Genomic DNA, 43000 nt, shown 5'->3' with positions numbered 1-43000 from the left:
TCCGCCACTTCCGCATGTATTTTCTTATAAAGAAAATGGTGGCTATGCCCTGATTTGAACAGGGGACCCCATCATTATGAGTGATGTGCTCTAACCAGCTGAGCTACATAGCCATTGGCTGGAGTACCAGGATTTGAACCTGGGAATGGCGGGATCAAAACCCGCTGCCTTACCGCTTGGCGATACTCCAACGAAATGATTATTTTAGTTCTTATCGAGAACATGGTGCGGAAGGAGAGACTTGAACTCTCACATCCGAAGATACTGGAACCTAAATCCAGCGCGTCTACCAATTCCGCCACTCCCGCACATTAGGGTAGTTAGTTTTAAAGTTGCTAATCAACTTGAAAAAGCATGGTGGCTATGCCCTGATTTGAACAGGGGACCCCATCATTATGAGTGATGTGCTCTAACCAGCTGAGCTACATAGCCATCTCTTTTTCGTTCATCACCATCGCTGGTGCGGGGCGTATTATGCGTATATGCCCCCATGCCGTCAACACCTTTTTTCGAAAAAATTTCGTATCACAGATTGTTTGCAGATAAATTAAGCGAAACGGCCTGTTTTTATACCAAAACAAAAAGGAAAGTACAATTATCGACAACAACCAAGGTTAAAAAATATAGGCATGCTTTGTACCTTTTAAGGTAAAAAACGCAATAGGGGCGTTTTTGATATAGATAAAAGCGTCGAGCGGACACAAAAAAAGCCCTGAATGAGGGCTTTTTTAGTCATTGTATAAGAAATGTCATTAAACGTTGAACAAGAAGTTCATCACGTCGCCATCTTTTACGATGTAATCTTTACCTTCTTGACGCATTTTACCCGCGTCTTTTGCACCGCTTTCACCTTGGTATTCAATGTAGTCATCAAAACCAATAGTCTGTGCACGAATAAAACCACGTTCAAAGTCAGTGTGAATTTTACCAGCAGCTTGCGGTGCCGTTGCGCCAACAGGAATGGTCCATGCGCGCACTTCTTTTACACCCGCAGTAAAGTAGGTTTGTAATTTAAGAAGTTCGTAACCGCCGCGGATCACTAAGTTAAGACCTGGCTCTTCAAGACCAAGATCAGCCATGAACTCAAGCTTGTCTTCTTCTTCAAGTTCTGACAGCTCTGATTCAATCGCAGCACATACTGGGATCACAACCGCGTCTTCAGCAGCTGCAATTTCACGTACTTTGTCTAAGAATGGGTTGTTTTCGAAACCATCTTCTGTGACGTTGGCGATATACATTGTCGGTTTGATCGTTAAGAAGTTAAGTGGCTTGATAGCAGCAAGTTCTTCTTTAGTTAGCTCTAAAGAACGCAGTGTTAGGCCTTCATCAAGGTGTGCTTTAACTTTTTCTAATACGTCGTTTTGGAATTTAGCTTCTTTATCGCCGCCTTTTGCTTTTTTAGCATTACGTTGTGCTGCGCGATCTGCTGCTTCCATATCTGATAAAACAAGCTCAGTATTGATAACGTCAATATCATCAGCAGGGTTAACTTGACCCGAAACGTGTACGATATTTTCATCTTCAAAACAGCGAACAACATGGCCAATGGCATCTGTTTCGCGAATGTTTGCTAAGAACTGGTTACCAAGACCTTCACCTTTTGATGCGCCTTTTACCAGACCGGCAATATCAACAAATTCCATCGTTGTTGCGATGGTCTTTTGTGGATTAACAATCGCAGCCAGTTGGTCTAGACGAGGATCCGGAACGGCAACAACGCCTGTGTTTGGTTCGATTGTACAAAACGGAAAGTTTGCGGCTTCGATCCCCGCTTTAGTTAATGCATTAAATAGGGTTGATTTACCAACGTTTGGTAAACCCACAATGCCACATTTAAAACCCATAATTTTGAACCTTCAGTTAATCAAATTGTTGCCGTATAAAAATACTTTACGGCTTAAATGAATGTAGTCTGTTTTGTGCTTTTAACACACCGTCTTTCGCTAAAATTTCCATGCAACGAACCGCTTCATCAACGACCGCATCAATTTTTTCTTGGTCAGCTTTTGGTGCTTTACCTAATACCCAGCCCGTGACTTTATCTCGGTGGCCCGGGTGACCAATGCCTATTCGCAAGCGCATAAATTCTTTATTATTGCCAAGCTTAGAAATAATGTCTTTCAAGCCATTATGTCCACCATGACCACCGCCTTTTTTAATTTTGGCGATGCCAGGGTCCATATCCATTTCGTCATGTGCAACGAGAATGTTTTCAGCTGGAATTTTAAAAAAGTTTGCAAGGCTTGATACCGCTTTGCCACTTAAATTCATATAAGTGGTGGGAATAAGCAATTTGAATTCTTGATTATTGATAAGAACTTTGCCTGTCAGGCCATGATACTTAGAGTCGGGTTTGAGAATGCAATTGTAGCGCTTTGCCAGTTCTTCTATGAACCACGCACCGGCATTGTGACGAGTGTTTGCATATTCGGGGCCTGGATTAGCCAGGCCCACAAGCATTTGAATATTATTCAAGGTGTTAACACCTTAAAAATTACTCAGCAGCTTCTTCAGCTTCTTCAGAAGCAGCGCCTTTAGGAGCGTTTAAAGTAACAACAGCTTGGTCGTGGTCCGCACCTTTAGCTAGTTCTACTGAAACAACACCTGCAGGTAGTGCAACGTCAGATAGGTGTACAGTTGCACCTACAGCGATTGCAGCAACATCAACTTCTACGAACTCAGGAAGTTGAGCTGGTAGACATGTGATTTCGATTTCTGTTACGTGGTGAGCAACAGTGTTACCGCCTTTAGTAGCAGCGTCTTCGTTGATGAAGTGTACTGGTACTTTAGTGTGGATCTTCTGAGAAGCATCAACACGTTGGAAGTCTAAGTGAGTGATCTTAGGCTTGTACGGGTGACGCTGGATGTCTTTAACGATAGCTTCAACAGACTCACCGCCAATGTTTAGCGTAAGGATGTGAGTGTAGAAACCTTCGTCTTCTTGCATGTGGATCACTTTGTTGTGATCTAGAGTAAGAGAAACAACTTCTTTGCCCGCACCGTAAAGGATTGCAGGAACTTTATCAGCGCGACGTAGGCGGCGGCTCGCACCAGTACCTAATTCTACGCGTACTTCAGCGTCTAAAACGTATTGTGACATAACTGTCTCCAAAATATATAAAGTTAATAATGTCAGAAAACTCGCGACCAAATTTTCTGGCGTATACCTATCAAGCTGACAAATTTTGTCTGCCCAGTAGGTAAAAAAGGCGCGCTAATATAGCACTATCATGGCTAGATTAAAACCATTAGAGCAATAAAAAAGCACCAAACGGTGCTTTTTTATTTAATCTTGCAATGAATTAGTGTTCAAACATTGCCGAGATTGATTCTTCGTTGCTGATACGGCGAATAGTTTCTGCCATCATGTCAGCTAAGGTTAACACTTTAACCTTATCAATTGCGCGAAGCTCGTCAGACAACGGAATAGAGTCTGTTACGATCACTTCGTCGATAACTGAGTTACGTAAGTTCTCAGCAGCATTACCAGATAATACTGGGTGAGTAGCGTAAGCAAATACGCGCTTAGCGCCATGCTCTTTTAATGCTGCAGCGGCCTTACATAAAGTGCCACCTGTATCGATCATATCATCAACAATGATGCAGTCACGGCCTTCAACGTCACCGATGATGTGCATAACTTGTGACACGTTTGCTTGAGGACGACGCTTGTCGATGATAGCAAGGTCTTTGTCGTCAAGTAGCTTTGCAATAGCACGCGCACGTACTACGCCACCAATGTCAGGTGATACAACGACGACATCATCAAAGTCACGCTCTTTCATGTCTTCGATAAGTACTGGGCTACCAAATACGTTATCTACTGGCACATCGAAGAAACCTTGGATTTGTTCTGCATGTAGATCCACAGTTAAAACGCGGTCAACACCTACACTTGATAGGAAGTCTGCTACCACTTTTGCAGTGATAGGCACACGTGCTGAACGAACGCGGCGGTCTTGACGTGCATAACCAAAATATGGGATCACTGCGGTAATACGGCCCGCAGAGGCACGACGAAGTGCATCAACCATAACGATAAGTTCCATTAGGTTATCGTTTGTTGGCGCACAAGTTGATTGAATAATAAAGACGTCTGAACCACGTACATTTTCATTGATTTGAACGCTGATCTCACCGTCACTAAAACGGCCTACAACGGCATCACCTAACTCAATAAATAAACGTTTTGCAACTTTTTGAGCTAGCTCGGGTGTTGCGTTACCAGCGAAGAGCTTCATGTCGGGCACGGTAGGGTTCCTCAGGCACTGAATTTTTGGACTAACATGCAAAGACTAAAATAGCACAGTCAATACAGGCTAACTTAAACTAATTTACTTCTCTTTGTTTAGCCACGTAGCTAATTGCTTGTGAGTGATCGACTCACGTGCACTTTTGGCTACAAAGCCTTGCCAAGATGACGGCATTTCCTGGAGTACACGCAGTGCTGTTTGCTCGTCATCAAAAACTGCAAAACAACAACTTCCAGTTCCAGTCATTCTTGACGGCGCATATTTTAGCAACCACGTCAGGGTCTTTTCAACCTCAGGGTAAAGCTTTTTAACTAACTCTTCGCAGTCATTTCGTGTCTCGGCCATTTTCCAAGGGGTTTTTAGTTTCGGTGTACTGCGTGGTAAGTCTGGATCAGTGAATACTTTCACTGTGCTGACATGAACGCCTGGAGCGATAACTAAATACCATTTTTCCGGGTATTCAAATGGAGTCAATTCTTCTCCAACACCTTGGGCTAGCGCGGTTTTACCATGAATAAACACGGGGACATCTGCGCCTAATTTTAACCCTAATTCAGCCAAGTCTTGAATAGAGAGTGAGCAACCCCAGAGTGTATTTAAAGCAAGCAAGGTTGTCGCAGCATCAGATGAGCCACCACCAACACCTCCGCCCATCGGTAAGTGTTTCGTTAAATGTACGTTTACCCCTTTTTTCACCTTTCTATATGGAAGCAATGCGTTTGCAGCTTTAAAAATGAGGTTGTCTTCTTTGTTAATGCCAGCCACATCACCGCAGATAAAAATCTCATTTTGGTCGATTAACTCAAATCTCAGCTCATCGCCAAAGTCGAGCATTGTGAAGAGACTTTCAAGTTCGTGGTAGCCATCGGCTCTGCGATCATTAATATGTAAAAAAAGATTGAGTTTGGCCGGGGCTGTTAGGGTGAGTTTATTCATTAGGAGTCGAACTGCCATGCGTTAATTTGAATCTTTATCGTAATGTCTTGATGGGACAATGTCAGTCTTGCGGGCAGGGACAAACCATCGAAATTACGGTACCGTTGATACTTTATGGTCCATATTTTGCCCTGCTTATCTTGCCAACTAGCTTGTTTAACTCGGCCTGTGCTATCCAATTGGAAGTCATTTTCAAAGCGAGTCGCAGTAAACCAACTTGGCGCTTGCTTGATTGGCAACTGCCAGCCACTAACACGATGAATTAGAGGACCACTCTCTGGTCCTGTATATGACTTGCCATCGATGACTAGCTCACTATACTCTGCAAGCTCGGTCATTTTTAATATTTGCGTGCCAATGAAGCTCGTGAGTGTGAGCGCTTGTTTGTTATTAGTATACTGCCAATTAAAATTCACAGACTGGCGATCATCAGGTGCAATAAAAGCAATTTTGCCACGGGCCTGCCATTTGTTGTACTCAACAAGGGTATTTAGAGCCGATTGTCCCTGTACTGGGTGCTTGGGTGATTGCGCACAGCCACCTAGAAACAAAAAAAACATGAGCAAAATCAAATGAAATTGTTTCAAATGAGGTTCCTTACTTTCCATATTCGATTGATTTTTGGTAAAATTGGCCGCTTTAAAGCAGGGCTTGGGCAACACTGGCATTTATGACCATCATCGCACTTGGTATTAATCACAAAACCGCTTCCGTTGAATTACGTGAAAAAGTCGCATTTTCACCAGAGCAATTGTCTCGTGCTTTGGAGCAGCTCAATCGGTTATCAGAGTTTCATGAATCAGTGATTGTGTCTACCTGTAACCGTACCGAAATCTATTGTAGCCTCGACAATGATAATTCCCAAGCGCTTCTCGGTTGGCTGGCAGATTTCCATGATATTTCGCAGCAAGAGTTAGCGGATAATGTTTATATTCATCAAAATCAAGATGCGGTAAACCATTTAATGCGAGTTGCATGCGGTTTGGATTCATTGGTGTTAGGTGAACCGCAAATTCTTGGCCAGATAAAGCAAGCTTATAACAGCTCGAAGCACCATCATGTGATCCAGCCCATGTTTGAGCGCTTATTTCAAAAAACCTTCTCAGTTGCAAAGCAGGTACGTACTGAAACTGAGATTGGTGCCAGTGCGGTATCCGTTGCTTATGCTGCGGTGAATCTAGCAAAACATATCTATGGTAAGCTCGATAAAACAAAGGTCTTGTTGATCGGGGCAGGTGAAACCATAGAGTTAGTTGCCAAGCACCTCTCTCAACATCACCCACAGCACATTACCGTTGCAAACCGAACAATTGAGCGTGCTAAAAATCTAGCCGAGGAAATTGGCGGGGATGTCATTTCTCTTGCTCAGTTACCAGATGAATTACAGCATGCTGATATCGTGATAAGCTCTACAGCAAGTACTTTACCGATAATTGGTAAAGGGGTGGTAGAACAAGCGTTAAAGCAAAGAAAGTATCGTCCTATGTTGTTTGTTGATATTGCAGTGCCAAGGGATATTGAAAGCCAAGTCAATGAACTCGATGCTGCTTATTTATATACGGTTGATGACTTACAAGCCATCGTTAATGAAAACATCGCAAGTCGCGAACAGGCGGCAACACAAGCGCAGGCGATCATTGATGATAAAACCAGAGAGTTTGCAGATTGGCAGCGCTCTTTAAAATCGGTTGATGTGATCCGTCAGTACAGGACATCAGCACAGGAAATAAAATTAGAGCTCGTGGAAAAGGCTGTAAATCAGCTACAATCGGGTAAAGATTCAGAAAAAGTCTTGCTTGAGTTGGCTAATAAGCTCACAAACCGACTTACTCACGCCCCTACGCACGCTATCCAAAAGGCAGCAAAAGATGGGGATACAGAGCAGTTAATATTGCTTAAGCAGGCATTAGGTATTGAACAGGAATAATATATAGATGAAAGAGTCTGTCTATCGTAAGTTAGAAACCCTAGTTGAGCGTCATGAAGAAGTTGAAGCAATGCTAGGCGATCCAGAAGTGATTGGCGATCAGAACCGCTTTCGCGCACTTTCTAAAGAGTACTCAGAGCTTGAAGATGTTGTAAAAACATTTACTGCTTATCAGCAAGCACAAGAAGATGTCGCTACAGCAGAAGAAATGTTGAAGGATTCAGATCCTGATATGCGTGAAATGGCGCAAGAAGAATATAAAGAAGCAAAAGCGGCGATTGTTGAGTTAGAAGATCAACTACAAGTGTTGATGCTGCCAAAAGATCCAAAAGACGACAACAATGTCTACTTGGAAGTACGAGCTGGTACGGGTGGTGATGAGGCGGCTATTTTCGCAGGTGACTTATTCCGTATGTACAGTCGCTACGCTGAAACGCAAAAGTGGCAAGTAGAGGTGGTAAGCGCTAACGAAGGTGAGCACGGCGGTTATAAAGAAGTCATTGCCAATATCAAAGGTGATGGTGTGTATGGCAAGTTGAAGTTTGAGTCAGGCGCACATCGTGTACAACGAGTTCCTGAGACTGAATCACAAGGTCGTGTTCATACCTCCGCATGTACGGTTGCTGTTATGGCCGAAATTCCAGAGGCAGAAGCAATAGAAATCAACCCTTCAGACCTCAAAGTAGATACATTTAGAGCGTCAGGTGCCGGTGGTCAGCACGTCAACAAAACAGACTCTGCTATTCGTATTACGCACATTCCAACCGGTGTTGTAGTTGAGTGTCAGGATGAGCGTTCTCAGCATAAAAACCGAGCGAAAGCGCTTTCAGTATTGGGGGCACGACTACAGCAAGCTGAAGATGAGAAGCGCCAAGCTGCAGAAGCCAGCGAGCGCCGCAATCTAGTTGGTAGTGGTGACCGCTCTGAGCGTATTCGCACCTATAATTATCCGCAAGGTCGTATTACAGATCATCGTATCAACTTAACGTTGTATCGCTTAAATGAAGTGGTCAGTGGTGAACTGGGCGCGATCATTGATCCACTTCTTATTGAACACCAAGCAGATTTACTTGCTGCGATGGGTGATGACTAAGGTGACCCTGCTGTCCAATGCCCAAGCAATTGCTTGGGCAACGAATCAATTGTTCGAGCACTCAGATTCTCCCAAACTCGACGCAGAGGTACTGCTACTGCATATCCTCGACAAGCCTAGAAGTTACTTATTTACATGGCCTGAAGTCGAACTAACAGAACAACATCAACAATTATTTAAAGAATATATTGCACGGCGATTGCAAGGCGAGCCTGTTGCGCATATTACAGGTGAAAGAGAGTTTTGGAGCTTATCGTTTTATGTTAACAACAGCACGTTAATCCCCAGACCAGATACAGAGACTTTGGTTGAATATGCTCTTGGCTTGGCATTACCTGAACAAGCAAAAGTGCTCGATTTGGGCACTGGTACAGGCGCAATTGCTTTATCTTTGGCGTCTGAAATGCCCAATTGGCAAGTATGGGCGGTCGATTATTCTCATGATGCAGTAGCGCTTGCAGTGCGGAATCAACAAAGGCACGGCTTAAATAATGTGACTATTGCGCAAAGTGATTGGTTCTCTAATGTACCTGAGCAGCTTTATGACCTTATAGTCAGCAACCCTCCCTATATCGAATGTGATGACGTTCATTTAAAACAGGGAGATGTCCGCTTTGAGCCTTTGTCAGCGCTGGTTGCACCAGAAAATGGTTATGCTGATATTCGCCATATAGCTTCGCAGGCTAGAAAATACCTACGCCCAGAAGGATTTATTTTGGTCGAACATGGGTTTGAACAAGGTTGCGGTGTCAGAGAGATTTTTGCACAAATGGACTATCGCAATATACTTACAATAAAAGATATGGCAGGCTGTGATAGAGTAACTTTGGCACAAATGCCTCAGTGATGCGTTGAATGCATTAATATTTTTAATTACAGCCCGCGTCAAACAAGCGTTAAGGACTCTCTATGGATGATTTTTTGTTTTCAGATGAGCCAACCGATGTCATCGAAACGGAACAAAGTGGCACTTGGAAAGTCATTATTGTCGATGACGAACCTGAAGTACATGCAGTCACAAAACTTGCATTGAGTGATTTTGAGTTTCAAAAGAAAAAGCTGGAATTCCTCAGTGCTTATTCTGGTGAAGAAGCAAAGCAAGTGGTTGTTGAGCACCCAGATGCAGCCATTGTGTTGCTGGATGTGGTGATGGAAACTGACGATGCGGGTCTAAAAGTCGCGCAGTTTATTCGGGAAACGGCAAAAAATAACAATATTCGAATTATTCTTAGAACGGGGCAGCCTGGACAAGCCCCCGAGCGACAAGTGATCGTTAACTATGATATTAATGATTACAAATCTAAAACAGAATTGACTGCGCAAAAACTGTTTACAGTAGTGATGTCTAGTTTGCGTTCCTACCGAGATATTTTGTCTATCGATCAATCTCGTCAAGGACTTGAGAAAATCATTACCGCTTCACGCGATATTTTTGCAACACACTCAATCGAGCAATTTATCGAAGGCGTTATGCAGCAATTGACCTCGCTGCTCGGTACAGTTGATGAAGCCATGTATGCAACCTCCCTAGTTGCCAGCAATGAACCTGACACATGCAGTGAAGAACTCGTTGTATTTACTGGGCGAGGAGAGTTTGCAAAATGTGAAGGTAAGCCGATTGAAGATGTTCTCAACGAAGAGCAAATTCAAGCGTGTAAAAAAGCCCTCAATGAGAAAAGCATCGTATACAAAGACAACTATTTATTCTCATATTGCTCAAGTGAGTATAATCATGCATCTATGTTGTTTGTGTCTGGGATCCCTGAGTTTTTAACCGATACGCAAAAGCATTTAATCGAAATTTTCTCTCAGAATGTGCAGTTGGCATACGAAAATGTGCAGTTGCAAGCTGAAATTGAAGATACACAGCAAGAGCTAGTTTACCGCCTCAGTGAAGCATTAGAAATGCACTCGACTGAATCCGGCAATCATGTAAAACGTGTTGCATATATTTGCCATGCACTTGCTGTGGGCTATGGGCTTGGAAATAGAGAAGCAGATCTCGTTCGGATAGCGTCACCTTTACATGATGTTGGCAAAGTTGGCATTCCTGACGCCATACTAAATAAACCTGCAAAGCTTGATGACGAAGAATGGACCGTGATGCAAAGCCATGCCAAGAAAGGGTATCAATTACTACGAGACTCGAAGCGGGAAATAGTGAATGCAGGGGCTATCATTGCTAGAGATCATCATGAGAAGTGGGATGGCAGTGGTTACCCAAAAGGCACTAAAGGTGAAGATATTCATGTGTTTGGACGTATTGTTGCCTTAGCTGATGTATATGATGCACTGCGTCATCGTCGCTGCTATAAAGAAGCATGGGAGCTACCTGATGTCATTAAAGAAATTAATAATCAAAGCGGAAAGCACTTTGACCCGAAATTGGTTAATGTTTTTAATGAGATCATAGATGAGCTAGAAGATATCTTGGTGCGTTACCCAGATAAAGTGTGAGGTTGATGTGGATTATATTGCTTTAAAACATACTCATATGATTTTTGCCCTGTTGAGTATCATATTGTTCTATACGCGTTCAGTGTCCCGTTTAGCAACTGGCAAATTGGCAAAACAAAAGGTGTTGTTTATTACCAGTCATGGTGTTGATACCTTGTTGCTTATATCAGCTGTGTATTTGGCAATCACGTTAGGAATGAAACCTAGCTCACAACCTTGGTTAATGGAAAAAATTATCCTTGTTGTGGGCTATATAGCACTGGGCTTCGTGATTGCGAAGTCAAAAAGTAAAGCAAAACAAATCCCTGCGTTGCTTGGGGCGACAGGTGCTTTACTAGCGATTGGCTATTTAGCTTCGACTAAGAGTGCATTTATTCTTTAATCTATTGCCAGAAAACCTACTATAGCTCGGCGTGTTCGAATTATCAGCGAGTTAAGCGAGCGATAAATTTCCCCTTGGGAATGGGCTAAAAAGTGTTACACTACCGCCTTATTACTTTCACATGGGTTAGCAGTACAGTCTATGACGGATACTTGGTTTGATGAACAGCAAGAATTAGGTATGGATTATGCCGTGCCTGCATTACTTCGTAGCATTTATGCTGAACAACGTTGGGATGCGCAAGCCGACACCGAACAAACGCTGTGCCAATTGGCTGAGCTAGAGTTGGCTGTTGACGAAATGTGTGTAAAGGAAAAAGACGTACATAAGCGTGTAGACTTGTTGCTTGATACTTTTTATACCAAGTGGTTGTTTAGCGGAACTGGGCAGAAAGTGCCTGAGTACTTACTCAACAATATCGGTTACGTGCTCAAAATGCGCAGTGGCACTAGCACTGCGTTGGCAATTTTACTTGCGCATCTTCTTGAGCGTGCCAACTTTAATGCGACTGTTGCACTAATGCAAAATGAAGTCATGGTGCATGTGGCATTAAGTAGTGAAGAAGGCTACATCATAGATCCTGCTTCTGGTCAGCAGTCTTGGTACGTTACCCCCGAAAATGATGGCGAAAAAGATCAAGAGCCAATGGAGTTGATCATAGGGGATGAAGCCTTCAAACTTTATCTAGCACAACAAAAATGGTCTTTTATTGCTGCTGAAAAATTTAGCCACGCATTGAGCTGTGTTGAGTTACTGATGGAACTATTAGGCGATGACCCTTACGAGAGACGCGACAGAGGATATTTGCTCAATCAACTTAACTGCCCAAAAATGGCCAAAGATGATTTACAGTTTTTTGTAGATGAATGCCCTGATGACCCCACCATTGAGATCATACAGAATCAAATAGAAGAGCTTGCCGACCACAATAATATATTGCACTGATGTGTGTTGGCCCTGCCAGCACAACGCTTGGATGTATGGCCGTTGAAAATACGCAAGTAAAATACCGATCATCGACTAACCGCGAGTAGTCAAACTAAATGCAAGATTATATGCTCTAAACACTTTAATCAAAGTTATTGGTTAGGCTGAGTGCTCTTAGGTATAAATTAACGAGTGATTTCATTCCCGTATTGCCAAACTAAGATGTGTACTCAGCGTTTTTGCCATAATGGCACTATGCTTGATTTTATCAATCGCAGATTTGCCCTCAAAGAGAATAAAAAATACAGTGTACTAGGTAGCAGGGCATATTGATTGTTCTTCACCTGTTTAAATTGGATTGAAATATGAATACACAGATTATTAAAGTTGGAAACATCGAAGTTGCGAACGACAAACCCTTTGTTTTGTTCGGTGGTATGAATGTGCTTGAATCACGTGATCTCGCAATGCAAATTGCAGAGCACTACGTTGAAGTCACTTCAAAGCTAAACATCCCATATGTATTTAAAGCTTCTTTCGATAAGGCTAATCGCTCTTCAATTAATTCGTACCGCGGTCCGGGCATGGAAGAAGGACTTAAGATTTTTGAGGAGATCAAACGTACTTTTAATGTTCCGGTGATCACCGATGTTCATGAGCCATTCCAAGCTGCACCCGTTGCAGAAGTTGCGGATGTAATCCAATTACCCGCCTTTTTGGCGCGCCAAACTGATCTAGTAGTGTCTATGGCAAAAACAGGTGCAGTGATCAATGTTAAAAAGCCACAATTCTTGGCGCCTCATGAGATGCGTCACATCATTAAAAAAATTAATGAAGCGGGCAATGAGCAAGTAATTTTGTGTGAACGCGGAAGCAGTTTTGGTTACAACAACCTTGTGGTTGATATGTTAGGTATGGATGACATGAAACATATGGCGCCAGTGATTTTCGATGCGACACATGCGCTACAGCGCCCAGGTGGCCGTGCTGATTCAGCAGATGGCCGAAGAGCACAGGCGGCAGAACTTGCACGCAGTGGTATGGCGTTAGGCCTTGCTGGTTTATTTATTGAGGCGCACCCTGATCCAAATGTTGCTAAATGTGATGGTCCGTGCGCGCTGCCTTTAAATAAATTGGAAGGCTACTTGAAGCAAATGAAAGCGGTTGATGAGTTAATCAAGAGTTTTGATGCGCTTGATACCAGCGCGAGCGTTTAATTTGCCTAGTTAGGCCGGGCAGTGACCATAGGATGGTGGTTGCCCAAAAATACAACAACATAAAATATAACAACATGTAAAGGCGTCCTGCTATGGCAAGAAGGTTACCACCACTGAATGCTTTAAAAGCGTTTGAAGCAGCAGCCAGGCACTTGAGTTTTACCAAAGCCGCTGAAGAACTATTCGTAACGCAGGCGGCTATCAGCCACCAAATAAAAACGCTTGAAGAACACTTGGGATTAAAGTTGTTCCTCAGAAAAAACCGCTCCTTGCTACTGACAGAAGAAGGGCAAGGCTATTTTTTAGACATAAAAGATATATTTTCGCAGCTTATTGATGCAACTGAAAAGCTGCTTGCTCGGGGCGCAAAAGGTTCACTCACGGTGAGTTTAACGCCGAGCTTTGCAATTCAATGGCTGGTGCCAAGATTAAGCAAATTTAACGAATTGTTTCCGGATATCGATGTGCGGATTAAAGCCCAAGATCAGGATGAAAACTCGCTAACTGATGATGTCGATGTGGCAATTTATTATGGTCGTGGTAACTGGAATGGTGTGCAAACCCACAAATTACACACTGAGTACTTAGTGCCTTTGTGTAGCCCTTTGTTACTCAATGGTCCAAAGCCTCTCGACCAGCCAAGTGATTTGGCTAATCATAACTTATTGCACGATACGACGCGTCGCTCTTGGAAGGCATGGCTTAAAACTGCCGGTGTGCGCAATGTGCCTGCGAATACAGGGCCTATTTTTAGCCATTCATCCATGGTGCTACAAGCGGCTGTGCACGGTCAAGGCATAGCATTGGGCAACAGTGTACTGGCAAAACCTGATCTTGATGCAGGCCGTCTGGTTATCCCATTCAGTCACAGCTTAGAAAGTAAAAACGCTTACTATCTGGTCTGTCGGGAGTCGCAAGCGGAGCTTGGAAAAATCGTGTCGTTTAAAGATTGGATGCTCAGTATGGTTGAGCAAGAACAAATATAACAAGGTACTTTAACTATGAGTAATAAGGTTGTCGTTGAATGGCACAAGGCCCAGAACCCTGTGGCACAGTTTGTATTTGCCCATGGTGCTGGTGCCGGGAGTGATTCAGACTTTATGCAGGATATGGCGGCCAAGCTTGCTGAGCAAGGTATTGATGTTGCGCTGTTTGACTTTGAGTACATGGAAACAGCCAAAGCGTTAAATAAGAAGCGACCACCTGATAGAGCGCCCAAACTGCTTGCTCATTTTGAGCAAGTATTGTCCCAAATTGATAGTAAACTGCCGCTATTCATTGGCGGAAAATCCATGGGAGGGCGCATGGCTTCTATGCTGGTGTGTGAATCAGATTCGCCTATTAAAGGTGTGATTGCATTTGGCTATCCATTTCACCCGCCCGGTAAGCCTGAAAAGCTGAGAATAGAGCACATGGGTGACATCCCGTGTCCATTTTTGATACTGCAAGGTGAGCGAGATACATTTGGTAATAAAACAGAGGTAACCGCATTGCAATTGGATGCAACGCCAGAGTATTTTTGGTTACCAGATGGGGATCACTCTCTTAAGCCCCGTAAAGCAAGTGGCTTAACTGAAATGCAGAATCGCGATGCCGCAGCACAAAAAACAGTGCAATTTATTCGAGATATTTGCCATGGCTAAACTATTTTTATTAGCAGGCAGTGTGTTTTGTATGCTGTCAGTGGCGCTAGGTGCCTTTGCAGCCCATGGCTTAAAGTACCACGTGAGTGAGCATGCAGTTGGCATATTTAAAACGGCTGCCGAATACCAAATGACACATGGTTTGGCGCTCGTTGCAGTGGCACTGTTGATGAAGTGGGGCATGCGGCTTAAGTGGGCAGGCCATGCATTTATCGCTGGTATTGTACTGTTTAGTGGCAGTTTGTACTTATTGGCGCTAACTGGCGCAAAGTGGTTGGGCCCTATCACTCCCATCGGTGGAACGTGTTTTATTATTGGTTGGCTGATACTCATAGTAAAGGCTGCTAAGCAACCTCTTTAATTTTGGAAACTCTTTAACTTTGGAAGTATTGAAACAATGTCGAGTGTAGTAATTTATTGCCGTAGTGGTTTTGAAAGTGATGCAGCTGCCGAAATTAACCATCACGCTATGCAGCAAGGTGTTGCTGGTTATGTAAAAGCTAAACCAAATACTGGATTTGTGACGTTTGAATGTTACGCAAGAGAAGATGCGGAGCGGTTGGTTAAACAAATCGACTTCAAAAGTCTTGTTTTTGCTAGGCAGTGGTTCACGGGAACTTTGCTGACGAATATGCCATTGGAAGATCGCGTAGGCGAAATAAAACAGTGCGTGACAGATTTCCCGCTGTGTGGCGACTTGCGAGTAGAAACTCCTGACACCAATGAAGGCAAAGAGCTATCCAAATTTTGCAAAAAAATCTCGACGCCATTAGCCAAATCGCTTGAGAAGCAAAATAAGTTGACGCGCGGTGTAAAGCCGCAAAAGCCTGTTCTGCATATTTTGTTTTTAGCCAATGATACTGCATACGTAGGTTACTCATTTAGTGACAATAACTCACCGTTTTTTATGGGGATCCCTAGGCTAAAAATGCCGGCTGATGGGCCAAGCCGCTCAACCTTAAAATTAGATGAAGCATTTAACGTATTCTTGACCAAAGAGCAGGCGGAAGAGCGCGCCCGTCCAGGTATGAGAGGGGTTGATCTAGGGGCGTGCCCTGGCGGCTGGACCTACCAACTGGTCAGGCGAGGTATGTTTGTGGCAGCCATTGATAACGGTCCAATGAATGACAAGCTGATGGAGAGTGGTCAGGTTAAGCACTTTAGGGAAGATGGTTTTAAATACCGCCCTGAAAAGCGCAATATAGATTGGCTGGTATGTGATATGGTCGAAAAGCCAAGTAAAGTAACACAACTGATGATCGACTGGATAGTCAATGGTTTTGCCAGGGAACTCATATTCAACCTGAAACTGCCAATGAAAAAGCGTTTTGATAGCGTGTATGAATGTTTGCAGCTGATTGAAGATGAACTTGCACATTATAATGTCGGTTACAAATTGCAAGCGAAGCACCTATACCATGATCGCGAAGAAGTTACTGTGCATATTCAGGTCTTAAAAGTCCCTCAGAATTTGTATAGTTAATTTTTATTTGGCGTAATTACATGGATGTAAATGCCTGTGTCTTGTTGTTTATCGCCATCATTACTGATGTCGCAGTTTTGAAGGTAAACGCCCATCGTCTTTAAGTAACTCACTTTCTTGTTAATTTGCTATCCCATTAATTTTCATTACGTAAGAGTCTGAATGTTATAAAAATCACTTCGAAATCAACATCAAAAGTGACCTTTTATCATCTAGGCACAGTCATATTTATGTTTCAGAACATATTCAGCAGATTGAGACGGCATGATTTTTACTTCTATATAAGAGCTGTAAATATATTAGTTTTAAATTGAGGAATTTTTTATTTTCAATGCGCACTTTATTATATGAAGGCATTTATTTTTAAAAAGTGAATCAAGAGGCTGAAAATGAACGAGCTCACAGCCATGTTTTACGATTGTATACAGTTGAGAATGTTCAACTCTAGTCCGGGCAAGCGCCCAAAAATTTAAAACAACTAATTTATATTAACTTTTATTGTTTGACTTGTTTAATGCTGAGTAACAAATTTTACGCATTTTTTGTATTTTTTATACGCAAAATTACGTCTTTATGATAGTGTTTGAGTGAAAACTCAACAATATAAAAACATAATAAAGGATAAAATTATGAAAACTGCTTGTACTATGTTCACTATCGCCCTTCTTTTTGGTTCTTCTTCTGCACTTGCTAGCTGTAATAAATACAGTTGTGAAGGCGTATCCAATGTCGTCTTTTCTTCGGTTATCGCCGATAGCGATGCAGTGAAAATTAAATTTCATGAGGGCACGAACGCGACGTTAAGTTGTAATCTTGATGCTGATAATGCAGCCGTATTAGATCAAAAAAGCCCAAACTTCCGCAATATGCAATCTATGTTGTTAACTGCCATCGCAGCAAATTTACCTGTTGGTCTGCAATTTGATAAAGCATCTTCAGGCTGTGCTGTGCAATCGGTAGAAGTCAAAGTCGTAGAATAACTTTTCTTAACGAACTACTCGCAACGAGCAACCAAGTGTAATTTATTTTGAGTATAACTTTGGCTTGTTAGCTTAAGTTAGCAGTTACTTCTTTATGTTACGAAGTACTTTATTTGCTCTGTGATCAATGCCTATTCATGGCTTAGATATACAACAAGAAAAGTGAATTCTGTATGTTAAAGAAACAAGGATTATTGGCCCTACCTCTTGGGCTATTGAGTTGCTGGGTTCATGCCAGTCCAGTTACTCCTACTAACAATGTATGGCAAGATAGCAGCGGAAATCTTTATTATCAGCAACCAGTTAAACAAGTAACAACCGCTGATGAAGCGCCCGTCAGTATCCGGGTTTTTGAGTCTCACCCATATGTTCGTATTGTTCAAACAGCGAACGGATTCGAACTAGAAGGTATTTCAAAGTCTGAGTTCGCGGCGCAACATAGCGAAATGGATGTGGTGGGCAAACGACTGCGCAGCGACTTCGATGGAGATGGCCAAGCAGATGCACTGATCCAGACTGACCTTGGTCATGAGTTGTTGGTGTCACGCAATACGGTTAAACCTTATCGCATAGGGATTAATATCCGAGACTTTGGTCAGCAAATGGAAGTGCGGGACTTCAACTACGATTTTCGTGCTGATATTGTCGATAAGAGCAATGATAAAGTGCACTACGCACAATCAACCGGATTGAGTCATGCTATCAATACCAATGATTATGTCGGCTCTTTACCTGCCCAAAGCAATGTTTCGCCTGGAGGCGAGTTTACCTACAATATTCCGATCACCTTAGGCGAAGCGACTGGCGGATTGAAACCAAATGTATCGCTGAGCTACGCATCTAACCCTCGCAATGGTCACGTCGGGGTCGGTTTTAATATCGATGGGCTCAGTGCCATCACTCGATGTGAAAAAAATATGGAGACAGATGGTGTTGCTGGGTCCGTGAATTTAGATCAGAATGATCGCTTTTGTCTAGATGGACAGCGTCTGATTGTAAAATCAGGCCGCACCTATGGCAGCAACAACTCAGAATACCGAACTAGGCAGAATACTGGGCAAAAGATCATTGCGCACACTTCTAGCACAGTTACAGGCCCTTATGCGTTTACTGTATACGATACACAGGGAAATAAACTGACTTATGGTAAACATGGCTCTGCACAGGATGCGTTAATCAAGGCCAGTAATAACCGAGGTTATACCTGGGCGTTAAAGCGCGTCGAAGATGCGTCTGGTAATTACTATACTTATAACTACACCAAAGTGAACGGCAGTCTTGAGTTTTATCCCACATCTATCAAGTATTCAGGTCACGGCAGTGGCGCAACCCGCAATGAGGTTCGCTTCAACTGGGAAGATCGACTCGATAAGCGCAGACTCGCCTATTTAAAAAACAATAAGATCACGCTGACTAAACGCCTTAAAAATATAGAGTCTTATTATTCCGGTCGGTTGCTACGCCGTTATAATCTGACTTATGGCTATGCTGGCACCGGTGTAACGGAAAGCGTACTGAAAAAAGTGCAAGCATGTTCAAGTAACAATAAATGTTTGTCACCAACTGTATTCAACTGGAATTCAAGGGGCTCTGTGAGGTTAGGTCGAGATATTGGCCGTGATTACTCAAGAAACAGCCGCTATAAAGCGCATCAGTTTATGGACTTCAATGGTGATGGATTAACTGATATTGCCTATGTGCGCAACGATAGAGGTAGCTCATCAGACCATTTATATATGATCCCAAACAATGGTCGCGGATTTGGCGATGAGCGTCGGTTTCATGATCTTGCCAACAAGACATTCCGCAGAACATGGAAAATAGTCGATTATGATAAAGATGGTAAGGATGACATTCTTTATTTATCTGGCAGTAATCAGCATTGGAAGTTGATGCGCCATACATCTGCGATGAACTTTTCATTTACGTCTTTAACCTCCATTAGTAAGCCGACGAATGATGAAAATACGCGATTTTTGGATATCGATGCCGATGGTTATCCCGAACTACTACATTTTGTTGGCAATAAATTATCTTACCAAAAAGGCACTAAAACGGGCCTAGCTAGCGGTGCTGCTAAACCAATCAAGTTCAATTTAAATGCGCCAAGCGGTTCAACGGCTTCGATGATGTCCTATGACAAGGATGATAATACGTTTCCTGCGATGGACTTTAATGGCGATGGCCGCGCAGACTTTTTAGCCAAAGTCAGAGTGTCTACCTACAATGATGATCCTTTCCCACCGTGCGATCGTCCATGGGCATGTGAAGATCCCAGAATTGTACAGCCACAACTGCAAGCGGGCGCATCAATAAAACAAGCGGATGATAATCAGGCTTTGATACCTGTTTCGCCTAAGCAATTGAACCCAGTTGATATGAGCAAATCGCCAGCGATTGAAACCCAGCAGTTGATGCAGCAACAAAGTGGACTTATTACTCCACAAGGTTACAGCCATAGCTACAGCTGGAAAATTCTTGTGTCGCAGGGCAGTGATACGTTTGCAGAGTTTGTTACTGTTTCGTCAACATATAATATTAAGGATATTCAAGCTGTCGAACTAAATGGCGATGGTCTGGCGGATATTCTCTATCGTAATAACAGCGATAATTGGTATGCCAGAATAAATAATGGACATGGGTTCAACAGTGCCATTTACTTATTCAAGTATAACAAAGCAGCCTTAAAAACATTTGATATCAACGGTGATGGTACAGCAGAGGTCTATAGAGAAGACCATGGAGATCACTTTTATTTCTTTAATGGCAGTGGCTTTACGGCGAGAAAACTGACATCACAGGGATCAAATTTTGATTTCACCACTTTTATGGATGTTACTGGGGACGGCACGCCTGATAAATTAGTCTTTTCTGGGCGTATGGGCTTGTATCAAAACAGTGATAGTCCAGCTACTTTGATCTCTTCGGTGACAGATGGATTTGGTGTTAAAACATCAGTCTCCTATTCTACGCTTAATAATCGCAGTGTGTATGTACCGGACTATGATGCGAGGCACAAAAACTGGGGTAACGGCAGAGTAACAGACATAAAGAAAGGTGCTCGTGTTGTTAGCTTATTGCGCAAAGGAGAGGATTTATTTACCTATAAATATTATGGTGCTAAAGCACAAGTCGGTCGTGGCATGCTCGGCTTTAGACAAGTTGTCATTGAGAGTCGAAATGCAGGCACTAAAGTTGTTAGTACATATCGCCAAGATGGGGATTATAGAGGCGCTGTGTCTAAAGTGCAGACATATGTAAAATTTGGTAGCGATACAAGCTCAGGCGGAGGCGGAAATCCCCCCCCACCACCGATAGATCCGTGCGATGAAATTCCTGAGATGTGTAACTGTAACTGGGAGCCTGGCAAACGCTGTGAGATCCCAAGAACAATTCCCGTCGATGAGCTGATAGCTTCTCCGTTAACGGCCATGAGCCGCTCTGAGTTAAGTATCCAAAGTGCCTCATCAAGCAGTATTTGGCGATTGAAATCAGAAGTCACGAATACTCATGGTAATAAGAGAGATACAGGCTTTAAAGCTGGTAGCGCCACTTATCCATATATGGTTTACCCAAGTCGCTCAGTGACAAAGACCTATAATACGGATACCAGTAGCCAGACGCTTATTGCGACAAAAACCGAGCAATTAACCATAGATAGCTTTGGTAACCCGGTATCGAAAAAAAGTACTATTGACAGTAAAAATGGCTATGCGCACACGTCTGAAACACATACCTACTCGTACAGTAAATACGGTGGTAGATTGACGAAAAAGCAGGCGACAAAGCGTTATTTAAATCGCCTTAATGGCAGCAATCGAGGTAATTATCAAAATACGCAAACGGTAAACTATGCCTACGACAGCAAAGGGCGAATGATCAAAACAACCGCAGACAATGGCGTGGTCACGAGCTACACGCTGAATAGCTATGGTATGGTCACCAAAGAAACTGTATCGTCCCCAGGTTTACCCAATAAGGTATTGACGAAATACTATGACAGTACGAACCGTCATCTGACGGGGGAATCCAATAGCTTGGGTCACAGAAGTACCATCGGATATGACAGCTTGGGTCGCAAGTATTATGTGCAAACAGCCAATGGTCAGCGCACTTATAGTACTTATAACCAACTTGGACGAGTGACGGGAGAAGTATCTACACCGGCAAATAATACCAGTATCTCAGGCAGTCAAACACTGAGTACGAGTAAGGTACAGTATTGGTGTAAATCGATAAACCACTGTCCGTCAAACGCAACCTACTACGAAGAAACTACCGTAGAAGGGGCGCCTGACTCCAGAGTCTATTTTGATAAATATGGGCGTGAAATTCGCAAAGGCAGTGTGTCCCTAAGTGGCACTTATGTATACACAGACTTTACTTATGATACTAAGGGTCGTAAATATCGCGAGTCTCTACCATATTTTGCTGGTGGCACAATACGTTGGACAGTTTATCAATACGATAAACAAAACCGTGTGATTAAAATTACCAAGGCTGACGGTTCTGTCTGGAAAACCGAATACAACGGTGAAGCGGTGACAAACGTTAACCCCTTAGGACGCCGTAATACTCAGGTTAAAAATGCCATGGGACTGTTGGTTAAAGTCACTGATGCAAACAACAAGTCTGCCGATTATCAATATGATGAAAATGGTAAGTCTCGAAACCTCAAAGGGCCAAAGGGGAACCAAATTCAAATATCGTATGATAAATACGGCAACAAAACTCGCGTGGTTGATCCTGATAAAGGCACAATAAACTACACTTATAACAAGTATCATCAGTTGACGAAAGAAACGGACAGCAACGGCAATGTGATGACATATAAGTATGATGTATTGGGTCGTATTACTGAATCTGTACGTAAAAAAGGCACTACTTTAGAGCATCATACGGTCACCAGTTATGACAGTGGCAGCTATGCAAAAGGCCAAGTTTTTACAGTTAACGATAAGGTGTCTGGGTTTACTGAACGTTATTACTACGATGCATTTAGCCGCAGTCGTGAAAAACAGACGGTGATTGAAGGCGATACCTATAAGGAGAAGTGGGAATACAATAGCTCAGGCCAGCTGACCAAGGAGATCGACGCGTCTGGAAAGAGCGTTATCTATACATATAATGCTCATAAGCACTTAGCCTCTTTGAAAGACAGTCAGACCAATTCCGTGGTTTGGCGAGCTGTTACCGTGGATGCGTTTGGCAATCTAACCAAAGAACAACTCGGTAGTCGCATTGTACGAAACAAAGGTTTTGACGCTGAGACTGGTCTATTGACGAGTATGACAACAACGGGTAGTGGCACTTTGCAAAACTTGCGATATGACTGGGATAACCTAGGGAATTTGAATTATCGACAAGATTTAGCGATTGGCAAAAAAGAAACTTTTGCCTATGACACACTTAACCGGGTGACACGCAGTACGATATCCGGCGTTGCGACAACTGATATCCGCTACAATGAGTTGGGTAATATAACTTACAAGACTGGGGTAGGTAACTACCATTACCAATCAAGTAGACCCCATGCAGTCACTGAGGTCACAGGAGCCCGTGCGAACAAGTATCAATATGATGCTTCGGGTAATATGGTCAAAGACAATGACAGAGTACTAAGTTACAACACCTTCCATAAACCAACTTATATAGAGAAAGGGGACTACTGGGTTGAGTTTGAATACTCAGGTAATGGTAAACGCTTTAGACGCCTTGAGTTTGGTGGTGAGAAAGGTGCATTGATCCCGATTTTGAATGGAGACATAACCAAATTTATACCTGTTGCTCAGGAAACTCGGTATGTCGGAAAAGTTGAGTTTATCCGATATGGAGGTTCAAGTGCTTGGGTGAGCAAACGCTATATTGCCGGTAAGGTGTTGGTAACGACCGTCAATAACCAAGCAACCACTCGCTATATCTTGGATGATCACCTAGGGTCGACACATGTGATTGCAGACAGCAATGGCCGTTCGGTTCAAGTCATGAGTTTTGATGTGTTTGGTGCGCGTCGAGATGCTAAAACTTGGGCACGAGACTTCAGTGATACCAGCAAGTTTACCAGTATGATCACTCTACGCGGCTTCACTGGCCATGAGCAAATTGATGAGGTAGGCCTTGTTCATATGGGGGGACGGATCTACGACCCAATTCTTGGTCGATTCTTACAAGCCGATCCTATGGTTCAGGCTCCTGAAAATATTCAAAGTCTTAACCGTTATTCATACGTAGTTAATAACCCTCTCAATAAAACAGATCCGAGTGGATATATTTGGGTGACGTTGGCAATCACCGCACTTAAAGCTATTGCTGCTAGCTCAGCGGTAAGTGCTGCGGTGGCAACAGCGATTAGCTATGCGTTGACTGCTTATACTTATTATGGCTACGCGCAATTTGCGATCAGTGTGAACAACGCCATTAAAGGAGGTGGAACGGCGATGGCCAACTTCTTAGGTGGGTTGAGTAAGAGCTTGGCAAAACAGTGGTTACAGGGCAAAGTCATGGATGCGACAGGCATGACGCAAGCAATTGAAGAGATTGACAAGAAGTTCTCTTTGAAAGTAACGCCGAGTGCGATTGCTGATTTACCAAAAATTGAGGCGGCTTCTTGTGTGTATGAGGATTTTGCCCAGTGTCAGGGGACGGACCACTACAAGCGCCTTTCAGATCAGGAACTTCAAGCAATGGACTTAGATCCGAAAGACTTTAATACGGAAAGCAGTATGAATGCGGCTCTGTTTAAAGATGATCAGGGTAAATACTTGTTGGTTTACCGAGGCACTGCGGAATTGCTACCTGATGTTGGTGCAGACATTACTCAAGCATTTGGTATTGAAACCACACAATACAATGAAGCAATGGATCTGGCACAGGTGGTGGTAGACAAGCTGGGCAATAACGTCGAGTTTGCCGGGCACTCGCTTGGTGGAGGACTGGCTGCCGCAGCGTCAATGTTTACTGGTAATCCAGCGACCACGATAAACGCGGCGGGTGTACATGATCGAACCATGACCCGTAAGGGGGTGGATATGTCGACCGTTGATCCGTCCAAGATCAAAGCGTACTACAACACCACTGACCTACTGCACATTGGGCAATTATTACCCTTCTTGCCGTCTGCCAATGGTAAGCAAATTGCATTGACACCATTGAGCTCACACGGCGTTGTTGGGGCATGTTCGTCTATGGGGGGCAAACCTTGCGACTATTCCGACTAGTTATAGTTGCGCTAATGTTTCTGCAGACCGGGTGCTTACAACTCGGTCATGCAGTAACGGGCGGCATTTATAGTATTTTACCGGAACAAGAATATACGGACCAATTGTGCTTAAAGCTCGCTCGAGCAGCATTAAATGGGAATTTGAAACGCTTAAATAAGCTGCTTGCTACGCCGAGTCACGAGGTGAATTGCCAAGGGAAAACGGGGTTTACCCCTTTATACTTTGCTTTAAAAGGCAGGCAAATCAACACCTATACAAGACTGCTTGAAGCGGGGGCTGATCCTAATATTCCATTCGGTGAAAGGGGTAACAATGTTACGTTTCTTGCAAGCTGGATAGGGATTGAATACTTACGGCCTGCTGCTGAACATGGTGCTGACTTTAACCAAAGAGATGCATTTGGCAGAACACCAGTTTATAAAATCATTAGCTCAGATACGAACGAGGCATTTTTGCTAGCACTGAGCAAAGGGTTTGATGTCAACAATGTTGATAACTCTGGAGGTACGCCTATTGTAAGAGCCCTTGGTTCATATAAGTTTTTTATGGCTTGGAAGTTATTAGAGAATGGGGCCGATATAAATTTGAATCCACTTTCTAATGTAGGAGATGCATGCTTCCAGTTAAATAGAGCTATTGGGCGAAAACATGAATTGACTCAGTCAGCTCAATTAGAGATTGAACGATACCATCAGCGTTTGATGGAGGCGGCTAATTGTGACGCTAAATAGGGAGTGTTTTGTGCAGTACAGTACTCTTATCGTATATTTATAACTCAACAATATATAAATTAAATAAATATTTAAGGACAAAAAATGAAAAAGGTAATCGCACTTTGTTTGACACTCCTAAGCAGTGAAGCGGCCTTTGCTTATAATGCTAATCCGAGTGTAGAGATTAAAAATATTAGAGTTAGACCTACTGTTGCGTATGTATTATTTGAAGGGTGTAGTAGATATGCGAGAATTAACTTATCGAATGATTATTACAAATCTATGTTTTCCGTCGCTATGATGGCTGCGGCGTCTAATAAAAAGGTTGCAGTTGAATTCCAAGAAAATAAAAGCTGTGCATCAACAGAACCTCAGATTAACTTCATAGATGTAAAAATATAATCATATTCTAATGTTTTTCTAGTTATAAAGTTGGTTTGTCAGTTTTTCTGATAAGCCAACTTTATATTTCCTCCCATTGATTTCAATTCATACATCTCTAGAAAGAGGTTTGCTCACTTCTTAATATTACTATATTCATAAGGTGTTTTGTTTTTTTGTGAATTATATATAATTAGCATTTATTTTATAAATTAAGGACCTTAAATTGAGTAAGTTATTATTTTCCTTGTTATTGTTAGGCGCTGTTTCTCAGTCGGCATTTGCATCAACGAAAGAAACATCACTAGCCGGTTACATTACAGAACTAAATGTCTACGCGAACTTCGGTGAAGGTGATGTTTTCGTTAAGTTAGACACAAATGGTAGCAACTGTATTCATGGCTACTTTGTAAATAAGAACAGCAAAGGCTATGAGTCAACATTGAGTAGTTTACTTAGCGCATTTCATACACAAGCTAAAATAAAAGTGACAGGCTTTACGGGAGCGGCGCATAAATGGACTGGAAACTCAGGTGGGACTTGTGAAATTTACGCCGTGCACTTTACACGTTAAATAAAAGCGTTGGTTTCAAGTGGTGGGGTTGGACCTAAATCTAACACGCCCTTAGAAGACTAATTTACGGGCATTGTGAGTGAGTCATTCACTCATATGCCTTGCCAATTTAAAATTGAAGCAGGCGCAACGTACTGTTTCTGGCTCTGCAGCATTACAATACCGACACACTAGCACTCGAAATATTTTGATACATACCAGATGTGTGTATTTACTATCGCTAAAAACATTGCCCTTCAAGAAAATGTTGTATTTTTATTCATTTTCACCCTTATCCTTTAGTCTAATTAATATACAGAACCTGTCCTTTTTATTGCTACATTGAAGCTGTCATACGAACAAGCGCACCGAATTAGGATAGTGGTTTAGCGTCGTATGGCTAATAACAATAACATGTAAGGACAGTACTATGGATAACAAAGAAAAAAACTTAGTTTCACAATCAACAGAGCAAACGTCTCGACGTAGTTTCTTGAAAAAGTCACTGGCTGTGGGTGGCGCTGTCGGCGCTGCACCGTTAGCTTTGCAGTCTTCGGCTGCTCATGCGCGGGGGGAGTACGGGCAGTATCACAAAGTATTTGGCAATGACCCGCGCTATATTTCAATGCTATTAGGTTCCAACATGCGCTTCTTAAGTCAGCCAACATACATTGGCGCGTGTAGTTCAGCTCATGAAGTTTATATGGCGGCAAGAGACGCGATCACGCAAGGAAAGCGCATCACAGTGCGGGCGGGCGGTCATTGTTATGAGGGGTTTGTGGACAATGATAATGGCGTTGTAATTGATATCAGTAATATGGATCGAATTTACAAGGATGGCGATTATTATGTGGTTGAAGCGGGTGCTAACTTAGGCCATACCTACAAAACCTTATTTAAGGAGTTTGGTAAAATAATCCCAGCGGGTTCGTGTTTTGGTGTGGGGATTGGTGGTCATGTTTGCGGTGGTGGATTTGGTGTTCACTCGAGGCAATTCGGATTGTCGAGCGACTATTTAGCCGGTGTTGAACTTGTGGCGTTTAACGAATGGGGCGGTCAGGCCACTTATCCTCGCAAATATTTCAAAGGGCAATCGGCACAGGCTGATGAAATCGTATGGGCGCATCAAGGTGGTGGCGGTGGTAATTTTGGCATTGTTACAAAATACTTTTTCAAAGATCTACCAGATGTGCCAGCCTTTATACATGCACAAGAAATATCGATCCCATGGGCGAGTTTAGATTATGCTCAGTTTGCAGCTTTACTAAAAAACTATGGTGAATTCTGGACTAAAAATAATGGTCCAGAAAGCCGCTTCAATGCATTGCATTCATCCATGTCTGTACCTAATTCTGTTGGGGGAAGTGGCGATATACGTATGCAATTGTTTAGTAGTGGCAACCCGGGCTTAATTGATGAGTTTTTGGATGCCGTTTTCTCTGCATCTCAATTGGCGCAGGCAAAAATAGGCTTGCGTACGACCGACCATATGGGATTACAAAGTCAAGAAGATGCACCGCCGAGGCCTACACCGCCAGGCAGTTATTTCAGCTTACCATGGTGGTACGGAACGCAATATGCGGCAGGTCCGTTAATCGGTGCAAGAGGGAAAAACAAATCTGCTTATATGAATAAACCGTTTCCTGAATCACAGATACATACGTTATGGAATGAGCTACGAAATGGCGACTATTTAAGCCCAGGAGGTTTGGTACAAATTTCCTCTTACGGCGGTCAAATTAATGCACTGTCTTCTTCAGATACGGCAGTCTCGCACCGAAGCTCTGTAATGAAGTTACAATATCAAACTTATTGGTTTGAACCTGCTCAAGACCCTTACCATATTGGCTGGATGAATGGCCTATACCTGAAAATGTATGGTGAAACGGGACCTGCTCCAGATGGCACTATGGACGGCTGTTACGTGAACTATGCAGATACCGATATTTCCAATTGGCAATACCTGTATTACAAGGATAACTACCCAAGGTTGCAGCAAGTCAAACGTTTGTTGGATCCGAAAAATCGTTTGAACCATGCTCAGTCGATAGAGCTATAGCCCTCGCGCTTTAAAACCAAGATTAAGGTAAATACCGAGTGGTATTTACCTTATGATTCTAATAGGAAAGTCTAATTTTTTGGTTTTTAAAATAATATCAACGGATTAAAAAGTGGGTGAATTTATTATTCTATCTAATGTTTTGTTTTGACGCTGGTTTTTAAGTTGCTCGATTAAAATTGATTCGTAGTATGTGAGGCGATTTTAATAAGGAGTATGAGATGTTAAACCTTAAAAAACGTAAACTAAAAACCTTGTCTCAAGATGCTGCGATTATCCCATCAAAGGTGACCAAGCAAATTGGTGGTGCACACGTAAGTGTATCGTCAGATACTTATACAACGACCCACCCAGATGCATACAACTTGACCGATAAGGCAACAATTATCCAAACTGGACCAACAGATCCTGCTACAGGGCCGTTCACTGGCACTTTAACAGGACCAAGCACAATTACCGGTCCAGGCACAAGTGGACCAAGTATTTATATTTAAGTGCTACTGAATAGGTACGATGTGTCGTATTGACAACACATCGTACAAGATTGAAATTAATAGAGGTTCATACAATTGGCGTAAAATGTCGTTGTAGCGGGCCAATCACTAAACACCCCTTTAACGCCAACTTGTTTAGCCAATACATCCAGCACTGTATAAACATCGCCTTCGTTTTTAATAGCATCACTGATCCCTTGATAGTACCATCCACCACCTTGAGAGATCAGCCCTGAGCGCTCAAGAGTCCATGTGATTATATCAAGATTGGCAGCTTTTGCTGCGATTGCGTATTGTGAAGGTACCAGCTTGCCTGCTTCATCAAGTGTTAACAGAACCCATAAAGGGGGGGCGATAACATTAACTCCACTGGCTTTGATTTCATCCATGTTTGGATGCCAAGTTTGCGCATTGTTTGGATCGAAGTTGGGGTCGGAATAGCGACCATCTAAATACACACCACGCTTACCGTAGCGAGTATTGTGGCGCCAATACTGAACATCTTCAATATTGAAAGATTGTGGCAAAACTTTACGGGGAGAGACTCGAGCGGCGCGATATTCATCAACCATCTTTTGGGCGTAATCTTGTTGTGTCATCCCTTGATACGGCATTGCAACAGCAGGAGCCTTTAACTCAGGCGTCATTTTTACTCGTAGAGATTTAAATAACTCGATACTCTGTGCATGGGTCATCAATGTGCCAGTTGCAGAGTAAAGATCAGTGCGCCAGTTGGCTGTGCCTTTTACATATTCTTGCGGTGTACTCGCATTGGGGTTTGCGCCATCCATTTTGCCTTTGAGCTGCATAAACTCGTCAAGCGTTAAATCCGACGTACAGCATTTCGCGCTTGCTGGCGTGCCAGTGTCGGGATCTGCTGGGGTAAAAGGCTGACTACATTTAGCTGCCAATTCAGGGCGTAGTAAAATGTCAGTGCTGGTATGTAAATCGCATTGGGCATGGCGGCAAACTAACTCTTTATCCTTAGTAAATGTAACATCACACTCCAATACGCCGGCGCCCATTCGTGCAGCTGCGATATAAGATTCTTTTGTATGTTCAGGGAATTGAGTGGGCGCGCCACGGTGTCCGATAGAAAACTGAGATTTAAAAAAGGGTCTGTTTACACACCGAGAGAGCTTGGATTTAAGTGCACTTGGTGCCATTTGGTCTAGTAAATAAAACGGTCTTGGCCCAAGTTGTGCAGAAGCACTGGCGCTGGCACTGCCTAGCAGTGCCATAGTGAATACGACTTTAGTTAAAATGTTCATAACGTCCCAGTATGGATTTTTTTAACTATTATCGGTATGAAATATGACGTTTTTACGAGTTGTTATCGGTAATTGCTTCGGTAATTTTCTACCCATAATTTAGTGGCGCCACAGACAGCAGCAGGCATAACGATCAGGTTTACAAATGGGATGGCTGTGAGTACAAATACCGCAAAACCAAACCCATATGATAGGCCTTGCTTGCCTTTTAGATCTTGCTTCATTTGATCAAAGCTGATCTTATGATTGTCAAACGGGTAGTCATTATACTGTACGTTGTACATCCAGCAGGTAAAGAGGATCCAAAGGATTTGTCCAATAATAGGCAGCATCCATAACATTAAAAAGAAAATGATTGCCCTTGGTAGGTAATAGCATAACTTAGTCCACTCCCGACCCATCATCCGAGGAACGTCCTTTAGTAGATCTGTAAAACCATCATCATTAATGGGTTGGCCTGTGAGATGGAGCTCTACTTTTTCCGATAGCAAACCATTAAACGGCGCCGCAATAAAATTGGTAATAACAGTAAATACCATACTGTAACTGAATAGAATAATTAAGATAGCTAGGGGCCATAGCAGCCATTCTAGCCAACTAAGCCATGTAGGTAGTGCGTTATTTAGATATTCAAACCCTTGTGTTAACCAGTCAAATAGAAAAAACAGCGATCCGCCAAATAGCAGAATATTGATAAATAACGGGATAAAAACAAAGCGTTTGAGTCCTTTTTGGCCAAGCATGGAAAAGCCCGCTATAAAGTACTCCATCCCTTTTGTAATTTGCATCGTTAAACTCTAAATTGGGAACAGTTGAAGTCTATTATAATCGTTAATTGCATTTTAGTGCGTGATTTTTTGATCTCTATCATTGCAAAAGAAAGTCTTTAAATTCATGGCCTAGAGAGGGAATGTCACACTCTCTTACAATTAACTTAGGTGTGGGATCAGGGGTTACCCCTTGTAAACACCTAGGTGAGTCCATACACTAATTGATAGATCATCTAGGAGTGAAAAACAGCATGCGTGTCTTTCAGTTATTGTTTGCAGTCAGCTTAGCGACGTTACTTTGTGTAACGGCGGCAGGCGTGCATGCAGCTGAAGAAAGGCAGCAAATTGTCGAGCTTATTGCAGATCTCGATTTGCAATACTTAGATGTGGATCTTGATGAAGCTTTGCCGTTATCAAGTGTCAAAAGTTCATTGTGTACCACAGATGTTGTTGGCTCAACTTCTTGGTCTTTCCTTGGTTCTGCTCAAAGTGCGACGCGAATTCGCGCACCCCCTGTTCAATAATCCCCTTATAAAACACCATAATTAATTTAACTTAATCATCGTGAGGTGGATCATGAGCTATTATCATGCACTAAAAACTGCGGCTGTGAATACAGGCGCTGTAACAAACAATACCGTTAATGTGGCTACGGCCAATACTCGAGCGTTTGAGCAATTACCTGCGGAGCAATTTCTTCGCCCTTTACCAACGATATACATAGATCTAGATGCGACCCTAGATGAAGCTGCTTTGGTATTGAACAAAACACATCAAGCCGCAGCACTTGTCATATCAACAACTGGCGAGCCAATCGGATTAATTTCTTCTGCTTTATTAGGTAGCCGAAATGTCCTTGAAAAGGCACAGACAATGGGCTTAACTCGGAATGATTTAAGCGTTGCGGATATGATGATCGCGATATCGTCACTGCGTCAAATATCAACTGCTCAGGTTGTTGAAGCCCAAGTTGGAGACATTAAAGCAACGATTGAAGCGGATGGTTTAACTTATTTATTTGTACAAAATAGCCAACAAAAAGCAGTTGGTTATTTTGATGTAATTGATTTAGTCAAAAGTAGTAATGGCGTGATCACAGCACTTAAACCGTGTCATGATTTTAAAGATGTAGTCGCGCAAATACTGCACAATAAAGAAATGTAACAGTTCCCCCAAAGTTAATGTAAATTAAACCCAAGGCATCTTTATGATGCCTTTTTTAGTGCTTGAGTTTATTAAGGTAGCTTTACATTATGGTGTTTTGCGTACCAATAAAACAAAGGCAGCTCTATGATTGTGAAACTGACCAATGTAAACCAAGCCCAATTTACCTCAAAAAAGAACAAGGTAAATTCGACCCCCGTGGCAAAGTACTCCGAGCCTACAATTGCGAGCGAAAGCATTGAAGCAATAAAATCTTGCGTAGACACCTTTTTAAAGTCGTTACCTGCATATTTGGGTGAGATAATGAAATAGGTTATTGCAAGAATAACGATATTTAGCAGGATAACATGAAGCTCTGCGGACATAACTGCGTCTCAAATTGGGTTAGATAGGAGTGATTTCAATATGCATCACTTTTTATTTTGTTGCTATTGTAATCACAACTGAATGTGAGTGCAAAGCGCACTGACGAGGGGATCGCGAATATTTGTCGTTCGCCTTAGCGCCGAAAGCAGCAATTCCGCTGCACTTTGTCCTATATTGTGTATATACTTCGCTTCCAAATCAAATGAGGTGTGTATGCTGTCTAAAAATCAACAAAAACTTATTCGCGCTCTTGCACAAAAAAAATACCGTAAACAACATGGTCTGTACTTAGTTCAAGGCGAAAAGAATGTCTTGGAATTACTGCAAGCGAAGGTGGAAGTACAACAGATTTTTGCCACACCTCAATTTATTCTTAGTCATGAAAATACCTTGAGGCATTGCCAAGTTACCGAATGTGATGAACAGTCACTCAGCAAAGTCAGTACGTTAGTGAGTAACAATGCGGCCATTGCGATTGTACCAATTGCTGATCAAAAAGAAATAGATAAAAGTGGCTTCGTATTAGCGCTCGACGGTGTATCCGACCCCGGTAACTTAGGCACGATTATTCGTCTTGCTGATTGGTATGGGTTAAAGCAAGTGGTGGTTAGTGAAGACTGTGCAGACCATTTAAACCCAAAAGTGATCAGCGCAACAATGGGATCGTTTGCACGGGTAGATGTGATCAGAGCGGATCTAGAACAACTATTAAGTCATTATAACGGGCCTATATATGGGGCGTACCTTGAGGGACAAAGTGTTCATCAAACTCCATTTGCTGAGCGCGGACTACTCGTTATGGGCAGTGAGTCTCATGGGATCCGAGAAAAAGCCGGTCAGTATATCAATCAACCCATTACTATTCCGGCATATGGTCAAGCAGAGTCTCTCAATGTGGCTATGGCGACAGGCATCATTCTTGATAATTTTCGCCGCTCAATTTAATGTACGATTGTTGCAGCAATAATCAATATATATAGCTTTCTCTATGCGCTTAAGTCACATAAAACTAGCAGGCTTCAAGTCTTTTGTTGAACCCACTAAGATCCCTTTTCCCGATCAAATGACGTGTGTGGTTGGACCAAATGGATGTGGCAAATCTAACGTCATTGATGCTGTGCGCTGGGTACTAGGTGAAAGCTCTGCAAAAAACTTACGTGGCGATGCAATGACGGACGTCATTTTTAATGGTTCGACTCAGCGAAAAGCGATTTCTCAAGCATCTGTTGAGCTGATGTTTGACAATACACAGGGCACATTGCCTGGATCGCTGGCTGATCGTAACCAAATCGCGATTAAACGCCTCGTGACTCGAGATGGACAGTCGTTATACTTTTTAAATGGTAGTAAATGTCGTCGTCGTGATATTACCGATATATTTCTAGGGACGGGTCTCGGGCCTCGCAGTTATGCGATTATTGAACAGGGAATGATCTCTCGTCTAATCGAGAGTAAACCTCATGAATTAAGAGTCTTTTTAGAAGAAGCGGCGGGTGTTTCTAAATATAAGGAGCGCAGGCGTGAAACTCAGACACGTATTAAGAGCACGCGAGACAATTTAGAACGTTTGCTCGATATGCGCAAAGAGTTGCAATCACAGCTTGACCGATTGGCGCAACAAGCCGAAGCAGCAAAAAAATATAAAGATCTTAAAGCGAAAGAGCGGACTCTTAAAGGGCAACTTGCCGTTATTAAATGGCAGGACTTTAATGACAAGCTGAAGCAAAAAGTAAAGCAGATAGCAAAGCTTGATGAGCAGCTACAGTTTTTAGATCAGGCTCACGGTGGGCAAAGTGATGTGATTGCTAGCTTTGAGCACAAAGTAGTGCATTTAAACGACGCGCTGAGTGTATTGCAGCAAGAACAACATAAAACCCATACTGCACTCACTCGTGCTGAGCAGCAAAAGATCCACCTCACAGAAAAGCGCATTGAGCTCAATGAGGCTCAAGTTAAGTGTCAGGCTGAACACGCTAATGCACAATCACTTTTGACACAGCAGCAAGCCACTTGTGAGTTACACAAACAAAAGAGTGAGGAAGCTGCTGAGCGCCTAACACTCCAAGAAGCGGTATTAGAAGAGCGAGAAGCGCTTTATGAACAGCAGCATCAAGCCAATAGTGACATTGAAGGTCTTGTCAATGAGTTGACTGAGCGTGTTGCTATGGCTAAAGAGCAACATGCATCAAGCAATATTACTTTGCAACAGGCAAAACAAACGCACCTTCATTTACAAGATAACCTTTCAGGTTTGGTAGCAGATGAACAGGCACTCACGACACAAAACAATAGTGACTTATTGAGTGAGGAGCAGGCCAAACAGCATGCACTGGTTAAAGAGATGGCTAGTTTGCAAAGTCAGGCTCAAAAGCTGGTTGAGCAGCGACTAAAGAGCGAGGCGCAGTTGCACCAAAGTGAAGAGGTGGTGAAAGGCGCGCAGCAGCAATTACTACAGTGCACAGCCGAGCGAGATACTTTAATTTCCCTGCTAGATGTGGATAAAGAGTCACAGACTCCGTCGTTTTTAGCTCAGTTAAAAGTCATTGAAGGCTATGCACAAATCGTAGAGTGCGCGCTACTTGGGCTTAACTCTCTGTCGATTAGCGAAGTCCCCAATGGAGCGGGTTTATGGGCGCATACTCAAACAAGTGACTCTGACAGTGTTGCACAGTTTATAGAGTCAGGTGTTTTCCCAAGCTTTTTAAACCATGTTAAGTGGTTAGGAAAACATCGACAATTTACCGTGACCCCACATTATATTTTTGCCGTTGATGATGAAGGCTGCTTGTATGGGGAAAACTTCAAAATGCCGACGTCAGAAGGCGGTGGGAATCAACTGGCAAATTATCAAAAACTTGATAACTTAAATACGAGTTTGCCAGCCCAACAAAAAGCATTAGAAGAAGCACAGCATCAGTTAAGCTCAAACGCGACCAAACATGCCGAACTTGAAAGTGTGATAGAGCAGAACAAACAAGCTGTTCACACCGTTGCACAGCAGGTTGCAGCAAATAAAAGTCGTCTTGAGGTTTTAGAGTTGCAGCAGCGAGGGTGGCAGAGTCAAGCAGATAAGTTGGCCGCTGAGATAGCTAAAACTCGTCAAGAAATGACGACGACACAAGAGTTGATTGAGCAGCGTGAATTAAATCATTTGCAAACTACTCAGCAGTTAGAAGTGGCTCAGCAAAATTTAGAAGAGAAGCGTGAGCAGGTTGAAGCACATAGGCATCAGATACAAAATGCGCTGACAGGAAAAAGCCAAGCACAAGAACAAGTACACCTTGCAAAAATGGCGTTACAGCAAGCACAGAGTGATCAGCAAATAAGCGCGACAAAATCAGTGCATTTAAGCGAAAGTTTACAACTGTCTGTGGCTGCATTAGAAGCAAATTCTGAACAGCAAGTTTTACTAGAAGCGCCGCTGTCAGAGACGCAATCTCAAATTTCAACGTTGTTAAATACCCACCGAGAACAGCAACAAAAATTGACGCATTTGGAACAACAAGTTTCAGAGGCAAAGCAACAGCTTGCTGACAAGCAAAATAGTGTGCAGGATGCGCAATCTCACAGTCTTAAACTCAAAGAGCAAAAACAACAGCTACAATTACAAGAGCAAAGTTTGTTGGTAAAAGCGCAAGCGGCGCTAGAGCCGTTAATTGAGCTAAAGCAGACCTTAAAAGGAGTGCTTGCGACGCTTGATGAAAAAGTGAGTGTCGGAGTATATCAGAGCCAATTGACAGCAACCGCACAAAAGTTGTCGGTATTAGGCGCTGTTAATTTAGCTGCAATTGAAGAGTTTGATGAAGCTCAGTCGCGTAAAACATACTTGGATGAACAGCTTAACGACTTAACGGCAGCGCTTGAAACTCTTGAAAATGCGATAAAAAAAATAGATAAAGAGACAAAAACGCGCTTTAGAGCCACTTTTGATCAGGTCAACCGAGATCTTGCTGAGTTATTTCCAAAGGTATTTGGTGGCGGAAATGCGTATTTAGAGCTCACCAGTGATGATTTGTTAGAAAGTGGTGTTACTATAATGGCAAGACCACCAGGCAAGAAAAACTCGACAATTCATCTGTTAAGTGGTGGAGAAAAAGCGTTGACCGCATTATCATTGGTATTTTCTATCTTCAGACTAAATCCGGCGCCGTTTTGTATGTTGGACGAAGTAGATGCACCGTTAGACGATGCCAATGTTGGACGTTTTTGCCGCCTCGTTGAGGAGATGTCTCAAACGGTGCAATTTATTTATATTAGCCACAACAAAGTGGCTATGGAGATGGCCGCAAGGCTGACGGGGGTAACTATGGCAGAACCGGGTGTTTCTCGCGTAGTTGCTGTAGATATAGAACAAGCAGTGCAGATGGCACATACATAATAAAAGTAAAGGTGAACAATGGCCACAGAGTTAAGATGGGCATTAATCGTGATCAGCGCATTGATCATAGGTGGACTACTGATACATGGGCTATGGTCTGTAAGAAAAAAAGAAGACAAAGAGGATCGTAGACAAAATTTGCCAGCAGCAAATGAACATAGCAAACCCTCTGAACCTGAACTAAATGATATGAGCTTTACGGCTGTAGAAGAGGAGCAGCATTCGCACTCTGTGGATGCGTCAGATATACAAGCTGACTCTCAGCCATCTTTGCAAGAAGAGCAAGCACAAACAGATCAGAGCGCAGGGCCTGCTGTGGAGCCTCAGGATTTTATCATTCTGCACATACAAATGCCGGAAGGCCTAGCAATGGAAGGCTCAAAATTATTACCGAGTGTACTCAGTTTGGGCTTTAAATTCTCTGAGGAGGGCTTTTTTAATCGCCATTTAGAGTCATCAGGCAATGGACCTGTGTTATTTAGACTTGTGAATATGTATAACCCTGGTACGTTCGATATCGACAATATGGAGCAATTTAGCACAGCTGGTGTCAGTCTATTTATGACATTACCTTGTGAAGGTGACAGCATGGCGGCATTCAATATGTTGCACGGTGCGGCGAAAAAATTATCAGATGAGTTCGGTGCACAAGTGCTAGATAGTAAGCGTGAGCCACTGACGGTAGATACCATCAGAACGTATGTTGAAAAAGTACGTGAGTTTGCAGCCTAGTTCTACGGTGTAAGCTGTCTCGTATCTCAAATGGAATGGTTAAAGATAGAGTAAGCCACTGGCACAGGTCGGTGGCTTTTGTTTTATTAAGAGGTTGAAATGTCCGAATCTATCAGCAATAGAATCAATGAATTAAAAGCACAAGTGGAAGAGCACAATTACAAATATTATGTGCAAGATATGCCCACTGTGCCAGATGCCGAATATGATAGGTTAATGCGAGAGCTAGTTGATTTAGAAACAGGGCACCCGGAGCTTCTTACGGCTGATTCCCCCTCACAAAAAGTGGGTGGCGCAGCGCTGAGTAAGTTTGATCAAGTAACTCACAAGGTCCCAATGTTGTCGTTGGACAATGCGTTTGATGAGGCCGAGTTTAATGCTTTCAACCGTCGCATCAAAGAACGCTTGTTAGAATCTGGTGAGCTAACCTTCTGTTGTGAACCAAAATTAGACGGTCTCGCTGTGTCAATTTTGTATCGTGACGGTGTACTGGTTCAGGCGGCCACGCGTGGAGACGGACAAGTTGGCGAAAATATCACTGAAAATGTGAAAACGATCCGTAATATTCCATTGCGTTTGAGAGGTGACAACATCCCTGCGGAAGTTGAAGTACGTGGTGAAGTGTTTATGGACAAAGCGGGTTTTGAGCGCCTCAATGAAACTGCTTTGGCCAAAGACGAGAAAACTTTTGCTAATCCAAGAAATGCGGCAGCAGGCAGTTTACGTCAGCTTGATTCTAAAATTACCGCCAAGCGACCCTTGATGTTTTATGCCTATTCAATGGGGACCGTTGAAGGAGCACAGCTGGCAGAGACACACTATGGCCAACTAGAGCAGCTTAAGCTTTGGGGCTTGCCTATGTGCCCTGAAACCAAACGTGTTAATGGCGTTGCACAGGCGCTGGCATACTATCAGGATATTCTTAACCGCCGCGATGCATTAAGTTATGAAATTGATGGCGTTGTTATTAAGGTAGATAATAAACAGCAACAGTCTCAATTAGGCTTTGTGGCGCGGGCACCACGCTGGGCGATTGCATTTAAATTTCCAGCACAAGAAGAGATCACTCAATTGCTCGACGTTGAATTTCAAGTCGGGCGTACGGGCGCTATTACACCGGTAGCAAGACTAGAGCCTGTATTTGTTGGAGGTGTCACAGTATCTAATGCAACACTGCATAATCAAGATGAAATTGACCGCTTAAGCATTAAAGTAAAAGATCACGTGATTATCCGACGCGCAGGAGACGTCATTCCACAAATTACGCAAGTGGTGTTAGACAAGCGCCCAAGTGATGCATTTGATATCGAGTTTCCAAACACTTGCCCGGTATGTGACTCGCATGTAGATCGCGTCGAAGGGGAAGCAGTGGCTCGCTGTACAGGTGGGTTGGTATGCCAAGCGCAAAGAAAAGAGGCGATAAAACACTTTTCATCCAGAAAAGCCTTAGATATTGATGGGTTAGGAGATAAAATCGTTGAGCAGCTGGTGGATAGAGAGCTTATCAAAACCCCCGCAGAGTTGTTTAAATTACGTCAAGGGCACTTTGAATCTCTAGAACGTATGGGACCTAAGTCTGCTAAAAACCTAGTGAATGCACTAGAGGCTGGCAAACAGACCACTTTAGCTAAATTCCTATATGCATTAGGGATAAGAGAAGTGGGTGAAGCGACCGCACAAAACTTGGCAAACCATTACTTAACCCTTGAAAATGTCATGAATGCCTCCATTGAGAGTTTACAAGAAGTGAGTGATGTCGGTGTGATTGTCGCGCAACATATTCATGCCTTTTTTGGTGAGCAACACAACCAGCAAGTTGTATCCGAATTGTTGGAAGTTGGGGTGCATTGGCCAGATATTGAAGCGCCATCAGAACAGGCTCAGCCGTTAGCTGGATTGACTTATGTTTTGACCGGTACCTTGAATGAGCTCAATCGCAATGATGCAAAAGCGCGATTGCAAGCTTTGGGGGCAAAGGTTGCTGGTAGTGTATCGAAAAATACTCATGCTTTGGTTGCGGGTGAGAAAGCTGGTTCAAAGCTGACTAAAGCGCAAGACCTAGGTATCGAGATTATGGATGAAGCGGCCTTAATCGCACTCTTTGAGCAGCACCAAGCATAATAAAATATCTGTCTCACAGAGACAGCTAAACGCAGTTTTTATTTGGGGGCAAAGTGAGTAAATTGATAGGGCGATTTGGGCCTGAATATTGGGATAAGTATGGTGTGTATCGCACGCCACTTGGGTTCAATTTAACTTTATTTGTATTGCTTCGCCCCTTTCTTGTATGGCTGATGTCAGCACTTACTTGGCGCCCAGACTTGGATATTATGAGTTTGTTTTTTCCTTCAAAAAACGACTTTTTAGTGGCTATTTCCATTGCCGCTATCGCATTAATGCCGACTGTTTTATATTCAATGCGGCGGCCCAGTAGTGCGCAAAAATGGGGCAGGGTGTGGCGCTACATGCGTTGGCCTCTATTGCTCACGGCCGTTCTAGATTTGACTTGGCTGCTCTCACAGGCTGCAAGCAATCACTTCCAGTTTTCATTTTATCTTGCCGCGCAAATTGTATTGGTTTCATGGGTAATTTTGTACCTAATCAACAGCCGTTATTTAACGTGTTTTTTTGGTGACTGGCCTGAACCTGACCCAAAATAACTTGACGTGAATGCCCGCAAAAGCCTAAATGATACTGAGGTATTTTGTCTATCTGCTCAAACCTTATGAATGGTTAATTTGTCATGCACTGTGCCTAACAAGGTGCGTAGCTCCAGATTCATTTTATTAGCGCTGTGGCGCACATTGTCCTAGTTGTGTCATGAATTGGATATATGCTCAAAAGCTACTGCGCTGAGATAGATAAGATAGTTATTATTGGCGGCAAATAATAAAAATCAAATGAATATTGGGAAAATCAACATGTTACTTTGGCAAGATATACTGACTTGGGCGAAAGAGGGTAACCCAACTCCACCGCGAAAAGTGGAGAAAAGCATCATGCAATGGCAGGCTTTACTTGAACCTTCTGTATTCCACATTACTCGTAATAAAGGGACTGAGAGGCCGTTCAGTTCTGAATCTTGTAGTTTATTTGAACCTGGGCAATACGAGTGTGCTTGTTGTGGTGAATTACTATTTGACGCACAAGAAAAGTTTGAAAGTGGTTCAGGGTGGCCCTCGTTTACGCAACCAGCAAAGCCTAATGCTATCGCCTACCATTTAGATAACACACATGGTATGGATAGAGTAGAAATAGTTTGCAATGTATGTGACGCACACCTAGGGCATGTTTTTCCTGATGGGCCTAAACCGAGTGGGTTGCGCTATTGCGTTAATGCACTTGCGATGGTCAAACATGAAACAGTGAGTTAAGCACCCCAAGATGCAATAGGTGATCTGAGACATCAGATGCCTATTGCGCAAGTCCCATTTCTTTCATTTGCGCTAACAGTTTATCAAATCGGGTTAGTTGCTCTGAATCAAGATCAGCACTTTGTAGCACTTTAAGGCACTTTTTGGCTAGGTTGGTGTTGAACGTAATGCCTTTTTTCCCCGTTGCATCCGCTAAGCATTGCAGCAGGTTGAGCGCAATGCTGGCATTTTTAGGCATGACTCTAAATGCCTGAGAAAATGCTTCTAATGCAACATCAAGCTCGCCTTTATTGAATTGTTTAACTGCGTGGTTATTCAACTCTTTAGGACCCATGGTGATGTCTTTTCGTTCATCATGTTGCTGTTGTAAATATCGCATCATGACAGGGTCTTCATGGTTTTGATGCCGCTCACAGTGATCAATGATCTGGCCAAAGAGAGCTTGAGCTTTATGCTGAAAGCCTAGTTCATGAAATGCTTTGGCTTTATCAAGTGCAGCATCCACTGAGCGAATTTGAGGCTCATCATCTAATTGCTCCATGAGCTGACGTGCTTTTTTATGCTCATCTTTGAGGTAGTGTAATCGCGCGTGAAGCACATCCATTTGAGTTTGATTAATGGCATGTGGGAACTGTTTTTTAAGATCGTTTAAATATTGCTGCGTTTGCCTAGTGATCTTATTTATTTGTTCGTGCTGATCGGTGGCTAAGGCAAAGTCGATACCTGCCCGAGCGGCATTTAGATACACCTCTGGACTATCATGAATAGAGTATCGAGCAAAACTCGCAATTTCTTTTTGGGCATTGTAGCTACACTCGTAATCGTGATTAATCATGGCAACGGTACTCAACGATTTTTGCCGTGATAGGTTGCGAGGGGCTATTTGCGAGGCTTCATGGAGTGCTTTTTGTGCATGTTCAAACTGGTTTAATTTAATTTCTAAACGACCGAGCAGATCAAGTGCGGCAAGTCTGGTTTCACTTTTTTCAATTAAGCCTTTTAATAGCTTTTGTGCCGTGAGATCTTCATTATTTGCGATTAACGCTTCAACTAAACCGAGCTTGGCCCAAGTGAATTTTTGTAACTCTAGTGCCGACTTATAAAATTGCTTCGCCTCTTCAAAGCGCTTTAGTTTGAGCAACATTTCGCCTTTGAGCTTAAGTAGCATAACTGAGTAGCTAGTTTGCTGGCTATCTAACTCGGCATTAATAAACTTGAGCGCTTTGGAGTAGTTTTCGTCATCGATGAGCGTATATAATTTTTTGAGACTCTGCTTTCTTTTTAGCACTCGCTCTATTCTTGACTGCAAATCTTTGATGGTGAAAGGCTTAACCAAAAAGTCATCGGGTTGAAGCTCCACAACACTGTGAACTAGTTCAGGGCTTGTTTCCGCGGAAGTAAAAATAAACCCAGTCCAGCGTTTTATTAAACGCTTGTTTAGTAGCTCTTCATAAAGTTGATAGCCATTTTGCCGTTTGCTCAAATCAAATGAACATATGATCAGGTCGAACTTATTGATTTCACAGCTTTCCTTGGCAACTGCGGCGGACTCAGCAATGAAAATATTCCGATAGGCTAAACGTTCTAGCGACTGTTTTAAATAGCTAAGGGCTAGAGGTTGTTCTTCCACAATTAAAATTTTTGAATTAACAAATGGTTGAACGGCCATATCGATATTTAGGTGTTGCTAGCAATAATTTTAGTCTAGTCGTTTCTTCAAACTTTTAAAACAGTCAGAGATAGAAGTTAAAATAAGAAGTGTAGAGACAACTTGGACATAATAGAAAGAGTAGATGATGAATGGTGGGTTGTACTGGACTTGAACCAGTGACCCTCGCCTTGTAAGGGCGATGCTCTCCCAACTGAGCTAACAACCCGGGATATGTGTAATTTGGTGGGTGATACTGGACTTGAACCAGTGACCCTCGCCTTGTAAGGGCGATGCTCTCCCAACTGAGCTAATCACCCAAATTACAGTCTATATTGGTGGGTTGTACTGGACTTGAACCAGTGACCCTCGCCTTGTAAGGGCGATGCTCTCCCAACTGAGCTAACAACCCAATATAGATTTTATATGGAATATATCCAACCGCGAAGCGGATTTAAATGGTGGGTTGTACTGGACTTGAACCAGTGACCCTCGCCTTGTAAGGGCGATGCTCTCCCAACTGAGCTAACAACCCGGGATATGTGTAATTTGGTGGGTGATACTGGACTTGAACCAGTG

General features: G+C 42.9%; 36 protein-coding genes and 8 tRNA genes. 26 read left to right on the top strand and 18 right to left on the bottom strand.

Going from position 1 to position 43000, the window contains the following annotated elements:
• Window positions 1-36 precede the first annotated feature (36 nt).
• From QNM18_RS07420 to lolB, 10 genes are all read right to left on the bottom strand, one after another.
• Window positions 37-113 (bottom strand) — tRNA-Met (locus QNM18_RS07420).
• Window positions 114-115: 2 nt separating this feature from the next.
• Window positions 116-190 (bottom strand) — tRNA-Gln (locus QNM18_RS07415).
• Window positions 191-223: 33 nt separating this feature from the next.
• Window positions 224-308, bottom strand: a tRNA-Leu gene (locus QNM18_RS07410).
• A gap of 47 nt (window positions 309-355) precedes the next feature.
• Window positions 356-432, bottom strand: a tRNA-Met gene (locus QNM18_RS07405).
• A gap of 320 nt (window positions 433-752) precedes the next feature.
• On the bottom strand, window positions 753-1844 hold the full coding sequence (gene ychF / locus QNM18_RS07400; protein WP_039608386.1) for a redox-regulated ATPase YchF: 1092 nt from the start codon (window positions 1842-1844) through the stop codon (window positions 753-755).
• Between the two features lie 46 nt (window positions 1845-1890).
• Window positions 1891-2475: an aminoacyl-tRNA hydrolase gene (pth, locus tag QNM18_RS07395; RefSeq protein ID WP_039608387.1), complete on the bottom strand. Its 585-nt coding sequence runs from the start codon at window positions 2473-2475 to the stop codon at window positions 1891-1893.
• Between the two features lie 19 nt (window positions 2476-2494).
• The gene (locus tag QNM18_RS07390) at window positions 2495-3100 is read right to left on the bottom strand and encodes a 50S ribosomal protein L25/general stress protein Ctc (protein WP_284136771.1); all 606 of its coding nucleotides are present in this window, start codon (window positions 3098-3100) and stop codon (window positions 2495-2497) included.
• 202 nt (window positions 3101-3302) lie between these two features.
• Window positions 3303-4250 carry a ribose-phosphate pyrophosphokinase gene (locus QNM18_RS07385; RefSeq protein WP_023397324.1) on the bottom strand — a complete coding sequence of 316 codons (948 nt, stop codon included), beginning with the start codon at window positions 4248-4250 and terminating at the stop codon, window positions 3303-3305.
• A gap of 84 nt (window positions 4251-4334) precedes the next feature.
• Window positions 4335-5189, bottom strand: coding sequence for a 4-(cytidine 5'-diphospho)-2-C-methyl-D-erythritol kinase (ispE, locus tag QNM18_RS07380; protein WP_211012075.1), 855 nt, complete (start codon window positions 5187-5189; stop codon window positions 4335-4337).
• The gene (gene lolB / locus QNM18_RS07375) at window positions 5189-5776 is read right to left on the bottom strand and encodes a lipoprotein insertase outer membrane protein LolB (RefSeq protein WP_284136770.1); all 588 of its coding nucleotides are present in this window, start codon (window positions 5774-5776) and stop codon (window positions 5189-5191) included. Before lolB ends, ispE begins: the two co-directional genes overlap by 1 nt.
• A gap of 83 nt (window positions 5777-5859) precedes the next feature.
• Between lolB and hemA the strand changes: the two genes are divergently transcribed.
• The 18 genes from hemA (at window position 5860) to QNM18_RS07285 (ending at window position 28718) form a co-directional block, all read left to right on the top strand.
• The gene (hemA, locus tag QNM18_RS07370; protein ID WP_211012077.1) at window positions 5860-7116 is read left to right on the top strand and encodes a glutamyl-tRNA reductase; all 1257 of its coding nucleotides are present in this window, start codon (window positions 5860-5862) and stop codon (window positions 7114-7116) included.
• Window positions 7117-7123: 7 nt separating this feature from the next.
• Window positions 7124-8209, top strand: coding sequence for a peptide chain release factor 1 (gene prfA / locus QNM18_RS07365; protein WP_023397320.1), 1086 nt, complete (start codon window positions 7124-7126; stop codon window positions 8207-8209).
• Complete coding sequence (gene prmC, locus QNM18_RS07360; RefSeq protein ID WP_417714789.1) at window positions 8202-9056, top strand: peptide chain release factor N(5)-glutamine methyltransferase; 855 nt, start codon at window positions 8202-8204, stop codon at window positions 9054-9056. Before prfA ends, prmC begins: the two co-directional genes overlap by 8 nt.
• A 62-nt stretch (window positions 9057-9118) precedes the next feature.
• Window positions 9119-10666, top strand: a complete 1548-nt coding sequence (locus QNM18_RS07355; protein WP_211012079.1) for a DUF3369 domain-containing protein — start codon at window positions 9119-9121, stop codon at window positions 10664-10666.
• A 7-nt stretch (window positions 10667-10673) separates the two neighbouring features.
• Window positions 10674-11048, top strand: a complete 375-nt coding sequence (locus tag QNM18_RS07350) for a SirB2 family protein (RefSeq protein WP_211012080.1) — start codon at window positions 10674-10676, stop codon at window positions 11046-11048.
• Between the two features lie 141 nt (window positions 11049-11189).
• On the top strand, window positions 11190-11993 hold the full coding sequence (locus QNM18_RS07345) for a tetratricopeptide repeat protein (protein ID WP_211012081.1): 804 nt from the start codon (window positions 11190-11192) through the stop codon (window positions 11991-11993).
• A 347-nt stretch (window positions 11994-12340) separates the two neighbouring features.
• Window positions 12341-13192 carry a 3-deoxy-8-phosphooctulonate synthase gene (kdsA, locus tag QNM18_RS07340; protein WP_211012082.1) on the top strand — a complete coding sequence of 284 codons (852 nt, stop codon included), beginning with the start codon at window positions 12341-12343 and terminating at the stop codon, window positions 13190-13192.
• Between the two features lie 92 nt (window positions 13193-13284).
• On the top strand, window positions 13285-14178 hold the full coding sequence (locus QNM18_RS07335) for a transcriptional regulator GcvA (protein WP_211012083.1): 894 nt from the start codon (window positions 13285-13287) through the stop codon (window positions 14176-14178).
• A 15-nt stretch (window positions 14179-14193) separates the two neighbouring features.
• Window positions 14194-14835, top strand: coding sequence for an alpha/beta fold hydrolase (locus QNM18_RS07330; protein ID WP_284136769.1), 642 nt, complete (start codon window positions 14194-14196; stop codon window positions 14833-14835).
• The gene (locus tag QNM18_RS07325) at window positions 14828-15196 is read left to right on the top strand and encodes a DUF423 domain-containing protein (RefSeq protein WP_284136768.1); all 369 of its coding nucleotides are present in this window, start codon (window positions 14828-14830) and stop codon (window positions 15194-15196) included. The genes QNM18_RS07330 and QNM18_RS07325 overlap by 8 nt, the downstream gene beginning before the upstream one ends.
• A gap of 36 nt (window positions 15197-15232) precedes the next feature.
• The gene (gene rlmM, locus QNM18_RS07320; protein ID WP_211012086.1) at window positions 15233-16318 is read left to right on the top strand and encodes a 23S rRNA (cytidine(2498)-2'-O)-methyltransferase RlmM; all 1086 of its coding nucleotides are present in this window, start codon (window positions 15233-15235) and stop codon (window positions 16316-16318) included.
• Between the two features lie 629 nt (window positions 16319-16947).
• Window positions 16948-17298 (top strand): hypothetical protein, encoded by a 351-nt coding sequence (locus tag QNM18_RS07315; protein ID WP_211012087.1) that lies wholly within the window; start codon window positions 16948-16950, stop codon window positions 17296-17298.
• 173 nt (window positions 17299-17471) lie between these two features.
• Complete coding sequence (locus QNM18_RS07310) at window positions 17472-24515, top strand: Tle-like phospholipase domain-containing protein (protein WP_284136767.1); 7044 nt, start codon at window positions 17472-17474, stop codon at window positions 24513-24515.
• A 14-nt stretch (window positions 24516-24529) separates the two neighbouring features.
• Window positions 24530-25249: an ankyrin repeat domain-containing protein gene (locus QNM18_RS07305; RefSeq protein ID WP_284136766.1), complete on the top strand. Its 720-nt coding sequence runs from the start codon at window positions 24530-24532 to the stop codon at window positions 25247-25249.
• Window positions 25250-25333: 84 nt separating this feature from the next.
• The gene (locus QNM18_RS07300) at window positions 25334-25633 is read left to right on the top strand and encodes a hypothetical protein (RefSeq protein ID WP_284136765.1); all 300 of its coding nucleotides are present in this window, start codon (window positions 25334-25336) and stop codon (window positions 25631-25633) included.
• A gap of 205 nt (window positions 25634-25838) precedes the next feature.
• Window positions 25839-26186, top strand: a complete 348-nt coding sequence (locus tag QNM18_RS07295; RefSeq protein ID WP_284136764.1) for a hypothetical protein — start codon at window positions 25839-25841, stop codon at window positions 26184-26186.
• Between the two features lie 409 nt (window positions 26187-26595).
• Complete coding sequence (locus QNM18_RS07290) at window positions 26596-28224, top strand: FAD-binding protein (protein ID WP_284136763.1); 1629 nt, start codon at window positions 26596-26598, stop codon at window positions 28222-28224.
• 221 nt (window positions 28225-28445) lie between these two features.
• On the top strand, window positions 28446-28718 hold the full coding sequence (locus QNM18_RS07285; RefSeq protein ID WP_284136762.1) for a hypothetical protein: 273 nt from the start codon (window positions 28446-28448) through the stop codon (window positions 28716-28718).
• Between the two features lie 56 nt (window positions 28719-28774).
• On the opposite strand, the gene QNM18_RS07280 is transcribed toward QNM18_RS07285, so the two are convergent.
• Together QNM18_RS07280 and cysZ are read right to left on the bottom strand one after the other, a co-directional pair.
• Window positions 28775-29959: a glycerophosphodiester phosphodiesterase family protein gene (locus tag QNM18_RS07280; RefSeq protein ID WP_284136832.1), complete on the bottom strand. Its 1185-nt coding sequence runs from the start codon at window positions 29957-29959 to the stop codon at window positions 28775-28777.
• Between the two features lie 92 nt (window positions 29960-30051).
• A complete protein-coding gene (gene cysZ, locus QNM18_RS07275; protein WP_284136761.1) occupies window positions 30052-30777 on the bottom strand; it encodes a sulfate transporter CysZ in 726 nt (241 codons plus the stop codon).
• Window positions 30778-31010: 233 nt separating this feature from the next.
• Between cysZ and QNM18_RS07270 the strand changes: the two genes are divergently transcribed.
• Entirely contained in the window at window positions 31011-31283 is a 273-nt protein-coding gene (locus tag QNM18_RS07270) for a hypothetical protein (protein ID WP_211012096.1), read from the top strand.
• 52 nt (window positions 31284-31335) lie between these two features.
• Window positions 31336-31923, top strand: coding sequence for a CBS domain-containing protein (locus QNM18_RS07265; protein WP_284136760.1), 588 nt, complete (start codon window positions 31336-31338; stop codon window positions 31921-31923).
• Window positions 31924-31994: 71 nt separating this feature from the next.
• On the opposite strand, the gene QNM18_RS07260 is transcribed toward QNM18_RS07265, so the two are convergent.
• Window positions 31995-32288: a hypothetical protein gene (locus QNM18_RS07260; protein ID WP_211012098.1), complete on the bottom strand. Its 294-nt coding sequence runs from the start codon at window positions 32286-32288 to the stop codon at window positions 31995-31997.
• Window positions 32289-32502: 214 nt separating this feature from the next.
• Between QNM18_RS07260 and QNM18_RS07255 the strand changes: the two genes are divergently transcribed.
• The 6 genes from QNM18_RS07255 to msrB all read left to right on the top strand — a co-directional run bounded on the left by QNM18_RS07255 (window position 32503) and on the right by msrB (window position 40773).
• Window positions 32503-33234, top strand: a complete 732-nt coding sequence (locus QNM18_RS07255) for a TrmH family RNA methyltransferase (RefSeq protein WP_284136759.1) — start codon at window positions 32503-32505, stop codon at window positions 33232-33234.
• Window positions 33235-33277: 43 nt separating this feature from the next.
• Window positions 33278-36667 (top strand): chromosome segregation SMC family protein, encoded by a 3390-nt coding sequence (locus QNM18_RS07250; RefSeq protein ID WP_284136758.1) that lies wholly within the window; start codon window positions 33278-33280, stop codon window positions 36665-36667.
• Between the two features lie 18 nt (window positions 36668-36685).
• Window positions 36686-37399 (top strand): cell division protein ZipA, encoded by a 714-nt coding sequence (gene zipA / locus QNM18_RS07245; RefSeq protein WP_211012101.1) that lies wholly within the window; start codon window positions 36686-36688, stop codon window positions 37397-37399.
• A gap of 99 nt (window positions 37400-37498) precedes the next feature.
• The gene (gene ligA, locus QNM18_RS07240) at window positions 37499-39520 is read left to right on the top strand and encodes an NAD-dependent DNA ligase LigA (RefSeq protein ID WP_284136757.1); all 2022 of its coding nucleotides are present in this window, start codon (window positions 37499-37501) and stop codon (window positions 39518-39520) included.
• Window positions 39521-39585: 65 nt separating this feature from the next.
• On the top strand, window positions 39586-40059 hold the full coding sequence (locus QNM18_RS07235) for a DUF2919 domain-containing protein (protein ID WP_284136831.1): 474 nt from the start codon (window positions 39586-39588) through the stop codon (window positions 40057-40059).
• A gap of 261 nt (window positions 40060-40320) precedes the next feature.
• On the top strand, window positions 40321-40773 hold the full coding sequence (gene msrB, locus QNM18_RS07230; RefSeq protein ID WP_211012103.1) for a peptide-methionine (R)-S-oxide reductase MsrB: 453 nt from the start codon (window positions 40321-40323) through the stop codon (window positions 40771-40773).
• Between the two features lie 40 nt (window positions 40774-40813).
• Here msrB and QNM18_RS07225 read toward each other — a convergent pair whose 3' ends face one another.
• The 5 genes from QNM18_RS07225 to QNM18_RS07205 form a co-directional block, all read right to left on the bottom strand.
• A complete protein-coding gene (locus tag QNM18_RS07225) occupies window positions 40814-42442 on the bottom strand; it encodes a tetratricopeptide repeat-containing response regulator (RefSeq protein ID WP_284136756.1) in 1629 nt (542 codons plus the stop codon).
• A gap of 132 nt (window positions 42443-42574) precedes the next feature.
• Window positions 42575-42650 (bottom strand) — tRNA-Val (locus QNM18_RS07220).
• A gap of 15 nt (window positions 42651-42665) precedes the next feature.
• A tRNA-Val gene (locus QNM18_RS07215) sits at window positions 42666-42741 on the bottom strand.
• 16 nt (window positions 42742-42757) lie between these two features.
• A tRNA-Val gene (locus QNM18_RS07210) sits at window positions 42758-42833 on the bottom strand.
• 47 nt (window positions 42834-42880) lie between these two features.
• A tRNA-Val gene (locus QNM18_RS07205) sits at window positions 42881-42956 on the bottom strand.
• Window positions 42957-43000: the final 44 nt, after the last annotated feature.

The sequence above is a fragment of the Pseudoalteromonas obscura genome (assembly GCF_030135505.1).
Classification (GTDB): domain Bacteria; phylum Pseudomonadota; class Gammaproteobacteria; order Enterobacterales; family Alteromonadaceae; genus Pseudoalteromonas; species Pseudoalteromonas obscura.
This window is presented reverse-complemented; position numbering and strand designations above follow the sequence as displayed.

What these genes read in the sequence shown, in the direction of transcription:
- ychF (WP_039608386.1), bottom strand. Translation starts at nt 1,844, where the DNA reads ATGGGTTTTAAATGTGGCATTGTGGGTTTACCAAACGTTGGTAAATCA.
- QNM18_RS07390 (WP_284136771.1), bottom strand. Translation starts at nt 3,100, where the DNA reads ATGTCACAATACGTTTTAGACGCTGAAGTACGCGTAGAATTAGGTACT.
- ispE (WP_211012075.1), bottom strand. Translation starts at nt 5,189, where the DNA reads ATGAATAAACTCACCCTAACAGCCCCGGCCAAACTCAATCTTTTTTTA.
- hemA (WP_211012077.1), top strand. Translation starts at nt 5,860, where the DNA reads ATGACCATCATCGCACTTGGTATTAATCACAAAACCGCTTCCGTTGAA.
- prfA (WP_023397320.1), top strand. Translation starts at nt 7,124, where the DNA reads ATGAAAGAGTCTGTCTATCGTAAGTTAGAAACCCTAGTTGAGCGTCAT.
- prmC (WP_417714789.1), top strand. Translation starts at nt 8,202, where the DNA reads ATGACTAAGGTGACCCTGCTGTCCAATGCCCAAGCAATTGCTTGGGCA.
- QNM18_RS07355 (WP_211012079.1), top strand. Translation starts at nt 9,119, where the DNA reads ATGGATGATTTTTTGTTTTCAGATGAGCCAACCGATGTCATCGAAACG.
- QNM18_RS07345 (WP_211012081.1), top strand. Translation starts at nt 11,190, where the DNA reads ATGACGGATACTTGGTTTGATGAACAGCAAGAATTAGGTATGGATTAT.
- kdsA (WP_211012082.1), top strand. Translation starts at nt 12,341, where the DNA reads ATGAATACACAGATTATTAAAGTTGGAAACATCGAAGTTGCGAACGAC.
- QNM18_RS07335 (WP_211012083.1), top strand. Translation starts at nt 13,285, where the DNA reads ATGGCAAGAAGGTTACCACCACTGAATGCTTTAAAAGCGTTTGAAGCA.
- QNM18_RS07330 (WP_284136769.1), top strand. Translation starts at nt 14,194, where the DNA reads ATGAGTAATAAGGTTGTCGTTGAATGGCACAAGGCCCAGAACCCTGTG.
- QNM18_RS07325 (WP_284136768.1), top strand. Translation starts at nt 14,828, where the DNA reads ATGGCTAAACTATTTTTATTAGCAGGCAGTGTGTTTTGTATGCTGTCA.
- rlmM (WP_211012086.1), top strand. Translation starts at nt 15,233, where the DNA reads ATGTCGAGTGTAGTAATTTATTGCCGTAGTGGTTTTGAAAGTGATGCA.
- QNM18_RS07315 (WP_211012087.1), top strand. Translation starts at nt 16,948, where the DNA reads ATGAAAACTGCTTGTACTATGTTCACTATCGCCCTTCTTTTTGGTTCT.
- QNM18_RS07310 (WP_284136767.1), top strand. Translation starts at nt 17,472, where the DNA reads ATGTTAAAGAAACAAGGATTATTGGCCCTACCTCTTGGGCTATTGAGT.
- QNM18_RS07305 (WP_284136766.1), top strand. Translation starts at nt 24,530, where the DNA reads ATGTTTCTGCAGACCGGGTGCTTACAACTCGGTCATGCAGTAACGGGC.
- QNM18_RS07300 (WP_284136765.1), top strand. Translation starts at nt 25,334, where the DNA reads ATGAAAAAGGTAATCGCACTTTGTTTGACACTCCTAAGCAGTGAAGCG.
- QNM18_RS07290 (WP_284136763.1), top strand. Translation starts at nt 26,596, where the DNA reads ATGGATAACAAAGAAAAAAACTTAGTTTCACAATCAACAGAGCAAACG.
- QNM18_RS07285 (WP_284136762.1), top strand. Translation starts at nt 28,446, where the DNA reads ATGTTAAACCTTAAAAAACGTAAACTAAAAACCTTGTCTCAAGATGCT.
- QNM18_RS07280 (WP_284136832.1), bottom strand. Translation starts at nt 29,959, where the DNA reads ATGGCACTGCTAGGCAGTGCCAGCGCCAGTGCTTCTGCACAACTTGGG.
- cysZ (WP_284136761.1), bottom strand. Translation starts at nt 30,777, where the DNA reads ATGCAAATTACAAAAGGGATGGAGTACTTTATAGCGGGCTTTTCCATG.
- QNM18_RS07270 (WP_211012096.1), top strand. Translation starts at nt 31,011, where the DNA reads ATGCGTGTCTTTCAGTTATTGTTTGCAGTCAGCTTAGCGACGTTACTT.
- QNM18_RS07265 (WP_284136760.1), top strand. Translation starts at nt 31,336, where the DNA reads ATGAGCTATTATCATGCACTAAAAACTGCGGCTGTGAATACAGGCGCT.
- QNM18_RS07260 (WP_211012098.1), bottom strand. Translation starts at nt 32,288, where the DNA reads ATGTCCGCAGAGCTTCATGTTATCCTGCTAAATATCGTTATTCTTGCA.
- QNM18_RS07255 (WP_284136759.1), top strand. Translation starts at nt 32,503, where the DNA reads ATGCTGTCTAAAAATCAACAAAAACTTATTCGCGCTCTTGCACAAAAA.
- QNM18_RS07250 (WP_284136758.1), top strand. Translation starts at nt 33,278, where the DNA reads ATGCGCTTAAGTCACATAAAACTAGCAGGCTTCAAGTCTTTTGTTGAA.
- zipA (WP_211012101.1), top strand. Translation starts at nt 36,686, where the DNA reads ATGGCCACAGAGTTAAGATGGGCATTAATCGTGATCAGCGCATTGATC.
- ligA (WP_284136757.1), top strand. Translation starts at nt 37,499, where the DNA reads ATGTCCGAATCTATCAGCAATAGAATCAATGAATTAAAAGCACAAGTG.
- msrB (WP_211012103.1), top strand. Translation starts at nt 40,321, where the DNA reads ATGTTACTTTGGCAAGATATACTGACTTGGGCGAAAGAGGGTAACCCA.
- QNM18_RS07225 (WP_284136756.1), bottom strand. Translation starts at nt 42,442, where the DNA reads ATGGCCGTTCAACCATTTGTTAATTCAAAAATTTTAATTGTGGAAGAA.